Origin of the sequence: Thiocapsa roseopersicina (genome assembly GCF_900106925.1) — a bacterium.
GTDB classification, from domain to species: Bacteria; Pseudomonadota; Gammaproteobacteria; order Chromatiales; family Chromatiaceae; genus Thiocapsa; species Thiocapsa roseopersicina.
Genome location: NZ_FNNZ01000003.1, coordinates 56862 through 114532 on the forward strand (window position 1 = coordinate 56862; position 57671 = coordinate 114532).

47 protein-coding genes, 1 tRNA gene, 1 other RNA gene and 1 pseudogene (2 of these 50 cut by a window edge) are annotated in these 57671 nt (G+C 63.6%); 29 read left to right on the forward strand and 21 right to left on the reverse strand.

Annotated elements, in window-relative coordinates; genetic code table 11:
• Window positions 1–1263, forward strand: partial view of a Fic family protein gene (locus BLV04_RS04415; protein ID WP_093028548.1) — the 3' portion only. The gene continues 123 nt to the left of window position 1, outside the view; 1263 of the gene's 1386 nt are visible here — the last part of the coding sequence; the start codon falls outside the window, past its left edge; its stop codon occupies window positions 1261–1263.
• 17 nt (window positions 1264–1280) lie between these two features.
• On the opposite strand, the gene BLV04_RS04420 is transcribed toward BLV04_RS04415, so the two are convergent.
• From BLV04_RS04420 to BLV04_RS04430, 3 genes are all read right to left on the reverse strand, one after another.
• Entirely contained in the window at window positions 1281–2087 is an 807-nt protein-coding gene (locus tag BLV04_RS04420; RefSeq protein WP_093028550.1) for a CbbQ/NirQ/NorQ/GpvN family protein, read from the reverse strand.
• Window positions 2088–2212: 125 nt separating this feature from the next.
• Window positions 2213–2569, reverse strand: coding sequence for a ribulose bisphosphate carboxylase small subunit (locus BLV04_RS04425; protein WP_093028552.1), 357 nt, complete (start codon window positions 2567–2569; stop codon window positions 2213–2215).
• Between the two features lie 158 nt (window positions 2570–2727).
• Window positions 2728–4146, reverse strand: coding sequence for a form I ribulose bisphosphate carboxylase large subunit (locus BLV04_RS04430; protein WP_093028554.1), 1419 nt, complete (start codon window positions 4144–4146; stop codon window positions 2728–2730).
• A 333-nt stretch (window positions 4147–4479) separates the two neighbouring features.
• On the opposite strand from BLV04_RS04430, the gene BLV04_RS04435 reads away from it, so the two are divergent.
• The 4 genes from BLV04_RS04435 (at window position 4480) to BLV04_RS04450 (ending at window position 10314) form a co-directional block, all read left to right on the forward strand.
• Window positions 4480–5433 carry a LysR family transcriptional regulator gene (locus BLV04_RS04435; RefSeq protein WP_093028555.1) on the forward strand — a complete coding sequence of 318 codons (954 nt, stop codon included), beginning with the start codon at window positions 4480–4482 and terminating at the stop codon, window positions 5431–5433.
• 87 nt (window positions 5434–5520) lie between these two features.
• Window positions 5521–6831 carry a glutaredoxin family protein gene (locus BLV04_RS04440; RefSeq protein ID WP_093028981.1) on the forward strand — a complete coding sequence of 437 codons (1311 nt, stop codon included), beginning with the start codon at window positions 5521–5523 and terminating at the stop codon, window positions 6829–6831.
• Between the two features lie 112 nt (window positions 6832–6943).
• Complete coding sequence (dxs, locus tag BLV04_RS04445; protein WP_093028983.1) at window positions 6944–8920, forward strand: 1-deoxy-D-xylulose-5-phosphate synthase; 1977 nt, start codon at window positions 6944–6946, stop codon at window positions 8918–8920.
• Window positions 8917–10314 carry a DUF945 family protein gene (locus tag BLV04_RS04450; RefSeq protein ID WP_093028557.1) on the forward strand — a complete coding sequence of 466 codons (1398 nt, stop codon included), beginning with the start codon at window positions 8917–8919 and terminating at the stop codon, window positions 10312–10314. Before dxs ends, BLV04_RS04450 begins: the two co-directional genes overlap by 4 nt.
• Before the next feature lie 210 nt (window positions 10315–10524).
• Here BLV04_RS04450 and BLV04_RS04455 read toward each other — a convergent pair whose 3' ends face one another.
• From BLV04_RS04455 to BLV04_RS04510, 12 genes are all read right to left on the reverse strand, one after another.
• Window positions 10525–11763, reverse strand: a complete 1239-nt coding sequence (locus BLV04_RS04455; protein ID WP_093028559.1) for a DUF3322 domain-containing protein — start codon at window positions 11761–11763, stop codon at window positions 10525–10527.
• Complete coding sequence (locus BLV04_RS04460; RefSeq protein ID WP_093028561.1) at window positions 11760–15182, reverse strand: ATP-binding protein; 3423 nt, start codon at window positions 15180–15182, stop codon at window positions 11760–11762. The genes BLV04_RS04455 and BLV04_RS04460 overlap by 4 nt, the downstream gene beginning before the upstream one ends.
• Window positions 15169–15606: a DUF29 domain-containing protein gene (locus BLV04_RS04465; RefSeq protein ID WP_093028985.1), complete on the reverse strand. Its 438-nt coding sequence runs from the start codon at window positions 15604–15606 to the stop codon at window positions 15169–15171. Before BLV04_RS04465 ends, BLV04_RS04460 begins: the two co-directional genes overlap by 14 nt.
• Before the next feature lie 93 nt (window positions 15607–15699).
• Entirely contained in the window at window positions 15700–16350 is a 651-nt protein-coding gene (locus BLV04_RS04470) for a DUF4194 domain-containing protein (RefSeq protein ID WP_093028563.1), read from the reverse strand.
• Window positions 16351–16352: 2 nt separating this feature from the next.
• Window positions 16353–17807 carry a DUF3375 domain-containing protein gene (locus BLV04_RS04475; RefSeq protein ID WP_093028565.1) on the reverse strand — a complete coding sequence of 485 codons (1455 nt, stop codon included), beginning with the start codon at window positions 17805–17807 and terminating at the stop codon, window positions 16353–16355.
• Between the two features lie 241 nt (window positions 17808–18048).
• On the reverse strand, window positions 18049–18255 hold the full coding sequence (locus BLV04_RS04480; RefSeq protein ID WP_093028567.1) for a hypothetical protein: 207 nt from the start codon (window positions 18253–18255) through the stop codon (window positions 18049–18051).
• Between the two features lie 268 nt (window positions 18256–18523).
• Window positions 18524–22198, reverse strand: a complete 3675-nt coding sequence (locus BLV04_RS04485; protein WP_093028569.1) for a hypothetical protein — start codon at window positions 22196–22198, stop codon at window positions 18524–18526.
• Between the two features lie 552 nt (window positions 22199–22750).
• On the reverse strand, window positions 22751–23764 hold the full coding sequence (locus BLV04_RS04490) for a tyrosine-type recombinase/integrase (protein WP_093028571.1): 1014 nt from the start codon (window positions 23762–23764) through the stop codon (window positions 22751–22753).
• Window positions 23751–24725, reverse strand: a complete 975-nt coding sequence (locus BLV04_RS04495; RefSeq protein ID WP_093028573.1) for a tyrosine-type recombinase/integrase — start codon at window positions 24723–24725, stop codon at window positions 23751–23753. Before BLV04_RS04495 ends, BLV04_RS04490 begins: the two co-directional genes overlap by 14 nt.
• Window positions 24722–25975, reverse strand: a complete 1254-nt coding sequence (locus BLV04_RS04500) for a site-specific integrase (protein ID WP_093028575.1) — start codon at window positions 25973–25975, stop codon at window positions 24722–24724. The genes BLV04_RS04495 and BLV04_RS04500 overlap by 4 nt, the downstream gene beginning before the upstream one ends.
• Before the next feature lie 268 nt (window positions 25976–26243).
• A complete protein-coding gene (locus tag BLV04_RS04505) occupies window positions 26244–26573 on the reverse strand; it encodes a type II toxin-antitoxin system death-on-curing family toxin (RefSeq protein WP_093028577.1) in 330 nt (109 codons plus the stop codon).
• Window positions 26570–26800, reverse strand: a complete 231-nt coding sequence (locus BLV04_RS04510; protein ID WP_093028987.1) for a hypothetical protein — start codon at window positions 26798–26800, stop codon at window positions 26570–26572. The genes BLV04_RS04505 and BLV04_RS04510 overlap by 4 nt, the downstream gene beginning before the upstream one ends.
• 23 nt (window positions 26801–26823) lie before the next feature.
• On the opposite strand from BLV04_RS04510, the gene BLV04_RS04515 reads away from it, so the two are divergent.
• Window positions 26824–27408 (forward strand): DUF4172 domain-containing protein, encoded by a 585-nt coding sequence (locus BLV04_RS04515; RefSeq protein ID WP_245731714.1) that lies wholly within the window; start codon window positions 26824–26826, stop codon window positions 27406–27408.
• 471 nt (window positions 27409–27879) lie between these two features.
• On the opposite strand, the gene ssrA is transcribed toward BLV04_RS04515, so the two are convergent.
• Both ssrA and smpB read right to left on the reverse strand, forming a co-directional pair.
• Window positions 27880–28215: a transfer-messenger RNA gene (gene ssrA, locus BLV04_RS04520) on the reverse strand.
• Window positions 28216–28269: 54 nt separating this feature from the next.
• On the reverse strand, window positions 28270–28746 hold the full coding sequence (gene smpB / locus BLV04_RS04525) for an SsrA-binding protein SmpB (RefSeq protein ID WP_093028579.1): 477 nt from the start codon (window positions 28744–28746) through the stop codon (window positions 28270–28272).
• Between the two features lie 269 nt (window positions 28747–29015).
• On the opposite strand from smpB, the gene tpiA reads away from it, so the two are divergent.
• The 20 genes from tpiA to BLV04_RS04625 all read left to right on the forward strand — a co-directional run bounded on the left by tpiA (window position 29016) and on the right by BLV04_RS04625 (window position 49065).
• A complete protein-coding gene (gene tpiA / locus BLV04_RS04530) occupies window positions 29016–29780 on the forward strand; it encodes a triose-phosphate isomerase (protein ID WP_093028581.1) in 765 nt (254 codons plus the stop codon).
• Window positions 29781–29801: 21 nt separating this feature from the next.
• Window positions 29802–30335 carry a preprotein translocase subunit SecG gene (gene secG / locus BLV04_RS04535; RefSeq protein WP_093028583.1) on the forward strand — a complete coding sequence of 178 codons (534 nt, stop codon included), beginning with the start codon at window positions 29802–29804 and terminating at the stop codon, window positions 30333–30335.
• Between the two features lie 9 nt (window positions 30336–30344).
• A tRNA-Leu gene (locus BLV04_RS04540) sits at window positions 30345–30429 on the forward strand.
• A 183-nt stretch (window positions 30430–30612) separates the two neighbouring features.
• A complete protein-coding gene (locus tag BLV04_RS04545; protein ID WP_093028585.1) occupies window positions 30613–30969 on the forward strand; it encodes an NADH-quinone oxidoreductase subunit A in 357 nt (118 codons plus the stop codon).
• Entirely contained in the window at window positions 30960–31436 is a 477-nt protein-coding gene (locus BLV04_RS04550) for a NuoB/complex I 20 kDa subunit family protein (RefSeq protein ID WP_093028587.1), read from the forward strand. The genes BLV04_RS04545 and BLV04_RS04550 overlap by 10 nt, the downstream gene beginning before the upstream one ends.
• Window positions 31437–31452: 16 nt before the next feature.
• Window positions 31453–32166, forward strand: coding sequence for an NADH-quinone oxidoreductase subunit C (locus BLV04_RS04555; protein ID WP_093028589.1), 714 nt, complete (start codon window positions 31453–31455; stop codon window positions 32164–32166).
• Window positions 32159–33415: an NADH-quinone oxidoreductase subunit D gene (locus BLV04_RS04560; protein ID WP_093028592.1), complete on the forward strand. Its 1257-nt coding sequence runs from the start codon at window positions 32159–32161 to the stop codon at window positions 33413–33415. Before BLV04_RS04555 ends, BLV04_RS04560 begins: the two co-directional genes overlap by 8 nt.
• Entirely contained in the window at window positions 33415–33942 is a 528-nt protein-coding gene (locus BLV04_RS04565; RefSeq protein WP_093028594.1) for an NADH-quinone oxidoreductase subunit NuoE family protein, read from the forward strand. Before BLV04_RS04560 ends, BLV04_RS04565 begins: the two co-directional genes overlap by 1 nt.
• Before the next feature lie 4 nt (window positions 33943–33946).
• Window positions 33947–35230, forward strand: a complete 1284-nt coding sequence (gene nuoF, locus BLV04_RS04570; protein ID WP_175534497.1) for an NADH-quinone oxidoreductase subunit NuoF — start codon at window positions 33947–33949, stop codon at window positions 35228–35230.
• A gap of 161 nt (window positions 35231–35391) precedes the next feature.
• Window positions 35392–37794 (forward strand): NADH-quinone oxidoreductase subunit NuoG, encoded by a 2403-nt coding sequence (gene nuoG, locus BLV04_RS04575; RefSeq protein ID WP_093028596.1) that lies wholly within the window; start codon window positions 35392–35394, stop codon window positions 37792–37794.
• A 7-nt stretch (window positions 37795–37801) separates the two neighbouring features.
• Window positions 37802–38836, forward strand: a complete 1035-nt coding sequence (gene nuoH, locus BLV04_RS04580) for an NADH-quinone oxidoreductase subunit NuoH (RefSeq protein ID WP_093028598.1) — start codon at window positions 37802–37804, stop codon at window positions 38834–38836.
• 14 nt (window positions 38837–38850) lie between these two features.
• Complete coding sequence (gene nuoI, locus BLV04_RS04585; RefSeq protein WP_093028600.1) at window positions 38851–39342, forward strand: NADH-quinone oxidoreductase subunit NuoI; 492 nt, start codon at window positions 38851–38853, stop codon at window positions 39340–39342.
• A 211-nt stretch (window positions 39343–39553) separates the two neighbouring features.
• Window positions 39554–40207, forward strand: coding sequence for an NADH-quinone oxidoreductase subunit J (locus BLV04_RS04590; protein WP_093028602.1), 654 nt, complete (start codon window positions 39554–39556; stop codon window positions 40205–40207).
• Window positions 40204–40509 carry an NADH-quinone oxidoreductase subunit NuoK gene (nuoK, locus tag BLV04_RS04595; protein WP_007190921.1) on the forward strand — a complete coding sequence of 102 codons (306 nt, stop codon included), beginning with the start codon at window positions 40204–40206 and terminating at the stop codon, window positions 40507–40509. The genes BLV04_RS04590 and nuoK overlap by 4 nt, the downstream gene beginning before the upstream one ends.
• 75 nt (window positions 40510–40584) lie before the next feature.
• Window positions 40585–42591 (forward strand): NADH-quinone oxidoreductase subunit L, encoded by a 2007-nt coding sequence (gene nuoL, locus BLV04_RS04600; protein WP_093028604.1) that lies wholly within the window; start codon window positions 40585–40587, stop codon window positions 42589–42591.
• 19 nt (window positions 42592–42610) lie between these two features.
• Entirely contained in the window at window positions 42611–44191 is a 1581-nt protein-coding gene (locus BLV04_RS04605) for an NADH-quinone oxidoreductase subunit M (RefSeq protein WP_093028606.1), read from the forward strand.
• Between the two features lie 257 nt (window positions 44192–44448).
• Entirely contained in the window at window positions 44449–45888 is a 1440-nt protein-coding gene (nuoN, locus tag BLV04_RS04610) for an NADH-quinone oxidoreductase subunit NuoN (protein ID WP_093028608.1), read from the forward strand.
• 81 nt (window positions 45889–45969) lie between these two features.
• Window positions 45970–46845 carry a 4-hydroxy-tetrahydrodipicolinate synthase gene (gene dapA / locus BLV04_RS04615; protein WP_093028610.1) on the forward strand — a complete coding sequence of 292 codons (876 nt, stop codon included), beginning with the start codon at window positions 45970–45972 and terminating at the stop codon, window positions 46843–46845.
• Between the two features lie 67 nt (window positions 46846–46912).
• The gene (gene bamC, locus BLV04_RS04620) at window positions 46913–48100 is read left to right on the forward strand and encodes an NlpB/DapX family lipoprotein (protein ID WP_093028991.1); all 1188 of its coding nucleotides are present in this window, start codon (window positions 46913–46915) and stop codon (window positions 48098–48100) included.
• A 203-nt stretch (window positions 48101–48303) separates the two neighbouring features.
• Window positions 48304–49065 (forward strand): MBL fold metallo-hydrolase, encoded by a 762-nt coding sequence (locus BLV04_RS04625; protein WP_093028612.1) that lies wholly within the window; start codon window positions 48304–48306, stop codon window positions 49063–49065.
• A gap of 80 nt (window positions 49066–49145) precedes the next feature.
• Here BLV04_RS04625 and BLV04_RS04630 read toward each other — a convergent pair whose 3' ends face one another.
• The 4 genes and pseudogenes from BLV04_RS04630 to BLV04_RS04650 all read right to left on the reverse strand — a co-directional run bounded on the left by BLV04_RS04630 (window position 49146) and on the right by BLV04_RS04650 (window position 53964).
• Window positions 49146–51872 carry a cation-translocating P-type ATPase gene (locus BLV04_RS04630; protein ID WP_245731716.1) on the reverse strand — a complete coding sequence of 909 codons (2727 nt, stop codon included), beginning with the start codon at window positions 51870–51872 and terminating at the stop codon, window positions 49146–49148.
• Between the two features lie 59 nt (window positions 51873–51931).
• Complete coding sequence (locus BLV04_RS04635) at window positions 51932–52219, reverse strand: hypothetical protein (RefSeq protein WP_093028616.1); 288 nt, start codon at window positions 52217–52219, stop codon at window positions 51932–51934.
• 166 nt (window positions 52220–52385) lie between these two features.
• Window positions 52386–52907 (reverse strand): annotated as a pseudogene (locus BLV04_RS04640) (ankyrin repeat domain-containing protein); the annotation flags it as partial.
• Window positions 52908–53517: 610 nt separating this feature from the next.
• Entirely contained in the window at window positions 53518–53964 is a 447-nt protein-coding gene (locus BLV04_RS04650) for a DUF4399 domain-containing protein (RefSeq protein WP_093028618.1), read from the reverse strand.
• 266 nt (window positions 53965–54230) lie between these two features.
• On the opposite strand from BLV04_RS04650, the gene BLV04_RS04655 reads away from it, so the two are divergent.
• The 3 genes from BLV04_RS04655 to BLV04_RS04665 all read left to right on the forward strand — a co-directional run.
• On the forward strand, window positions 54231–55214 hold the full coding sequence (locus tag BLV04_RS04655) for a helix-turn-helix domain-containing protein (protein WP_093028620.1): 984 nt from the start codon (window positions 54231–54233) through the stop codon (window positions 55212–55214).
• 615 nt (window positions 55215–55829) lie between these two features.
• Window positions 55830–56687, forward strand: a complete 858-nt coding sequence (locus BLV04_RS04660; protein WP_245731718.1) for a DmsE family decaheme c-type cytochrome — start codon at window positions 55830–55832, stop codon at window positions 56685–56687.
• 97 nt (window positions 56688–56784) lie between these two features.
• Window positions 56785–57671: the 5' portion of an MtrB/PioB family outer membrane beta-barrel protein gene (locus tag BLV04_RS04665; RefSeq protein ID WP_093028624.1), read on the forward strand. 1879 nt of this gene lie beyond the right edge of the window; only the first 887 of its 2766 coding nucleotides appear in the window; its start codon is at window positions 56785–56787; its stop codon lies beyond the right edge, outside the window.

The following is a 57671-nucleotide window of genomic DNA, read 5'->3' on the forward strand; positions in this document are numbered from 1 at the left end:
TATCTGCACTGGGATGAGCTGCGGCGCCGCCAGCCGCCCCCTGATCTCCGCACCGAGGACTGGTGGTTTTCGGTCAAGGCCGCGCGACGCCTGCTTTACAAAAACACGCCATTCACGGACAAGGCGGGGAGCCCGTTCGTCTTCGCCCTCGTCGACCCGATCCTCGCAATGCTGCATCGCATCGACCGGGACGCCTCGGGACAGATCCGACTCGAGGCGCCGATCGCGAACCCAGAGCAACGCGACAGCTATCTGATCCGCTCGCTCATCGAGGAGGCCATCAATTCCAGCCAACTGGAAGGCGCCTCGACCACCCGGCAAGTCGCAAAGGAGATGCTACGCCAAGGACGCCGTCCGAGGGACAAGAGCGAGACGATGATTTTCAACAACTTCCAGGCGATGCGCTCTATCTCCGAACGCGTCGGGGAACCGCTGACGCCCGAGGCCATCCTTGAGTTGCACAGCATTCTGACTCGCGACACGCTGGACGACCCGACCGCGGCCGGACGACTGCGGCGAGCCGACGAGCATATCGATATCGTCGATCACCGCGACCGGCGCGTACTCCATGTCCCGCCGCATGCCGACGAGCTTCCCGCGCGGTTGGAGCGTCTCTGCGATGTTGCGAATGCGCACGACACCGACCCCTTCGTACCGCCGATCATCCGTGCGATCCTGCTGCACTTTGCACTGGCCTACGATCACCCTTTCGTCGACGGCAACGGTCGGGTCGCCCGCGCCCTCTTTTACTGGTCCGCGCTCTCGCAGGGATACTGGCTACTGGAATTCGTGTCGATCTCCGGCATCCTGAAGAAAGCCCCGGCCCAGTACGCCCGCGCCTACCTCTTCACCGAAACCGACGAGTCAGACGTCACCTATTTCCTGATCCATCAACTGGAAGCCATTGTGGCCGCCATGGATGGGCTACATGGCTATTTGCGGCGCAAGGCTAATGAGACGAAGGTCGTTGAAGCGATGCTTCAAGGCTCCGCGCGGCTGCGCGAACGCCTCAATCACCGCCAGCTGGAACTCATCCGTCACGCACTCCGCCACCCGAGCTCCGTTTATACCATCGAGGGGCATCGCCGAAACCACGCTGTCGTCTACCAAACCGCCCGTTCGGATCTGCTGCAACTGGTCGAGCTGGATCTACTCTCCAAGCGGAAGGCCGGGCAGGCGTTCCTCTTCGAAGCACCGGCGGATCTCAAGCATCGCTTGGAAGAAGCTGAATTCAGCCTTCAGCGATCCACCGAAGGGCGTTGACTTCGAAAGCTGACCGCTCAGAAATAGGTATTCACCGCCGCATCCAGCGTATCGCGCATATCCGGATCATCGGTCAGCGGCCGCACCAGCGCCATCCGACAGGCCGATTGCGGATCGATACCCTTGCCGATGAGTTGGGCGGCATAGACCAGCAGGCGGGTGGACATGCCTTCGTCGAGCCCGTGTCCCTTGAGGTTGCGGCTGCGTTGGGCGACTTGGACCAGCTTCTCGGCGGTCTCCTTGTCGACGTGACCCTCGTGGGCGACGATTTCGGTCTCGATGTCGGCGGACGGGTAGTCAAAGTCCAGGGCACCGAAACGCTGCTTGGTCGACTGCTTCAGATCCTTCATCAGACTCTGGTAGCCGGGATTGTAGGAGATGACGATCTGGAAATCGGGGTGTGCATGCACCAGCTCGCCCTTCTTCTCGAGCGGAAGCTGCCGGCGATGGTCGGTCAGCGGATGGATGACGACCGTGGTGTCCTGGCGGGCCTCCACGACCTCGTCCAGGTAGCAGATGGCACCGATGCGTGCGGCCACCGTGAGCGGGCCGTCTTGCCATTTGGTGCCGTTGATGTCGAGCAGAAAACGTCCGACCAGGTCGGAGGCGGTCATGTCTTCGTTGCAGGCGACCGTGATGAGCGGTGCGCCGATCTTCCAGGCCATGTATTCGACGAATCGCGATTTACCGCAGCCGGTCGGCCCCTTGAGCATCACCGGCATGCGTGCGTCGTAGGCCGCCTCGTACATGACGACCTCGTTCTGCACGGGGCGATAATAGGGCTCGTCCTTGATCAGGTATTGGTCGCGGTCGATCTCGCTCATCTCTTTGGTCTCTCGTTCACAAGCCGATGACAAAAAAGCCCCCGCCCTGCACGCCAGGACAGGGGCTTTTTCCGTCAATCCCTGATTGTTAGATCATCGGTTTTCGCCCAAGCGAAAACCGATCCTCAGACCGACTTGCCGCGGAAGACGACCATCTCGGCACCCTTGGACTGGGCGTAGTTGTCGTAGCCGACGAGACGCACATGGTTGTCCGGATGCGCCTTGTGGCAGGCCTCCGCCTCGGCCAGGATGGTGTCGACATCGGTCTCGCCGAACAACGGCAGCTTCCACATATACCAGTAGTGGTCGAATGCGTTTTCCGGCTCGCTGTGCTCGATGGCCGGGTTCCAGCCCTTGGCGACGATGTACTCGACCTGCTTGCGAATCCGCGCCTGATCCATCTCCGGCAGATAGGAGAAGGTTTCGAACTTACGGCTGTTCGGATCGTCGAGGCTGGATTGATAGTCCTGCATGGTGCTCATGGGGCGTTACTCCGAAACTGGTTTCGTGGTGAAAATCGGTTGGATAGTCGATCGTAAGCGTTGCTGGTGTTGAGCTTTCAGCCGTCAGCTCTCAGCAACAGGCCGGCGCTTCGCGCCTTTCGCCCATGGCTGATCGCCGACAGCTGATGGCTGACAGCTTACTTGTGCGACACGTCGAGCTTGTCGACGGTATCGAACTCGAACTTGATCTCCTTCCAGGTCTCCATGGCGATCTTGAGCTCGGGGCTGTGCTTGGCGGCGTTGGTGAGGATCTCCTTGCCTTCCTTCTCGATCTGCACACCCTGGTTGCGGGCCTCGACGCAGGCTTCGAGCGCGACGCGGTTGGCCGCGGCGCCGGCTGCGTTGCCCCAGGGATGACCCAGGGTGCCGCCGCCGAACTGCAGGACGGCGTCGTCGCCGAAGATGTTCACCAGCGCCGGCATGTGCCAGATGTGGATACCGCCGGAAGCGACCGCGAAGGCGCCGGGCATCGCGCCCCAGTCCTGGTCGAAGAAGATGCCGCGCGAGCGGTCTTCCTTCACGTAGGACTCACGCAGCAGGTCGATCCAGCCGAGGGTCGACTCGCGGTCGCCTTCGAGCTTGCCGACGACGGTGCCGGTGTGCAGATGGTCGCCGCCGGACAGACGCAGGATCTTGGTCAACACACGGAAATGGATGCCGTGGTTCGGGTTGCGGTCGAGCACCGCGTGCATCGCACGGTGGATGTGCAGGAGCACGCCGTTGTCGCGACACCACTGGGCCAGGCCGGTGTTTGCGCAGAAGCCGCCGGTGATGTAGTCGTGCATGATGATCGGCGCGCCGATCTCCTTGGCGTACTCGGCACGCTTGAACATCTCGTCCGGGGTCGGCGCGGTGACGTTCAGGTAGTGACCCTTGCGCTCGCCGGTCTCGCGCTCGGACTTGTCGATCGCGTCCATGACGAAATCGAAACGTTGACGCCAGCGCATGAAGGGCTGCGAGTTGACGTTCTCGTCGTCCTTGGTGAAGTCCAGACCGCCGCGCAGACACTCGTAGACGGCCCGGCCGTAGTTCTTGGCGGACAGACCCAGCTTCGGCTTGATGGTGCAGCCGAGCATCGGGCGGCCGTACTTGTTCATGATGTCGCGCTCGACCTGGATGCCGTGCGGCGGGCCGTTGCAGGTCATGACATAGGCGATGGGGAAACGCACGTCTTCCAAGCGCAGCGCACGTACGGCCTTGAAGCCGAAGACGTTGCCGACCAGCGAGGTGAAGACGTTGACGACCGAACCTTCTTCGAAGAGGTCGATCGGGTAGGCGATGAAGGCATAGAAGGCGTCGTCGTTGCCCGGGACATCCTCGATCGCGTAAGCGCGGCCCTTGTAATGGTCCATGTCGGTCAGGAGGTCGGTCCAGACCGTGGTCCAGGTGCCGGTGGACGACTCGGCGGCGACGGCAGCAGCAGCTTCTTCACGCGGAACGCCCGCCTGCGGGGTGATCTTGAAGCAGGCGAGGAGATCGGTCTCCGACGGGGTGTAATCCGGCATCCAGTATGTTTCGCGATACTCTTTGACGCCCGCGCTGTAAGTCTTTGCCATGTTCGCTTGTCCTCAGGAATAGTGAAGGAATTCGCCGGTCCAGATCGGTGCTGGTCCGCGGTCCCGCGTGTTGCGCTATGCGCTTGGAACCTGAGGCGGCAGTATATGCAAAAGCCTTATAATTACTAGTTAATATTGCTTATAGTCGACATAAGCATAGACTTATGTCTATGGTTCGGCCGTCAGCCATCAGCCATCAGCTGAAGGCACATCGACAAGTCGAAACGCCGCCATGCGTCGCGAAGCGGCGACCGTTGGCGTCACTTCCGGCCGATGCGTCTGCGCAGCGGGATATTGATTCCCGGAAATTGCCCTGAATGAGGACCGATCCGCGTGCACGTCTCGCTCCGACAACTCAAGGTCTTCGATGCGGTTGCGCGCCACCTCAGTTACACGCGCGCGGCCGAGGAGCTGCACCTGAGCCAGCCCGCGGTCTCGATGCAGGTGCGGCAGCTCGAAGAGGAGGCAGGACTGCCGTTGTTCGAGCGTCTCGGCAATCGCATTCTGTTGACGGAGGCCGGGCGGGAGGTCTACGACTATGGCCGGACCATCAACAGCGCCTTGCAGGAGATGGAAGAGGTGCTCGAGTCCCTCAAAGGGGTCAGTCGCGGTCGGCTGCACCTTGCGGTCGCGAGCACGGTGAACTACTTCGCGCCGCGCCTCTTGGCGATCTTCCAGCAGCGTTACCCGGGGATCGGACTGCAGCTCGACGTGACCAATCGCGAGCAGCTGGTGCGCATGCTCTACGACAACGCGGTCGATCTGGTGCTCATGGGCGTGCCTCCGACGGACATGGAGGTCGAGTCCGAGGCATTCATGGAGAATCCGTTGGTGGTGATCGCGCCGCCCGATCATCCGCTTGCGCACGAACGGGCAATCACTCCAGCGCGTCTGGCGGACGAGGTTTTCGTGATGCGCGAGCCCGGCTCGGGGACGCGGCAGACGATGGAGCGTTTTTTCACCGAGCGCGGTCTGACCATCCGCTACGGGATGCAGATGACCCGCAACGAGGCCGTCAAACAGGCGGTCCGCTCCGGGCTGGGCCTCAGTGTCGTGTCGATGCATACCATCGAGCTGGAGCTCGAGACGCGTCGGCTCGTCACCTTGGATGTCGAGGGATTCCCGGACCGGCGTCAGTGGTATCTGGTCTATCGCCGGGGTAAGCGCCTCTCGCCGGCGGCCAACGCCTTTCGGGAGTTCGTTTTGACGGAAGCTGCGGTCATTGCCCCGCCAATTTTTTTCGAGGCAGGGGCGAAGCCGTCGCATGAGTCGAACCCCGGTCGTTAGGGGGCGCAGGCGAGCGGGGATCGAGGCACCGCGAAGACCCGGCTCAACGTCTGCGATCTGATCAAGAATGGGGAGTTGGAGTTGACGATGTCGTTGTCGAACGCCTTGCGGACCCTGATCCTCGCCTCGCTCTTGGTGTCCTCCGCCTTCGTCGTCGCTGCATCCTCCGATCCCCCGGCCGATCCCGCTGCCGATCAGGCCCCGGATTGGGTGGTGATCGACGCGGAGGGTGAAACGAGGGTTCCGCTTTTCGTCTTCTGGTCCAAGACCTGTCCGCATTGTCGGGCGGCGCTTGGCTTTCTTGAGACCCTGCGCGAACAGGAGCCCTGGATTCAAATCAACGCCTTCGAGCTGGCGGCCGATCGTGCGCATGTCGCGCGTTATGTGGCGATGGCCGCCGCGCTCGGCGAGGAGGCGCGCTCGGTGCCGGCCTTTTTCGTCTGCGGGCGGATGTTGACCGGTTTCGACGACGCGGAGGGGGTCGGGGCACAGTTGGTGGGGTTGGCGAGGTTCTGTCGTCAAGTCGCGGGGTCGGGTCGTGAGGACGGTTCCGCGGAGTCGGCGCCGCCGTCGCCGGAGGGCATCCGGGTGCCGCTCTTAGGGGAGCTGGACCCCGCGGCCGTGTCGCTGCCCGTCTTCACGCTGGTGCTGGCCGGGCTCGATGCCTTCAATCCTTGCGCCTTCTTTGTACTCTTCTTCTTGTTGAGTCTGATGGTCCACGCCCGCAGCCGGGCGCGGATGCTGTTGATCGGCGGCACCTTCGTTTTCTTTTCCGGGTTGGTCTACTTCTTGTTCATGGCCGCGTGGTTGAACCTCTTCCTGGTCGTGGGCGGGGCGGCGGTGGTGACGACGGTCGCGGGGTTGGTCGCGCTTTTGGTCGGCGGGCTGAACGTGAAGGACTATTTCTTCTTTCGTCGCGGACCCAGCCTCTCGATCCCCGACCATGCGAAGCCCGGGCTTTTCGCGCGGATGCGCCGTCTGCTCGCGGCCGACCGTCTCGGGGCCATGCTGATCGGAACGCTCGTCCTGGCGTTGGCCGCCAACAGCTACGAGCTGCTCTGCACCGCGGGTTTTCCGATGGTCTACACCCGGGTGCTGACGCTGCACGAACTCTCGGCGCCCGCCTACTACGGCTACCTGGCCCTCTACAACCTGGTCTACGTCCTGCCGCTTCTGGCCATCGTTCTGATCTTCACCTTCACGCTGGGCGCGAAGAAACTCACCGAACGTCAGGGGCGGATTCTGAAGCTCCTCTCGGGTCTCATGATGCTGGGCCTCGGCGGTGTGATGCTGCTCTCGCCCGAGCTACTCGTCCATCCCGGGGTCGGCGTCCTTCTGCTGCTCTTTGCCGTCGGGGCGACGGCCGTCATCGCAGCCTTCGGCAAGGCCGCCGCCTGAGTGGGAGGCCGGAGGCGTTCGGGCAACGTCCGAAGAGGAACGCGTCGCTTAGCAGCCGCGCGGCGATTCGTCTAAACTAGCCGACCGTCTCAGTTATGCGCGAATGCCGACCATGCCCGACCGCCCTTCGAGTGAATCAGGTATCACCCTGCACCGCTATCCGTTGCTGGCTTCGATCAATTCCCCGGCGGATCTGCGCGCCTTGCCGGAGCATCTGTTGCCTTCGGTCGTCAACGAGCTGCGGGGCTTTCTCGTCGACACCGTCTCGCAAACCGGTGGTCATCTTGCGGCCGGCCTCGGCGTCGTCGAGTTGACGGTCGGTCTGCACTACGTCTTCGACACCCCCGGCGATAGGCTGGTCTGGGACGTCGGCCACCAAGCCTACCCGCACAAGATCCTGACCGGGCGGCGCGATCGCATGCCCAGCTTGCGCCAGAAAGACGGTCTCTCCGGCTTCCCCAAGCGCTGCGAGAGCGACTACGACTGCTTCGGCGTGGGCCATTCCAGCACCTCCATCAGTGCCGCGCTCGGCATGGCGTTGGCCGCGAAACAAAAAGGCGAGCATCGCGATGCCGTCGCCATCATCGGTGACGGGGCCCTGAGTGCCGGGATGGCGTTCGAGGCGCTCAACCACGCGGGGTCGATGGATATCGATCTGGTCGTTATCCTCAACGACAACGAGATGTCCATCTCGCCGCCCGTCGGTGCCATCACCAACCATCTCGCACGGCTGCTGTCAGGCAAGATCTACACCACCATGCGCGAGGGCAGCAAGACCGCCCTGCGCGGGATGCCGCAGCTGCGTCATCTGGTCGGTCGCTGGGAAGAGCACATGAAGGGCATGTTGATGCCGAGCACCCTGTTCGAGGAGCTCGGGTTCAACTATATCGGCCCCATCGACGGTCACGATGTGCATTCCGTGGTCAAGACGCTGCGCAACATCAAGGAGATGCGCGGTCAGCGCTTCCTTCACGTGGTCACTCAGAAAGGCCACGGCTACGAGCCTGCCGAGGGCCAGCCGGTGACCTATCACGGCGTCACGCCGTTCGATCGACGCACCGGCGAGCTGCGCAAGGGCGCGTCCAAGGGCCCGACCTACACGCAGATCTTCGGCAGTTGGCTCTGCGACACGGCCGAGCAGGATCCGCGCCTGGTCGGCATCACGCCGGCGATGTGCGAGGGGTCCGGCCTGACGGTTTTCTCCAAACGCTTCCCGGAGCGCTTCTTCGACGTCGGGATCGCCGAGCAGCACGCGGTCACTTTGGCGGCGGGGATGGCCTGCGAGGGCGTCAAACCCGTCGTCGCCATCTATTCGAGCTTCCTGCAGCGTGCTTACGACCAGCTGATCCACGACGTCTGCCTGCAGGGGCTGGACGTCACCTTCGCGGTCGACCGCGGCGGTCTGGTCGGCGCGGACGGTGCGACCCATGCCGGCAGCTTCGATCTGAGTTTTAGCCGGCCGCTTCCCAAGCTGGTCATCATGGCGCCGGGGGACGAGAACGAGTGTCGTGCCATGCTTCGAACCGCCTACGAGTATCCGGGTCCGGCGATGGTGCGTTATCCGCGCGGCGGCGGGCCGGGCGTGGCGATCGACCCCGAGACGCCGGCCCTGCCGATCGGTCGCGGCGAGATCGTCCGGCAGGGTCGCCGGGTGGCGCTGCTCGCCTTCGGCAGCATGGTCACCCCCGCATTGACGGCAGCGGAGAGCTTGGATGCGACGGTGGCCAACATGCGCTTCGTCAAACCGCTGGACGGCGCGTTGATCCGAGCGCTGGCCGAGGGCCATGATCTCCTGGTGACCGTCGAGGAGAACAGCATTGCCGGAGGGGCCGGGAGCGGCGTGGCCGAGTGGTTGGCCGCCGAGGGCATCGAGATCCCCTGCGTGCATCTCGGGCTGCCGGATCGCTACATCGATCACGCCGAGCATGCCCAACAGCTCGCCGCCTGTGGTCTGGATGCCGCCGGAATCCTTGCCTCCGTGCGCGACGCCTACGGGCTTCGGTTTCCCGGTCGCGACCTTTCGGCGGCCGCGGACGCCGGGTCTGCGGGCGGCGCCCGGGTCAGACAGCAGGGCGTCGACGCCGCATGAGGCGATTACTCGGCGGGGTAGCCCTGACGATCGCGATCGTCCTCGGATTGCTGCTCGCCGTCGGGCCGCTCGCACTCGGATATCTGGCCAAGGCCGGTTACGAGGATCTCCTGACCGATCTCGTGGAGGATCTGCCGGACCGGGAGATCCTCGAGAACAGCTACCAACGAGGCTGGTTCGCCTCCAGCGCCGCGTTCGAGGTGCTGATCCCGCCCGATCCGGCGGAACAAGCGCCGCTGCGGCCTACCCGGATTCGACTGGACAGTCGAATCGAGCAGGGGCCATTGCTCTGGCTCACGACGCGCTTCCCGCCGGTCATAGGCCGTGTCCACGCCCGGCTCGCGGTCGAAGGGCTTCCCGTTGTCCTGCCCGTGTTGCCGATAAGCATCGATCTGCACGGGGATGGCTCCGGCCGGATGCAGCTGCGGGTACCGCCGGGCGAGACCCTGCCGACGGCACAGGCGATGGGGCTGCAACATGGGCCGCTCGACGGCGATCTGGTCGTGTCCGCGGGTCAGGAGGCGGTCGAGGTACGGCTGATGCTCTCCGAGGGCGTGCTGACGACCCCGACCGGACCGCTCGCCCGCCTGTCGGATCTTCGATTCGAGGCCGATCGGCCCGATGATTCCGCCGGCACGGGTCGCTTGCGGGTGTCCTCGGTCGAGCTTATGGGCGCTACAGACGGGGTTGGCTCCGGGGCACCTGTCCAGTCGCAATTGCGGCTCGAGGGACTCTCCGCGACCCTGTCGCGAACGCTTCGCGAGGGTCTCCTGGATCTGCGTCTCGGACTCGCCGCGCAGCAGCTCGCAACGGCTTCCATGACCTACGGTCGATCGGAGCTCGGCCTCTCGGGCGAGCGTCTGGACGTCGAGGCGCTCGCCGATCTCGGCGAGGGCATCCGCCTGCTGGCCACCGACCAGGTCGGGCAGGAGATGCGGGGTCTCTTCACGGCCGGTCTGATCGCGGGTCTGGCACCGCGTTTCATCGCAAGCGCGACACGGATCGGCGTCGAGCCGATTCGGATCGAGACCCCCGACGGCCTTGTATTGGGGCGTCTCGATCTGCGTTTGGATCCGGGCACCGATTCACCGAGCCGCTTGACCTCGGGTGTCGTCGATTGGCTGATCCTGCTGCGGGCCGACGGCGATCTGGAGCTTCCCGAGGCGGTCGCGCTGGACTGGATGACGCGTTGGCTCGAGCCCGGCATCGAGGACGGTGCTCTCCCGACCTCGGAGTCGGCGGCAGAGCAAGCCGCGCGGCAAGAGGCGGAGACCCTGCTCGCCGGATGGATCCGCGATGGTTGGGTTACCCGGCGCGATACCCGGATCTCATCGGCCCTTCGTCTGGGCGACGGACTCTTGACCATCAACGGCAAGACGGTGCCGCTTCGGTAGATGATCTAAACCGCGTCCAGAGCGAGATGCCGACTTTCGAGTGAGCTCGACGTTTGCTGCATCCCCAACCCTTAGCGGGGATGCGGTTTAGAATGATATATTTTTTAAGATCTTAAGCCGCGCCGGCTCCAGCGGTCGTCACGTCGGCCGGGGCCGATCCCATCCAAAAACTTCGCATACCGCACCGGGCGCGGTTTAAGGCCGAGCGGTTCAAGAGGCGGCGATCGAGTCGATCTCCTCCACTACCCGGCCGCTGTTCTCAAGCAGCGCATCCGCGAGCGCAGTCTCCACCCATCTGAACCCGACCCGCTCCTGCTCGAGGCGGACGCCTTTGCGGATGCGGTTATCGCGCAGATCATCGAACAGGGCCCGTTCCGAGGCCGTGAGCCGCGGCAGATCGTGCATGACTTGATCGGATTCCTCGCCCCAGAGGGTCTCGTGCGCCATCAGGGTGGCGCGATCCATCAGGAAGGAGGCGACCCGGCCGAATCGGCCACGAAGCTGGTCGAGGATGGCGAAGCCGTGAGTGTCGATATCGCCCCAATAGTGCAGGGTGCAGTGTCCGAGCCACTTGGCCCGGGCCAGTGCATCCCAGCCATAGCCGGCGCCGAAGACGGCCAGCGAGGCGGTCGCGTCCGGGAAGGAGAGAAAATTGGTCTCGTTTTCGGTGATGAAGACATGTTGAATCGGGATCGCGAGACGGGCGAAGCTCTCCGCATCCAGGGCGACGTCGGCTCGCCCGGGACCGGGCAGCAGGGGAGCGGCGTCGTCGAGCAGGCGAAACCGGACCCGGTTGGGCTTGTCGAGAAAGCCGTAGCGCGCGGCAAACCGACCGACGCCGAAGCGATCGGCAGCGACCGCCTCGGCCGGCAAGACAAGATCCAACAGCTCCGAGAGGACGCCGCGATGCGCCTCGATGAACTTGCTGTGGATACCCGGGATGTCGACCTGCCGGATGTAGATCCCGGGACGCGGGTGAAGGCTGAGCCAGTCCACGACCGCCAGCAGGCGCTCCCAGTCCTCGGCCAGTGCGATGGCCTGTAAGGGACGTTTGGCGAGCCAGTCGAGCAGCGCCGGTTGTCTGGATCGTGTCAGCGCCGTGCAACGGCTGAATCGCGCCGCGTCGCCTCGTTTCCCGATGAGCGCAAGCGCGTCGTCGAGTGTGTCGACCCAGATGGCCTCGGGCAGACGCTGAGGACCGAGCACGCGATGATTGACCGCGCGCCAAGTGATCCGCAGACGCGGGATGGCCACCAGCTCGGCGATCCAGGCCCGCACCGCTTCGAACCGATCCGCCAGATCTGCAGAGCCGGGTCCCTTCAGCCTCAAACGCAGCGGGAATCCGCTCGCGCCGGTCATCCCGTCCGCGACCAGCGGACGCAGCAGCTCGCCGCGCTCCCAGAGTCGGTTCAGTTGCGTCTTGAGATCCGCCGCCGTCGTCCAGCTCATGCCGGCACGCTTGCGCTCGGCTCGGCCTTGCGCGCCCTGGACTCTTCGCGATACTCCTCGATCGTCAGATTGCGCAGCTTGGACTCGCGACCGCCTTCGTTGTGCACGAAGCCTACGGCGGAGACGAAGGGTTCGATGATGTGGATCTTTTGCAGCGGCGTGACGATCAGCAGTTGCAGGTTGAGCTGCTGAAATAGCCGTAGACCGTACTGCGCCGACTCGTCCGAGCCGCGCCCGAAGGCCTCGTCGATCACGACGAAGCGGAAGGATCGCGAGCGCACGGCACCCCATTCCAGCCCGAATTGGTAGGCGAGGCTGGCGGCAAGGATGGTGTAGGCGAGCTTCTCCTTCTGACCGCCGGATTTGCCGCCCGAGTCCGAGTAGTGCTCGAACTCTGTTCCGTCCTCGCGCCAGCGCTCGCTTGCGGCGAACAGGAACCAGTTGCGCACGTCGGTGACCTTGGCGGTCCAACGCCTGTCCGAATCGGTCTGGCCCTCGCGCCCGCGGAAGCGCTCGATGATGGTCTTCACCTGCAGGAACTTGGCCTCGGAATACTGCGCATCCTCGGAGCCGGTCAAGGCACCCTCGGTGCAGGCGCGCAGCTCGGACTGGAAGTCGCGGATCTCGGCGTCCGGGCTGATCTGGGATTCGAGCGCGATATAGCGTCCCGGGTTGTAATCGATCTGCGTGAGCGACTCGTTGATGCGCCCGATGCGCTCCTTGATGGTCTCGCGCTCGCGGGCGAGCTGGGCATTGAAGTTGGCGATCTCGTTGATGGTGTTGACGTTCAACAGCTCCTTGAATCGCGCCTCGAAGCGGGGCAGGTCGTCGCGTCCCAGCTGATCGAGCTGTTCTCGGTACTCGAAGGCCGCCTCGACGTTGGCGTCGAGCTCCTGGGTTTCGAGCTTGAAGGCGTCCTTGTAGGCCACCATCGCGGTGATGATTCGGTCGCGCAGGCCCTTGATCTTGCGTTCTTCGCTGTCGATCCGGCTCTGGAGCCAGGCGCGCATGTCCTGCTCGCGGTGGTCGCAGGACTCGACGGTCAATTGATGCTCGCCGAGCGCCTCGGTGCGCATGGCCTCGAGCCGCTCGGTCAGCTCGGCCGAGGGCGCGGGTCGGGCCGCGTCCCCGCCCGGTGCGAGGATCGCGCGGGTCTGCACTTGGAGCGCCTCGGCATCCTCTTGTTTTTGCTCGATCTTGGCGCGTTTCGATCTGGCCTCTTCCAGCTCGCCCTCGATCACCGCAAGCGCTTGGACGGCCTCGCCTAGGCGCTCATTGAGCTGTTTGAGCAGATCGGATGCCGACTCCAAGCGTTGCCGCTCGTCGATCAGTGCCGCGACCTCGGTCGCGACCGAGGCCCAATCCAGCTCGTTGAAGTCGACAAACTCTTCCAATCGCGTCAGTGCGTTCAGGCGGGCACCGAGCGCCTGTCGCTCGGACAAGAGCTTACCCGTGAGTGCGCCGATCTCGGCGAGACGGGCTTCGAGCCGACAACGCTTGGCCTCCAGCGTCTCGATCTTGGCCGCGTTGGTCCAGCCCAGGACATAGCGACTGCGGTCGTCGATGCGGTGACGGTCGTCCTTCTCGTGACGTCCGGTCGGATCCTTGATCTGGCCGGCGCGTGTGATGGCACGGGTCTCGCGCCGGAACTGCTCTTGCGTGATGCAGCAGGCCACGTCGAAACGATGGGCCAGCTCGCGCTCGAGCCAGTCGTAGAAAGGGGAGTCCGGTTTGACGGCGATCTTGTGGACCAGCGAATCGCGGTGCAGCTCGGGCAGGTCGCCCCGTTCCCCGGCACGCACCCGGGCGCGCACATGAAAATAGACCAGCCGACCACGCAGTTGGCTGCCGTCGACCCACTCGGCGACCGCCTTGTAGGCCGTGTCTGGCACCAACAGGGACAGGCCGAAGCCGCGCATCAGTCGCTCGGCCGCACCTTCCCAGTCGCGTTCGTCATCACGCACCTGCAGCAGCTCGCCCGCGAAGGGCATCGACTCTTCCGCAAGACCCAGAGCCTCGCAGAGCGCGGCACGGATCCGGATCTGCTGGTCGTCGATATTGCTGCGGCGGCGCTTCAGGCTCTCGATCTCGGCCTGAAGGGCGTCGTGCTCGAGCTGGCCTTGGCGCAGGGTCACGCTGTGCTCGGTCACCTCGTTCTGCAGATCGATGTCGCGCGCCTGCAAACCCTCACGCATCTCCGCGAGCCGACGCCGTTGGGCAAGGAAGGCCGTTTCGTCCGCGGCCGGGCTCTCGTCGAGACCGGTCGTCAGCTCGGCATAGCGTCGCGCCTTCACCTGACGAGCGTCGCGCAGCGCCTCCAGCTTCTTGATCTCGGCAGCCAGGCGTTCGAGCCTGTCCCCGCCGTTCTCGGCCACCGCGCGCTTGAGCTCGTAGACCTGGTTGCCTTGCTCCTCGCGACGGCCCTCGAGGCGCTTGACCAGGGCATCGACGTGCTCCCGGTCTTCCTGAAGGTGCGCCAGACGTTTCCCGAGCAGCGCCAGCTTCAAACCCGCGAAATAGACACGCAATCCGTCACGGCAGCCTCTGAGAACCTCGACCTCGCGCGTCAGGCCGGCGTGACGTTCGCAGTCCGCCACCAAGGGCGTGAGCATCTCGACCTGGCGCTTGGCCTTGAGCACCGCCTCGTGCGCGCGGTTGAGGTCGTCGAAGTGTGCGATCAGCGCCTTGATGCGGGGCTCCACCGCGAAGGGCTCCAGCATATGTCCGCGCACGAAATCGGTGAGGTTGCCGACGGACTTCATCGAGACCGTCTGATGAAAGAGTTCGAGCGCCTGCTCGCTGTCGATGCCCAGTCGGCGCCGGAACCAGGCGCCGTATTTGGGGAAGCCGTCCTCGATCTCGGCACCGAGCCCGCGCAGCTTCTTGCGCAGTTGGGCGATGTCGGTTCCGAAGCGGGAGAAGTCGGTCGCGATCGAGAGATCGCGCTCGGCGCAGACGAAGAAGCGGGCCGGCTGGCCCTGCGCCTCCTTCATCCAGAAGACCTGCGCGAGGGTGACGGTTTGGTCGTAGCCGGCGTTGTGGAAGACGCCGAGGATGACGGAGTAGTTGTTGTGATCGCGCAGGCTCACGGGCTTGGCCGCACCGGTCACCTCGTTGCGCTCGGATTTGTAATGCCCGAGCACGTAGGAGCGCAGCGTGCGCTCCTTGCTGTCCGCACCCGCGGCCTTGTTGTAGGCGATGCGCTGAGCCGGGACCAAAAGGGTCGTCACGGCATCCACCAGGGTCGACTTGCCCGAGCCGATATCGCCGGTCAGCAGCCCGTTCTTGCCGTCGAGCAAAAGGGTCCAGACGCGCCCGTCGAAGGTGCCCCAGTTGAAGACCTCCAGGCGCGACAGACGAAAGCCCGACAGGCGGTCGTCGGCGACGAAGTCCAGGTCGAGCGATTCAAGCGGCGGCATCGGGCCAGTGATCATCCTGTATCTGTTCGACGGTGAAAGGGCATACGGCGGGAAAAAGCGTTTCCTCGACGCCGATCTCTCGTGCCGCTTGCAGTGTCGCCTTGGCGTAGGCGTCGTGGATAAACGCATCGAGACGGGCGCGAAGACTCGGATTGTCGCGGAGTAAGGCAGCCACATCGAGTCGTTGGATCTTGATGGTCAAGCGCCAACTGTTGCCGCGTCGCTCCGGCTGATACCGCCACTTCAGCAGGTGCGCCAAGAGGATCGCCAGACGGTTGATCAATTCGCGCCGCTCGCTTGCCCCCATGCTGTCCAACTCCTCGATCAGATGCGCAACATCCAAGTCATCGAACCGCCCTTGCCGGAGTAAGCTCGCTTGGCGCTCGGCCCATTCCGAAAAATCCTGCTCGTAGAGCGGTGTCATGGCTTGCCTCGCACCCTTCGCGTTGAATGATCGCCACATCGTCACGCGATTGCCGAATGGTTTCAACCCCTTGCGTTGCTCGTCCATAACGGCTCAACCGTCTTTGTCCGGATCGACCTGCGCCCGATAGACCGCCAACCGTGCGTCGAAGTCAGCCAACCATTGGGCATCGACGAACGCCTTCAGGATCCGCCGCACCTCGTAGCTGTCCGGGCCGCGAGCGGAGCCGCCGGCTGTCTTGAGACGGCGCAGGAAGCCCAGCTCGACGACCTTGTTGATGTGGGTCTCGATCTGGTCGATGAGTCTCGCCTCGTTGCTGCTTTGGGGCAGGAAGACCCGCACCAACTCGACGATCTCGTCGCGCGAGAGCACGAGCCGCGTCTCGGCCCCGCCCGCATCGAACTCGGCGAGTTTCTTGCGCAGCAAGGCCAGCAGGAGGCTGACCGGAAACGACAGCGGCCGACGCGCGACGAGACGCGGCAACTTGGGCGCAGCCTCGTCCTCGGCGGTTTCGGTACGGCTCTTGAGGAACGCGTACCCTTCCGCCTCGTCGAGCACCAGCTCCAGTCCGAGCACCGCCACATAGTCCCGAACCCGCGCCTGCAGGTCGAGGAGCGTGCCCCAGAGTCGCTCGTCGCCCTCGCGATAGATGACCCCTTTGAGCAGGCCGATCACCAGCGCGGACAGCTCCGCCCCGGCCGCGAGCGCCGGGGCGTCCCGGGCCTGTCCTTGGTCGTCGTCCATCCTCACCTCTCTCTGACAAAGATGACGCGGGGCAGCCGGGCGGCCTTTCGAACCGCCATGCCGTCGCTCGCGTGCGTCTCCCAGACAATCACCTCCGGGGCATTCTCGTCCAGGGTCGTCCTGAAGGCGTCGCTGCCCAACTGAAGATAGGCCACCAGCTCCGCGAGGCCCTGCGTCAAGGGCTGCAGCTCGGTCAGCTCGCGCAGCGTGACCTGGGAGCGATCCTGCAAGGCGTGGCGGATGTGGCGGGCAAGTTGCGCGCGGTCGACCACGACCTGCGCATAGAGCGCATCGGCGTCCAGATCGGCGTCGCCCGCCTGCAGCTCCAGATCCGCGATTACCGGTTTCAGGGGCGGGGTGAAGAGCGGGCGCTCCATCGGCAGCTCGACTGCGGCGGCGGACTCGGCAATGTGCATCACCTCGCCGGTCGGCTGATGCTCGCGCAGGGCCAGCGCCTTCGCCTCGATCCCGTGCAGGATGTCCATGATGCGCCGATTCTCCAGCCACGCCTGGTCGTCGAGAAAGCGCCGCAGCTGCTGCGAGAGCTGTGCAACCGTGCGCTGGGTGTGCTCGCCGGCCTCGAGCCAGTCGTAATGCACCCGACGGGTGCGGGCATCCGGCTTCAGGTCCGCGACCGGGGGCAGGGCGAGCACCCGGTCCAACAGTTCGGTGAGCTCCTCCTGCCGGCGGCTGGACATTAGGAAATCCCAAAAGGCCCGGAAGCTGCGTCCCTGGTCGGAGTCGGCGATGGCGTCGCGCTCGCCCATGATCTCCTCCAGGAGCGCGCCCTTCGCACCCTCCCAGAGCGCGATCCGCTCGCGCACCCGCCGATCGAGCAGACGGAAGTTGTGCTCGACCTCGCGAAAATCGGTGAGCAGCTCGCGCGCCAGCTGCATGAACTGCTGGAAGCGATCCTTCAGCGCCGTGTCGTCCAGCAGCGGCACGTTGCCCCCCAGCACCCGCGCGATCTCGGCATCGATCTCGTCGCGCCGCTTGACGAGCTCCGCGATGCGCTTCTCGGGATCGGCCTCGCTGCCCTCGCTCATCTGTTTGAGCAGCTCGAACAGGGTCAAGAGCCGCGACTCCGTCCCCACGAAGCTGCGCTCCGAGAGGGTGCCGAGCCAGGCGATCGCCTTCTCGGTCGCCGGGGTCAGGTCGAACTGCGGCTCGTCCGAATCACGGGCGTAGAACTTACGCAGCCAACCTTTATCCGGGCCGGCCCAGTCGTTGAGATAGTCCAGCGCCGATTTGGGGAAGCTGCCCTCGCCGAGACGCTCGCGCAGGGCATACAACTCGTCTTCCAGCGCCTCGGCCAGATCCGCCGCCGCCATCACCCGGACATTCGGCTGCACGAAGACGCGGTTCAGAAAGCTCGCCACCAACGGCGCATGATCCGAGCGCAGCAGCCGCCATGCGGGGTGGTGGGTGCGCAGCGTGTCGAGGGTCGTGAAGTCCATAATCCTAGGATGATGCCTCAGGAGCGGGTCGTCTGCGACCTTTGATGGACCGAAGGCATGGACCTCGGATCAGCCGGCGACGGTCGCAGTTCGAGCATCTGATGCGCGGCCATTCGCAGACACCCGGACGCCATTCGCTCGCGCAGGCCGGCGCGCGGGTTCTCTCAACGGACCGGGTAGACATCCGTTTGCCCGCGAAACATGCGGTGAAAAATGGCGATCTTGTCGCCAATGGAGAAATTCAGGTGCTTCCGATCAGGAGCGCACCGCGAAGGCTCGGCAGGAAAGTCACCGATTCGATCATGACGATCGATGTGACGAGTGAGTTGCGCGTCGAGGCGCTTCGATTCAGACAGCTTGAGTTGCACGGCTCACGCAGGCGTCTACTCGACTCGAAGGCGCCGAAGTCGGGTAGCCCGGGATCACGATGGGCGACATCGAGCTTCATTGGCGGCTGTTGTTTCCAAGAGTATCTCCTCACGAATCTCCAAGATTCGCCCACCCGACCCCTGGCTTTCTTTCGGCGTTACGTCACTGGCTGAGAGGTGGCGGCAAGGTCCGGTCACGACCCGAAGCGGTCGAATGCACTGGCGGCGCGGACGTCTGCTGTGCCGACGTCACCAGACGGCCGTCCCCGGTTCGTCATGCCATATGCACAAGAGAAAAGGGAGCCGACCCCCTCGATACAACGACGGCGCCGATTTGGCGCGATTCAGTCAGGCCTTCGCCGTGCTGACGTGCAGCGCGATCGAAAGATCCTCCGCGAGCAAGGCTGCCTGAAGGTTCATCAGCGCCTCTCCACCGGGCGTCAATTGGCTATGTGTCAGGGCCGCGACTCCTTCGGCCAAGGCGACGCGCCCTTGCACAACCTCGTCGCTCAGACGACGCGGCAGCGCTTGAACAGGTTTTCCCTCCGCGAGCGTCTCGAACGCGACAAGGGCTGCGGCGAGTCGTCGCTCATCGTCCTCTCGCACCGTGCGCTCGACACCGGGACGTCCGTCCACACCAAGATCGAAGCGACGCAGCCCGTCGAGCTCGACGATAAGGTCGAGTGCGGGCTGGGCTGCTTGGGTCAGGGCATCGTCTAGGCGGCGCAGATGGAGCGTGTCGAGCCAATCGTCGGCGGAGTATGGCAACGAGTACAGCGTAGATACTCCGCCGACGGTTAGCCGCGACACCGCAAGCCCTTGGATGCGCGGTACTATCCAGATGCGGCGCCCTTCACCTACAGCGGAGCGGACACGCGGCCTTTCCTCCAGGTTCCACGCCAGCCAATCCGCGAATGACCTAAGCGTCGCAATTGCTAGAAGTTCCAAGGTGGGCCAGGGCAAGGGGTCGTCCCAATTCGGGCGAGCGTGCAGCTCAAGTTCGATACCTGCACTCTTCAGTTCGGCTTCGACCCTTCGCAAGTAGTTGGTAGAGCGTGCCTGTAGCCCGTGTTCGACGGAGACCTTGGCGAGGCGTAGGGCGTTTCCACGGGCAGCGTGGCGAGTTCTAGGTGCCCAAAGCTGTGTCGGCTTGGCGGTCCGTGTGCCAGCCTCCGCTCCTAGCAGACGCAGCGCGGTGACTACGCCCTCTAGGCTCCGCAAGAGTTTTTCTGGAGGCCCGCCGACCAGTTCCCAGGGTTCGTTGTGTGCTTCGCGCGCGTTCTTGAGGAGGTCGCCCGTCCACATCACAAAAGCGCCGTACCCTTCCGGCAAATCTATGAAGCGTCGAATGAGATCGGCAGAACAAGAAAACAACAGGTTCTGCAGGGACGTAACATGGTTCTCTGGAGCTTCGCCAGTCAGAAACTCGCGCGATGGCGGGGTGAGCGCGCGAGATGCTTGGTGCACGTCGCTTAATCGCTCCCAAATCTTAGGCGGTGGCTGCTTGCCCCGCAGCACGCTGTCCAAGATACGTTCAAGAGGGGGAAGCAGTTGCTCCAGCAACGTGCTGGCATGCTTCAAGTATTCCGTGTAGCTTTCTGTTGCGATCAGCCGCGCTGCCGCTGACATCCAGCGCCGGTTCCACTCGGGCAACGCCTTGGGCGCTAGATTTTCGCGCGGTATGCGCTTGGTGGCGAGGGGAAATTCCGGCAGGCCGGATGGAAGACCATCCGCGGCGACCGCGTCGACGGAGGCCACCGCTGCCGTAGGATCCAGCCCGAGCAACGCCTCACAGAGCCGCACAACCTCCTGGTGCACGTCCGGCTGAGCCGACGGCGCGACGTGGAAAACGGAGCCGCGCAGCACGCGACCTTCGGACGCCACTTCGACTTCCACCGGCCCAGCCCATGGTGTTTCGGCCGAGACGCGGGCCAACAGACGCTCGCGGACACCACCGTTCGTCCAAGCCGCTGCTGTCTGCGGATCAATCAGCCGTGCGGCGCCCAACAGATCCGCGGCTCCGATGAGATCGACTCCATCGAAGTCAGGCCTCACGGCGCCGAGCGCTCGCTGGACACTCTCGGGAATGTTCGTCCCTACCAGCACGCCCAAGAGCGCTCGAAGACGGGGCGTATCGGCACCGGCAATGAGGGCGCTTATGGCGTCCGGAGAGAGCTTGGAAAGCAGATTCTGACGCGGATCGGACGTTGACCGGTTCTGCAGCGCAAGCACGGCTCTCCGCAGACGTTCCGGGAACGGTAGAGATGAGAGGTCCGTACCCGCAACGGCCAACATGACGGCCGAGGTGACCTGCGTCGGCTCCAGGCCGAGCGACAACGCTTCGGGTACCCAGCGCCGCAGGGTGCTCTCGATGTATGCCTGTCCCAAACCGGACAGGGCGGCCACCGCGGCGACCGGGTCACGGTCGCGCTCTAGACGATCCGCTAGCTCCTCCAGGAGGGCGGGGGTTTCGCCCGGACGATGGACGATTACGTAGGTCGCCAAGGCTTCCAGGCTAGCGCCGGTGGCGGTTCGGACGGCTTCAGCGACCGTGTGTGACGGCGTGGGCAGCGGGTGAGCATGACAGAGATCAAATAGGGCCGTCGACCGGAGCTGGTGCAGGCCACCCAACCGCCCGGCGCTCGGCTCGGCGACGAGGTGCTCGTCAATGAGCCGACGCAGCGCACGGGTGAGGTCGCCCTGGTCGATGCCCAGTACGCCAGGCAGCCGCTCGGCATCGATCATGGCCCCGGCGGCACCGGCGAGAGCCGTGATACGAAGAATGGCCAGCTCCGTATCCCGCCCCTCCCGGAGCCGTCGGTCGACTTGTTCCCCGAGGACAATCTCGAGACGGTCGCCGCGGGTCAGAATGTGTGTGTACTCAAGCAGAAGTCCGTCGCTGCGGATCCATGGCTCCCGCCAGCCCGCCCAAGAGGTCTGACCTTGATCCAATAGCCGGCGCCAGATCCTTTCCGCCACCGCCTCGTCCACGGCGGGGCGGATCTCGGGAGCGCGGGCCCGCGAAGGCAGCAGAAACACATCTTCTTCTCTGACCGAGCCCAACAGCAAGACGCCGCTTCCCGCGCCGACTTCCCGGAGCAGCCCATCCCAAAGGCCAGCGAGCCCCCGACCGACATCATCCATGACGAAACCGACCGGCGCCGCATGCGAGGCCCTCAGTGCACGCGCGAGGCGGGCGAGCAGGTGGGCATCCCCGGCATCGCCTCGTTGAACTTGGAACCATCGAATTGTATGTCGAGCCGCTCGCGCCGTTTCCCACATCAAGGCGGACTTGCCGGCGCCCGACGGACCCACGATCAGTGCCGCCCCGCGCGCATCCAGAGCGTCAAGCACGGCCCGGCGCGCCTCTGGTCGCTCGGCGACAAGCCCGGCAGCGAGGTGACCGGGACGCGTGTCGATGCCTTGGTAGAAGGCCAAATCGTCCGCGGGTGTGAGGAAATCGACGGCGTCACAGTAGCCGTCGCGGAGGGCTGCCTCCATTCCGGTCAGATCCAGCAGGGGCTCCAGTCGGCGGACGCTCGCCTCCACGTCCGACACAGTCAGACTTTCGAAACAGTCGTCCTTTACCAAGCCGTTGGCGTCCGCCAAGGTGGCGATTCGTTGTAGCAGCTCACCGTAATGGACCTGCGCCGCCAGGGGCGCGCAGGGTACGGTGTGCGTGATGACCTTCACCGCCGCCTCAAACGGCGCAGGCGCGATCCAGACGCGGGTGCGCGGCGCGAGCGCCGCCCATCGCGGATCGCTGCGCAATGCCTTCGCCAAGCCGGGGTGATCAGGGAGGGCATGGTCGACTGTCGGCCCCTCTACGACAGGGCGCTCCAAGACCAGGATCAAGTTGTCCGGCGCGGACGATGATGCTTCGGACCGCGCCCAAATTGCCCGCACGAAATCGGCGGCATCGCCCACGGGGAACGGGCCCAAGTGGTCGCGGCGCGACTTTACCTGCGCGAGGGCGGCACGTGTCGAACCGCGGAGTTCGTAGTCATCCCGTCCTTCGGGCATCACCTCGCCGTAGGGCAGTTCACCAGCCCAGCACCGGACCTCAAGCCAAACGCCGACCGCGTCCTGGTAGCGAAAGCCGCGACCCGCATGCGATCCCGCGCGCGACGTGACTGGTGATGAGGCCCTCATTCAATCCCGCCCACATTCCGACGCGTGGCCAGCCGGGGCCTCGGAATCACCTGAAATATCAGTTCGTGACCGATAACGCCGACGATGTAGGGCAACACACGAGCCTCCTTCACGCTTCCTGCTCCGCATCACCAATGGTGACTAGCGCCGAAACTCAGCCGTCGTCCGCGGGATTGCTCTCACTCGCCTGAATCACGAAATCCTGGGCGGAATGACGGGCGGTGGAGAAGTTTTGCGAGTTTCGGGAGCAGTATACCTAACCCATATTCATGCCGAGTGTCGGTCGTCCACTCGACTGCGGACGTCAGTCCGCGCGGAATCGATGGCTGCTCCTGGCCGCTATGTAGAGTTTGCAATTATGTAGAGTTTCGGCGCCGACCCCAGCAGTACCGGGTATCGGCGCGATCGTTTCCTCTACATAAATTATAGGTTCTGAAGGAACTGCATCAGAGCATCGGACGGCTGGAACCTTGCCGGTTCCATTCCAGGCTCCTGAAGTCGAGCCAGAGCCGCTTTCTTCATCGCCAGGTCGGCCTCGACGTACCGGTGAGTGGTTGTCATGTTCTCATGGCCCAGCCAGAGCGCGATCACGCTGAAGGCCACGCCGGACTGCAGCATATGCATGGCCGTCGAGTGCCTCACCGAGTGCGGTGATATGTGGCGCTTGGTCAGGTTGGGGTACACCGCGGCGGCCCGGGCGACGGCGATATCCAGGCGTTTGTTGACATTGGAGCGCGTCATCGTCCGCCCGTTGCGGTTCGGTAGCAAAGGTGCGTCGGCACCCAGCGAGGGATTACGCCGAAGCCAAGCGCGAATCGCCTGAACCGTGGAGGCCCACAAGGGTACGGAACGACGCTTGCGCCCCTTTCCGCGCAAATGCACGCAGGGCGAGGCGTCCAACACGACATCGCCGACATGCACGCCGATCATCTCCGAGACCCGCGCTCCGGTGTTGTAGAGCATGGCCAGCAGCAGATGATCGCGCTGTGAGGTCCAGGTCTTGCCCGGCTCGCCGATCACGGCCATCATCTCCTCGCGGGTGAGGAACCCGAACATGGGCTGCTCGAAGCGCTTCAACGGCACTCCCAGCGCCCGTTCGATGACATGCAAGGAGGCGATGTCACGGCGTGCGGCGAATTTCAGGAAGGCGCGCAGCGCGGTCAGTCGCAGATTGCGGCTTTGCACCGTATTGTCCCGCTGCTGTTCGAGGTGATCGAGGAAGGCCAGGATCAGTTCGGGCGCGAAATCCTGCAGCGACAGCGCGGTCGGCGCCTTGCCCAGACGCTGGTGGGCGAAGTGAAGGAACAACACCATGGCGTCGCGATAGGCGGCGACGGTATAGGGGCTCATGGCCCGCTGGCTGACCAGGTACTCGGTAAAAAATTGCTGGACCAGTGCGGGGAACGACGGTGCATCGGAAACCTTACCCTCGGACATGGTCCACCTCCGCATTCGGCGCCAGCGGCTCGAAATGCTCGGCGGCCAGTCCCATCAGTTCGGGCACGCCGGACAGGTACCAGTAGGTATTGGTCACCTTGGCGTGACCGACGTAGGTGGACAGGGCCAGCATCGCCTGGTCGATGTCCACCCCCTGGGCATGCCAACGCAACAGGCGAGTGACGATAAACCGATGGCGAAGGTCATGGACGCGGACGGCCGTGTGGGAACCGCGGTTGACCCAGCCCAACTGCTCGCGCAGCTGCTGGAAGATCCGATCCACCTGGCGCAGACTCAGGTCGCACCCGAGACGCCGGCCCCGGGTGCCGACGAAGAATGGCGTGTCCTCCTTGGCGCTGATGGAGAGGTTGCGCAGCCCCTGATACCCTCGCAATGCCTCCGTTGTACTGGGATGCAGCGGCACATAGCGGGACTTGTCGAACTTCGTCTGTCGCACCGTCAGCAGGCCCCCATGCAGATCGACGTCCGCCTGCCGCAAGTGCACCGCCTCGGAGACCCGCAGGCCCGTTGCCGCCAGCAAGCCGAACAGGGCCTCGTAGGTGGCCCCGCGCAGATCCGGTTCAAGACGCCGCGCGGCGGCCAGCAGCTCGAGGACCTCCTGTTCGGTGAAGATATGCGGGGCTGGTCGCCAGCCGATGGGGCCGAAGACCGTGCTATCGGGTACCTCGGTGCCTGGATCGAACTGCTGCAGCCAGCGGGTAAAGGGACGCAGCCGTTTGAGCCGCCGCGCCCAAGTGGTGGGATCATCGCTGTTGGTCTTGGCCTGGCGCGCCCAAGCGGCCATCACTTCAACCTTGAGCGGGCCGGCAAGCTCAAGGCTGTCGACGTAGCGGGCGAAGCTCTTGAGTGCAGGACCTGTGCTACGCAGGTGGTATCCGAGCCGGCGGCGTTCGGCCAGATACGCCTCGACGCGCGTTTGCATCGTGACCACGGCATTCATACCTCACCTCCCGGCCACGGCAAGGCCACCGCCGAGAGGTTACGGCTGTCGAGCTTGGCGTAGATCAGCGTGGTGTCCAGGGAGCGGTGGCGCAGGACATCGGCCACCTCCTTAAGCGAGCTGCCGCCCGCCAGCAGACGGCTGGCCATGGTGTGGCGCAGCAGGTGGGCGCGGGTATAGGGCAGGCCGGCGCGGGCGTAAGCTTGGCGGATCGTCTTGCCGACGCAGTCGGGGCCGATTGGCCGACCGCAAGGCGTGCCGTGGCGGACAAAGACCGCCCGGCTGTCTGTCTGCGGACGCTCGAGACGGAGGTAATCGGCGATGGCGCGAGCGGTCGCCGCCGGTAGCGGGAGGCGATCTTCGCGGCGGCCCTTGGTCCGGCGCAAGGTGATGGTTCCGGCACGCCAATCGATGTCATCGAGCGAGAGTCCCGCGACTTCCCCGCGGCGCAAGCCCAGATCCAGCGCACAGCGCACCATGGCATCGGCGCGGTGTGCCGAGCGTCCATCCCCGCCGAGAGCCGCCTCCAGGCGCTCAACCTCGGCACTGCTCAGGGTCTGGGGTAGGGAGGCTAGTTTCCACTTGATCGGATAGGCGAGCACGCCGATCAACCCGTGCACCCGATCGCCACAGGCGGTGCGGAAGCGGAAGTAGCCGCGCAAGGCCGAGATCATGGGGCCAGCGTTACCGGGCGACCCGTAAAGCTTGATCTGGCACGCCACGAATCGGCGCAGGTCCTCGGGCGTGAGCGCCGAAATCACAACCGGCCGATCAGCGAACTGCTCCCGGAGCAGGCGCCGCACAGTACGCAGGTAAAGTCTGCGCGTCGTCGGCGCCAGCCCGCGGACATGGTCCATATGGGCGTCGAAGCGGCGTAGTTCCTCGTCGACCGGGGTCGCTCCCGGTGCCGCTTCGGGAATCACCGCCTCGGCACGCAGGACCAAGAGCAGATGCCCGAGTGCTGCGCGCAGCTCGATGCGATTCCGGCACACCGGCCGGGCGCAGTCACACCGGGGCAGATGGTCGTCGAGAAATCGCCTCACCAAGTCCTCGTCGATGCGCTCGATGTTCAGCTGGCACTGATTCATCCAGCGCCCGAAGTGGGCAAGGCAACCGAGGTACTTCCGGATGGCTTTCGATGCGTGGCGCCGTTCAGCAAGGTAACGCGTGAACGCGTCAATGTAGGTCGCCAAAGGGCTCGCGACGAGCCAGTCTGTCGGTAGACGGAAAAGTTGTCGAGTCGAACTCATCACGGTCTCCTGTTGTGCTGGGATGGCACTTCAGGAAACCGCAAAATTATGTTGAGTTCACCAGCGAGCTTCCTCGCCCGCACCCAGCAACCACGGCATCTACCGCTGACGGACAGACCCGAACTCTACATAAAAGCGAACTCTACATAGCGGTCATTATGTAGCGCTCTACATAATGGCCGAATGCGGGCTGCGGGGGAATCCTCAAGACGAACGAGAATCGCGGAATCGCTCGGGGGATCGGCGACGGTGGACGTGCCCGGCAAGGTCAGCGCGGATCATCGTGAGAGTTTCGTGGGAAATAAAGTGAACGACGACGAGAACTCCGTAAGTGCCTGTGGTTTATGCACACAAAGTCGTCGACGGGGGCAAAGCCAACACGCTTGTTGCCGTCCACGAAAGGATGGTTGGTGGCGAGGCTCTCGACCAGTGCTCCCGCTTCGGCCACGATGTCTTCGTAGTAACCGGTCTGCGGCCGGAACAGGGCGGCTTCGAGCGCGCCTGGATCGCACACGCCGGGCGCTCCGCTATAGCGCCGGATCAAGACAGTGTGTATGCCGAGGACGTCGGCTACGGTTGGAAAGTCGCGATCGGTCACTTGGCCAGTTTACGGTACAGGCTGTCGAACTCATCGAGACTGGAGGCGAACGCGGTCATGACATGCCGCCGCGGCCGCTCCTTCTGCTGGCGGTCGATGTACTCGCGCAGGGCTTCGTCCAACACGGATTGGAATTGGCGCCCCTGGGTTTCTGCGATCTGACGCAGTGCCGCAAGGACCTCGGGCGCAGCTTGGGATGAGAACTTCTCGCGGGCAGTGGTGGACATGGCCGATTCCGTCAAGATGAATCTTGCTGTTGCAGGGTAGGGCATCGTGGAGCCCTTGGCCAAAGATCAAGGCGATTTGCGCCCACTTTCACCGCACAACGTGCGGCGAACAACTCGAGCATGCGGAGAATCCGGCCCATAATCTCCGCATGAACAGCGGTGATTACACCTACATCTGGCAGGCCAACGATTGGCTGAGCTGGCGCTATGACCTGGCGGCATTGGCCGGCCCGATGGCAGACGTGAGTCGCGCCCTGGGTCTCTTGCTGGGACGCCTGGCCGATGTCGGGATGGCGCGGCGCGATCGGGCCAGCCTTGGCGCGCTCACCGCGGACGTGGTGAAGACCAGTGAGATCGAGGGTGAGCAGCTCGATGTCGAATCCGTGCGTTCGTCCATCGCCCGTCGTCTTGGCGTGGACATCGGCGCTCCGGCCCCGGTTGATCGTCACGTCGAAGGCATGGTCGAGATGGTGCTTGATGCCACCGCCGACTGCCATGCGCCGGTGTCGCGTGTGCGGTTGTTCGGCTGGCATGCCGCACTGTTTCCCGCCGGCTGCTCAGGTCTATTCAAGATGAAGGTCGGATGTTCGCCGGGCCCGTCCCTCTGAGACATCAATGGCCTGCTCACGTCTGGCGTACTGCGAAGGGGTCGTTACGGATCGGGCCAAGTCGCTGTCCGTAAAACTACGGCACGATTGCGAAGAATGCTTCGATGAAGGCATCCCTTTCTGAACACAAAAAGAAAGCGGGCCCTGGAGTGTACTCCAAGGCCCGTTGATTGGTGGAGGCGGCGGGACAGTGATTCCCCACCTTTCGGTGAGGCCTGGACTATGCCTTCATCCGGATCGGATACGACCCGATGGGTCCGGATGCGGAGCGTATTATCCGCGTTGCTGCGGATCCTAGTGGACGCTCCACCGTTGCCGGATCAGCGTCTCTATGAGTCTCTACAGGGCAGGTCTGAGGTTGGCCCTCTTCCTACCCCTCGGCGTTGCCGTGTCGGTCTGAGCCGACTGCAGGGTTCGCCGATGTGAGCCCCGTTTTCACTTTGCCCTTACGAGCAAAGGCGACCTGTGCGTTGATCGAACCCGCGTCCGCAAGCCCTCTGCCATTGGCCCTACATGCTTAGCCCGTTCTATTGTTTTTAGCCTTCCGCCGCCCGAAGGGCAGGGCGATCAGTCGGCGATCTCGAATTAGGTTTTAGCGGATCAGGTCCGAGCCCCCGTCACCGCGATCCCATGTAATGTTACCCCTGGAATCCGCCCCCCATAGGCAGGGAACGGTCAGAGGCTCGCTGGCCTAAGCCGCGAGAGCGTAGTTGTCGTCGTTGGCAACTATAGTTTTGCGGTTGGATTTACGAGGTTACCCGCACCTCGGCATGCACCTCAGGTTTTGCGACCCACGTCGAAACCATGTCGCCCCCAGGTATCAGTACGACACTCTAGAGTAACCGCGGTTCCGCGGCAAGCTCAGCCGGTCTTGAAGAGGCGCTCCTTGTCGCGCTGCCAGTCGCGGTCCTTCTCGGTGTCGCGCTTGTCGTGCTGCTTCTTGCCCTTGGCGAGCCCGATCTCGAGCTTGGCCTTGCCGCGCTTCCAGTACATGGCCATCGGGACCAGGGTGTAGCCGGCGCGCTCGGTCTGGCCGATCAGACGGCTGATCTCGCTGCGTTTGAGCAGCAGCTTGCGGCTGCGGGTCGGATCCGGGTTGACGTGGGTCGAGGCGGCGGCGAGGGCTGAGATGTGCGCACCGATCAGGAATGCCTCGCCGTGGAGGATCTTGACGTAACCTTCCTTGAGCTGCAGGCGACCGGCGCGCAGGCTCTTGACCTCCCAGCCTTCCAAGACGAGGCCGGCCTCGATACGCTGCTCGATGAAGTACTCGTGTCCCGCCTTCTTGTTGAGCGCGATGGTCGAGCCGCCATCGTTCTTCTTCTTTCCTTTCGCCATAAGCCGCGTCCCGGAAGTCAAAAATCCACGTCGGATCGGAGGCCGCTCTGGGTAGATCCACGCGAGCCTCGCGTCGGACGCGGCTTCTTAAAGATAATAAAGATGATTGAAATGCGTCTGGACGGCGCTCGTTGGTGGCTCCGAACATGGCCGAAGAGCTCGGAGAAGACAGGAGGCACTGGACGCATTTCAAGTGTAAATCAAACGAGGCTTGATTTCCGCACGGAGGACGGCTAAATTTGCGGGCTCGACTTACCTGGAGGGGTTCGATGCGCCAGCCGCTGATCGCCGGTAACTGGAAAATGAACGGCAGCAAGTCCAGTGCAGAAGCACTGTTGAACGGTGTCGTGGCAGGGTCCGGTGGTCTCTCGAAGACCGAGGTCGCGGTGTGCGTTCCCTTCCCGTATCTCCATCTCGGCGAGCAGCTGCTTGCCGGAAGCTCGGTGCGACTGGGTGCTCAGAACCTCTGCACGGAATCCGGCGGCGCCTTTACCGGGGAGGTCTCGGGCTCGATGCTGGCCGATTTCGGATGTCGGTATGTCATCTGCGGTCATTCCGAGCGGCGTGAATATTACGGCGAGAACGAGGCATCCATCGCGCAGAAACTGACGCGCGCGACCGAGAGCGGCCTGACCCCGATCCTGTGCGTCGGCGAGACGCTTCAGCAGCGCGAGGCCGGCGAGATGGAGCCGGTGATTGCCGCTCAGATCGACGGCGTGGTCGAGCGCATCGGAATCGAAGCCTTCGCGGGGATCGAGATCGCTTATGAGCCGGTTTGGGCGATCGGCACCGGCAAGACGGCGACGCCCGAGCAGGCGCAGGCCGTTCATGCCTACATTCGCGGCCGGATCGCCGCGCTGAACGGTTCGATTGCCGAAAAGTTGCGCATCCTCTACGGTGGCAGCATGAAACCCGGCAACGCCGCGGAGCTGCTGGCGCAGCCGGACATCGACGGCGGTCTGATCGGCGGTGCATCGCTGAGCGCCGATGATTTTCTAGCGATTTGTCTGGCCGGAGAACAGCTCGCGGCCTAAAGCTGCGGCAACGAGAGACTCATGCAAACCATTTTGACCGTCATGCAGGTCTTCCTGTCCCTCGGCTTGATCGGGTTGATCTTGATCCAGCACGGGAAGGGAGCGGATGCAGGTGCAGCGTTCGGGAGTGGTGCGTCGGCGACCGTCTTCGGCGCCCGCGGGTCGGGTTCGTTCCTGACGCGCACGACGGGCATCATGGCGACGATGTTCTTTCTTACCAGCATGGCTTTGGCGTATTATGCGACGAAGGGGTCAGAGCCAGTGACCATCATGGATCGCGTGGACGAGCGCACGATCATCTTCCCGCCGCCCGTGGCTGCGCCGACCTCGGATATCCCTGCGATTCCGGGCGGTGAGGAACGCGATTCGCAGTCGGATGTTCCGGTCGGGCTAGCACCGGCGGTCGGTAAGCCGGCCGAGATCGTCGAAGAGACTGTGATCGAAAGTGCGGCCGATGGCGCCGCCGAGGTCGATACGACCGAGGTGATTCTCGACGGCAGCGCTGCGGAAGAGCAAAATAAGGCCGAGGCCGCCGATCCGGCGACCGCGGAGTAAAGAGTAAACGCCGACGTGGTGAAATTGGTAGACACGCTATCTTGAGGGGGTAGTGGCGTAAGCCGTGCCAGTTCGAGTCTGGCCGTCGGCACCATCTGCAGTAAAAGCAAACGGCATGCCGCTCTCGCGACATGCCGTTTTTTTTGCGCAAACATGCGCGCAAAGGTTTGAAAAACCTAATGATTTGAATTGATCCTCGGGTTGACACTGCCGTGACGGCTGCACTAGACTCTTCGTCCGGCTCGACGTCAGAGAATAAGTAAATTCGGGAGGACTGATGCTCGACAATTATCTGCCGATCCTGATCTTCATCATCGTCGGGATCTTGGTTGGCGTCGGCCCGCTCGTTTTGGGTTACTTTTTGGGACCTCGCCGCCCGGACGCGGAGAAAGACTCCCCCTATGAATGTGGGTTTGCGGCCTTCGAGAGTGCGCGTTTAAAGTTCGACGTGCGCTACTACTTGGTTGCGATCCTCTTCATCGTCTTCGATCTGGAGATCGCCTTCCTCTTCCCCTGGGCGGTGGTGCTCGAGGAGCTCGGTATGTACGGCTTCTGGGCTATGTTCGTCTTCCTGGGGATCCTGGTGGTGGGCTTCATCTACGAGTGGAAGAAGGGGGCGCTGGAATGGGAATAGAGGGCATCCTCGAAGAAGGCGTCGTCACGACCACGGCCGACAAGCTCATCAACTGGGCGCGGACGGGTTCACTGTGGCCCATGACCTTCGGCTTGGCCTGCTGCGCGATCGAGATGATGCACGCGGGCGCAGCACGTTATGACCTGGATCGCTTCGGGATCGTCTTTCGGCCGAGCCCTCGCCAATCCGACGTCATGATCGTCGCGGGTACCCTCGTCAACAAGATGGCCCCGGCGCTGCGCAAGGTCTATGACCAGATGGCCGAGCCGCGCTGGGTGATCTCGATGGGCTCCTGTGCGAACGGCGGCGGTTATTACCACTACTCTTATGCGGTGGTGCGGGGTTGTGATCGGATCGTCCCTGTCGATATTTACGTGCCGGGGTGTCCGCCGACTGCCGAGGCCCTGCTTTACGGCATCCTGCAGTTGCAGAACAAGATCCGTCGTACCAATACCATCGCTCGCTGAGTCGTACCCAATTCCAATGGCTAAAGACATCCTGTCCAACCCCGTCAGGTTGACCGCGCTCGTCGATGCACTCGGCGAGGCGCTGGTCGGTCAGGGGTGCGAGACCATCACGCACCTCGGCGAGGTCACCTTGATCGTGCCGTCGGAGCGTTTGACCGACGTGGCGTGGATCCTCCGTGACCATCCGCAACTGCGGTTCGAGCAGCTGATCGACCTCTGCGGAGTTGACTACGCCGCTTACGGCAAGTCCGAGTGGACGACGGAAGAGGCATCCACGACCGGTTTCGGTCGTGGTGTCGACCGCGATCAGGAGTTGGCCGTCGACGACCCCAAGCGTTTCGCCGTCGTCTACCATCTCTTGTCGCTGGTACACAATCGGCGGGTTCGCCTACGTGTCTACGCAGGGAGCAGTCAGCCGATGGTCGACTCGATCGTCCCGGTTTGGGCGGCGGCCAATTGGTTCGAGCGCGAGGCATTCGATCTCTTCGGGATCCTCTTCCGGGGCCATCCCGATCTGCGTCGAATCCTTACCGACTACGGTTTTGTCGGATACCCCTTTCGGAAGGATTTCCCCCTTTCCGGGCATGTCGAGATGCGCTACGACCCGGAGCAAGGTCGCGTCATCTACGAGCCGGTCTCGATTCCGCCGCGTGTCCTGGTGCCGCGCGTGATCCGCTCCGACAGCCGGTACGTGCAGACGGGCGTGAGCTCGGAGTCCGCCGATGCCTGAGATTCGCAACTACACCCTGAACTTCGGACCTCAACATCCGTCGGCCCACGGCGTCCTGCGCCTGGTGCTCGAGATGGACGGCGAGGTGATCGAGCGGGCCGATCCGCACATCGGTCTGCTGCATCGTGCGACCGAGAAGCTCGCTGAGTCCAAACCGTTCAACCAGAGCATCGGTTACATGGATCGGCTCGACTATGTGTCCATGATGTGCAACGAGCATGGCTATGTCCGGGCCATCGAGAAGCTGCTCGGGGTCGAGGCCCCGGAGCGCGCTCAGTACATCCGCACCATGTTCGACGAGATCACCCGCATCCTGAATCATCTGATGTGGCTGGCCGCGCATGGGTTGGACATCGGGGCCATGACGGTCTTCCTCTATTGCTTCCGCGAGCGCGAAGACCTGCTCGACTGTTATGAGGCCGTCTCGGGTGCGCGTATGCACGCGACCTATTATCGGCCCGGCGGTGTCTATCGAGACCTGCCCGATCGGATGCCGCAGTATTCGGGAAGCTCCAAGTGGCACAGCGCCAAGACGATCGCCAAACGCAACGGCCCGCGTCAAGGTTCGCTGCTCGACTTCATCGAGGATTTCGCCGATCGCTTTCCGGGTCATGTCGATGAATACGAGACACTGCTGACGGATAATCGAATCTGGAAGCAGCGCACGGTCGGCATCGGTGTCGTCTCGCCCGAGCGCGCGCTTCAATTGGGCTTTACGGGTCCGATGCTGCGTGGATCCGGCGTTGAATGGGATCTGCGCAAGAAGCAGCCCTATGCCGCCTACGACAAGATGGATTTCGATATCCCGGTCGGGGTCAACGGCGATTGCTACGACCGCTATCTGGTTCGCATGGAGGAGATGCGCCAGTCCAATCGGATCATCAAGCAGTGCGTGCAATGGCTGCGTGAGAATCCCGGTCCGGTCGCGATCGAGGATCACAAGGTCATGCCGCCGTCGCGCGCCGACATGAAGGACGACATGGAAGCCTTGATCCATCACTTCAAACTCTTTACCGAGGGCTATTGTCCGCCGCCCGGCGAGGTCTATGCCGCGGTCGAGGCACCCAAGGGCGAGTTCGGCTGCTATATCGTGTCGGACGGTGCCAATAAGCCCTATCGTTTGAAGGTCCGTGCGCCGGGTTTCCCGCATCTCGCCGCATTGGACGAGATGTCCCAAGGCCACATGCTCGCCGACGTCGTGGCGATCATCGGGACGCTGGATGTCGTATTCGGGGAGATCGATCGCTGATGAGCTTTCGCAACGCACCGCTTGCGGTCATTCACGATCGCGATAAAACGACCCTGTTCACCCCGGAGATTCGAGAGCAGATCGATATCTGGATCGCCAAGTATCCGGCCGAATGGAAACAGTCGGCGGTGATGCCGGCGCTGACCATCGTGCAGGATGCCAACGGCGGTTGGTTGACGCCCGAGCTGATGAACGACGTCGCCGCCTATTTGGATATGCCGGAGGTGTCCGTCTACGAGGTCGCGACCTTCTACGGCATGTACGATCTGGAGCCGCAGGGTCGACACAAGGTCTGCGTCTGCAACAGCGTCTCTTGCCTGCTGCTGGGTTCCGAAGAGCTGATCGAGCATGTCGAGCACAAGTACGACGTGCGTCTGGGCGAGACCACGGCCGACGGTCGCTTTACCTTCAAAGAGGTCGAGTGTCTCGGTGCGTGCCGGCATGCGCCCGCGGTGTTGGTCGACAAGACCTATCACGAGAACCTCTCGCCCCAAGCGCTCGATAAGCTGATCGACGAGTTGGAGTAGGCCGATGGTCCCGAATCAGAACAGCGTCTGTTTTCGCAATATGCACCTTGCTGCGACGACTCGGCATACCTTGGATGCCTATCGCAGCCTCGGCGGCTATGTGCAGTGGGAGAAGATCCTGCGCGAGCGTCCGGACCCGGCCGACATCATCGAAGAGATCAAGCTCTCGGCGCTGCGTGGTCGCGGCGGTGCAGGCTTTCCGACTGGTCTGAAGTGGAGCTTCATGCCGCGCAACGCTCCGGGCCAAAAATACATCGTCTGCAACTCCGACGAGGGCGAGCCCGGGACCTGCAAGGATCGCGACATCCTGCGCTACAACCCGCATCAGTTGATCGAGGGCATGGCGATCGCCGGCTACTGTATCGGCGCGACGGTCGGCTACAACTATATCCGCGGCGAGTTCTACGAGCCGATCCAACGGTGCGAGGAGGCCATTCGCGAGGCTTACGCGGCGGGTTTGTTGGGCAAGGACATCCAGGGTTCGGGCGTCGATTTCGACCTCTACAACCATCTCGGTGCCGGTGCCTACATCTGCGGCGAGGAGACCGCACTCCTGGAATCGATCGAGGGTAAGAAGGGACAGCCGCGCTTCAAGCCGCCGTTTCCGGCCCAGTTCGGTCTCTACGGGCGTCCGACCACCATCAACAACACCGAGTCGCTGGCCTCGATCCCGGTCATCCTGGAGAAGGGCGGGCAGTGGTTCCTCGCGCAGGGGCGCCCGAACAACGGCGGCCCCAAGCTCTTCTCCGTGACCGGGCATGTCGCTCGACCGGACAACTTCGAGGTTCCGCTCGGCACGCCCTTCCGGGATCTGCTGGAGCTGGCCGGCGGGATGAAGGACGGTCGTGCGCTCAAGGCCGTGATCCCCGGCGGGTCATCCGTTCCGGTGGTGCCCGGCGACGTCATGATGGATGTGGACATGGATTACGATTCGATCGCCAAGGCCGGCTCAATGCTGGGCTCGGGCGCCGTGATCGTGATCGCCGAGGGGACCTGCATGGTCAAGGTCCTGCACAACCTGTCGCACTTCTACATGCACGAGTCCTGCGGTCAGTGCACACCCTGCCGCGAAGGCACCGGCTGGCTGGAGCGTGTGCTGCGCCGCATCCTGGACGGCAAGGGCCGGCCGGGCGATCTGGATCTGCTCGACAGTGTTGCGGGTCGGATCGGCGGGCGCACCATCTGCGCCCTGGGCGATGCCGCGGCGATGCCGGTGCAGAGCTTTCTCAAGCATTACCGACACGAATTCGAGCACCTGATCGAGCACGGCCAAAGCATGGCAGCCTAGACCTGCGGCCTGATCCGAATTGGGGCGTGCGCGGCTCGCCGTCGTCGCCCCGGAATCGCAAACTTGTAGAATGGCCCCGTTCGCGCGAGCGAGCAGGTCCGAGAACGCGCGCCGAAGCGGTGCGCGACACCCGGCCCACGGGCGCCGATCGAGAGAGCTGAATGACGGACAAGATCACGATCGAGATCGACGGCCGCACCTGCGAAGCGGCGCCGGGAGAGATGATCATCGCGGTCGCGGACCGCGTGGGGATCATCATCCCGCGTTTCTGCTATCACAAGAAGCTGTCGATCGCGGCCAACTGCCGCATGTGCCTGGTCGAGGCGGAGCAGGGCGGTCGTCCTTTTCCCAAGCCGGTGCCGGCGTGTGCCACGCCCGTCGGCGCGGGGATGAAGGTCCAGACGCGCTCGCCCAAGGCCATCGATGCCCAGCAGGGGACGATGGAGTTCCTGCTCATCAACCATCCGCTCGACTGTCCGATCTGCGACCAGGGCGGCGAATGCGAGCTGCAGGATGTGGCGATGGGCTACGGCGGCGACGTCTCGCGCTTCGCCGAGCGCAAGCGGGTCGTGAAGGACGAGGATCTCGGTCCGCTCATCGCCACCGACATGACCCGCTGCATCCATTGCACCCGCTGCGTGCGCTTCGGTGCCGAGATCGCGGGTGTGCGTGAGCTCGGCGCCACGGGTCGCGGTGAAGACATGCGTATCGGGACCTTCGTCGCCCACACCGTGAGTCATGAGCTCTCCGGCAACATCATCGATCTCTGTCCGGTCGGCGCACTCACCTCCAAGCCTTACCGCTTCACCGCGCGGGCTTGGGAGCTGACCGACGCCGACAGCATCGCCCCGCACGACGGGGTCGGCTCGAACATCCGTCTGCATGTGCGCGGCGGTCGGGTCATGCGGGTGCATCCGCGCGACAACGAGGCGGTGAACGAGACCTGGATCTCGGACCGCGACCGCTTCAGCTACGAGGGTCTGAACTCCGAAGACCGCCTGACCGCGCCCATGATCAAGACCGACGGGGTCTGGCGCGAGGTCGAGTGGCAAGAGGCATTGACCCTGGTCGCCGAGCGTCTGAAGGCCGCCGATGCGAGCCGTATGGGCTGGCTGATGGCCCCGAACGCGACGCTCGAAGAGCTCTATCTGGCGCAGCGGGTCGCACGCGGCTTGGGTTGCGCCAATATCGATCATCGGCTGCGCCAACAGGACTTCAGCGGCGATGACGCCGATCCGATGCTGCCTTGGCTGGGCTTGCCGATCGCCGATCTGGAGACCCGCGAGGCGATCCTCCTGATCGGTACAGAGATTCGCCAAGAGCAGCCGCTGCTCGCCCATCGCATCCGCAAGGCCGCGCTGGAGGGTGCGACCGTTGCCTGCGTGAATCCCCTGACCCTGGCGCTGACCCATCCCGCCCGGCAGCTGGTCGGGACGCCGGCGCAGATGGTCATGGATCTCGCGGCGATCGCCAAGGCCTTGGGCGATACCGGGTCCGGTACACTCAAGACCGTCATCGGGTCGGCGACGCCGGGCGATGCTCATCAGTCCATCGCCGACGCGCTGCGTGCTGCCGGGGAGAAGTCTACCGGCGTTGTGTTGCTGGGTGCGCTGGCCACCGCACACCCGGACTATGCCTTGCTCAAGGCGCTGGCCTATCGGATCGGTGAGCTGAGCGGCGCCGTCGTGGGTTTTCTGCCGGCAGCGGCAAACAGTGTCGGCGCATATCTGGCCGGTGCCGTGCCGCAGGGGCTGCCCGGCGGCCGGCCTGCCGAGCCGAGGGGCCTCGGGCTGGGCGAGATGCTGAGCACGCCGCCGAGCACGCTGGTCCTCTGGGGCTTGGAGCCGGATCGGGACCTCATCGACCCCGCGCGGGCGATGGCCATGTGCGAGGCGGCCGATCTGGTGATTGCCTGCTCCGCATTCCGCTCACCGTCGCTCGAAGCCGTTGCCGACGTGCTGCTTCCGATCGGGGCCTTCGCCGAGACCTCCGGGACCTTCGTCAACGCGGGCGGCCTCCGGCAGCGGTTTCAGGGTGCGGTCGCGCCGCCCGGCGAGGCCCGTCCCGGCTGGAAGGTGCTGCGCGTGTTGGGCAATCTGCTGGATCTTCCGGGCTTCGAGTATCGGGATGCGGCACAGGTGCGCGACGAGCTTGACGGGCTGTGCGGCGATGCCGTACTCGACAACGCACGGCGCGGGGATTATCCGACGGCGACACCCGGAACGACCGCCGGCCTGATGCGGCTCGGGAGCGTGCCCATCTATGCGCTGGATCCGCTGGTCCGACGGGCTCCGGCCCTGCAGCGCACACCCGTGCAGGGTGCGGCCTTCGGTGTCTATCTGCATCCGGAGCAGGCGCGTGGCGATGGACTGATTGCCGATCAGACGGTCTTGATCATTCAGAACGGCCACGAGGTCGAGGCCAATGTCTTTCTGGACGACGCGATTGCGATGGGCTGTGCGCGGATCCCGGCAGCCGTGACCGGAAGCGGGCGGCTGGGTGCGCAGATCGGCCCGGTCGAGATCAGGCCGTGGTTCGGCGAGACGGGCAGCGAGGCGGGATGAATCAACGATGATCGAACTATGGAACGCGCTTCCCGTGGTGATCCAGATCCTGATCAAGATCATCGCAATCGTCCTGCCGCTCCTTGGCATGGTGGCCTATTACACCTTGGCCGAGCGCAAGGTGATCGGTTACATCCAGGTCCGCATCGGGCCGAACCGAGTCGGCTGGCGCGGCTCGCTTCAGCCGATCGCGGATGCGGTCAAGCTGATGATGAAGGAGATCGTCATCCCGACGAAGGCCGACAAGGTCCTGTTCCTGTTGGCGCCGATGATTGCAATCGCGCCGGCCTTGGCCGCTTGGGCGGTGTTCCCCTTCGACGAAGGTCTGGTGCTGGCCGACATCAATGCCGGCTTGCTCTATCTGCTTGCGCTGACCTCGCTCGGTGTCTACGGCATCATCATCGCGGGTTGGGCGTCGAACTCGAAATATGCCCTGCTCGGCGCCATGCGCTCGGCGGCCCAGATCGTCGCCTACGAGATCGCGATGGGCTTTGCGCTGGTCGGTGTCCTGGTCGCCGCCGGGAGCCTGAATCTGGGCGCGATCGTCGCGGCGCAAGAGGGCAACCTTCTGACCTGGTTCTGGCTGCCGTTGCTGCCCTTGTTCGGCGTCTATCTGATCTCGGGGATCGCCGAGACCAACCGCGCGCCCTTCGACGTCGCCGAAGGCGAGTCGGAAATCGTCGCCGGTTTCCATGTCGAGTATTCCGGGATGGCCTTCGCGGTCTTCTTCCTCGCCGAATACGCGAACATGATCCTCATCTCGGCGCTCTCGGCACTGCTCTTCATGGGAGGCTGGCTCTCGCCTTTCCCGCAGGCATGGATCGAAGGCATCGCGATCCTGGGTGACGGCTTCCATTGGCTGTTGCTCAAGACCTTCTTCTTTATGTTCGTATTCTTGTGGTTACGGGCGACCTTCCCACGCTATCGCTACGACCAGATCATGCGTCTGGGTTGGAAGGTCTTCATCCCGATCACGATCGTCTGGATCCTGGTGGTGGCGCTTGCGGTTCTCGCCGAGCTGCCCCCTTGGTGGTCCGCCTGACCCGGAGACGACCGATGCTGAAAGCCACACGCGAATATCTCCAAAGCCTTTTGATGGTCGAGCTCTTCAAGGGCTTGAGCCTAACCGGCGCTTATCTGTTCAAGCGCAAGTTTACGGTTCAGTACCCGGAGGAGAAGGCCCCGATCTCGCCGCGTTTTCGCGGCCTGCATGCCTTGCGGCGCTATCCCAACGGCGAGGAGCGCTGTATCGCCTGCAAACTCTGCGAGGCGGTCTGCCCGGCACTGGCCATCACGATCGAGGCCGAGCCGCGCGAGGACGGATCCAGACGGACGACGCGATACGACATCGACCTCTTCAAGTGCATCTATTGCGGCTTTTGCGAAGAGTCTTGCCCGGTGGACTCGATCGTCGAGACCGGGGTGTACGAGTATCACTTCGAGAATCGCGGCGAGAACATCATGACCAAGGAGAAGCTCCTTGCGATCGGGGACAAATACGAGGCGGATATCGCCGCGGCACGCGCCGCGGATGCGCCTTACCGCTGAGCGCGATGGTCGCAGGGGTGCGGCCGGCTGTGCAGGATCGCCCGAAGAGACGGGCATGTCATGCGCGGGGCTTCGGGGCTTTCGTCGATCCGCGTGCGGCGCGTCGGGGCTCTATCGATCGGGTGGCAATCAGAGCGCGATCAGGCGCCGATCGGGCACTCGGTCGGCGCTCATTTGGCCATTGCGGCTAACCAAGGCATTCGGATGAATCATGGGCTTTGAAAAATTCCTCTTTTATGTCTTCGCGGCCATAACCCTAGTCGCTGCAGGGATGGTGATCACGCGTCGCAACCCGGTCCACGCCGTCCTCTATCTGGTGCTGGCCTTCATCAGCAGCGCGGCCCTCTGGATCCTACTCGAAGCGGAGTTCCTCGGGATCGTGCTGGTTCTGGTCTATGTCGGCGCGGTCATGGTGCTCTTCCTCTTCGTGGTCATGATGCTCGATGTCGATATCGCGACACTGCGCGCGGGCTTTATTCGCTATTTGCCGATCGGTGCGCTGATTGCGGTCGTGCTTGCCCTCGAGATCTTCCTGATCGTCGGGCCGGCCAACTTCGGATTGCAGCAGTTCCCGTCGCCCGTGCCGGCGGGCCCCGACGTGAGCAATACCGAAGAGCTCGGTCTGCTGCTGTACACCCTTTATGTCTATCCGTTCGAGATCGCTGCCGTCATCCTCCTTGTCGCCATTGTCGCCGCGATTCGCTTGACCCTGCGTCGTCGGCCGGATACCAAGTATATGGATCCCGCGAAGCAGGTCAGAGTCAAGAAGGGTCCGGACCGGATTCGTATCGTCAAGATGCCTTCCGAGAGTACCGCGGTTCCGGCCGTCGCTGCCTCGGCTGCACCACAGGAATCGACCGAATGATCGCGCTCTCAGACTATCTGATCCTGGCCGCAGGGCTCTTCATGCTGGCGGTCGCGGGGATCTTCCTGAACCGCAAGAACGTCATCCTGCTGCTGATGTGCATCGAGCTGATGCTGCTCGCGGTGAATATGAACTTCGTCGCCTTTTCCCATTTTCTCGGGGATATGACGGGACAGGTCTTCGTTTTCTTCATCCTGACGGTGGCGGCGGCGGAGGCTGCGATCGGGCTTGCGATCCTGGTGGTGCTTTTCCGTAATCGGCAGACGATCAACGTGGAGGATCTGGACAGCCTCAAGGGATAGCGCGGACGGCGTCAACGCGTCTGCGTGACTGGCGGGTCGATCCGGATCACATCAAGCGAGAGAGCGAACTAAACAGTGGAAAACGTCTACCTGACCATCGTGCTTGCGCCACTCCTGGGCGCCATCATTGCCGGCTTTTTCGGCGGCCGAATCGGCCGGCAGGGCGCACATGCGGTGACCATCGCCGGCGTCGGGCTCTCCACGGCGCTGTCGCTCATGGTGCTCGCGCGATTCATCTGGGGTGATCTGCCGGTCTACAATGAGGCCGTCTACACCTGGATGGTCTCGGACGGGATCCGCTTCGAGGTGGGTTTCCTGGTCGATCGGCTCACGGCGCTCATGATGGCGACCGTAACCTTCGTCTCCTTGATGGTCCATATCTATACGATCGGCTACATGGCCGACGACGAGCACAACTGGCCGAAAGGCGCGCTGACCGGCAAGAACAGTTATCAGCGGTTCTTCAGCTACATCTCGCTCTTCACCTTCTCCATGCTGATGTTGGTCATGTCCAACAACTTTATGCAGCTCTTCTTCGGTTGGGAAGCGGTGGGTCTCGTCTCTTATCTGCTGATCGGCTTCTGGTCGACGCGCGAGACGGCGATCTTCGCCAATATGAAGGCCTTCCTGGTCAACCGCGTCGGCGACTTCGGCTTTATCCTCGGTATTGCCGCGGTGGGTATGTACTTCAACAGCATGGACTATGTCGAGGTCTTCGCCGCGGCGCCCGCGCATGCCGAGACGCAGGTTGCGCTGTTCGGCGGCGTTTCGCTTATGACCCTGATCTGCATCCTGCTCTTCATCGGTGCCATGGGCAAATCCGCACAGGTCCCTTTGCATGTGTGGCTGCCGGACTCGATGGAAGGCCCCACGCCCATCTCGGCCTTGATTCACGCCGCGACCATGGTCACTGCCGGTGTCTTCATGGTGGCGCGCATGTCGCCGCTGTTCGAGATGTCGGAGACGGCGCTCAGCTTTATTCTCATCATCGGCGCGACCACGGCGTTCTTCATGGGCCTGATCGGTCTGGTGCAGAACGACATCAAGCGTGTGGTCGCCTATTCGACCCTCTCGCAGCTCGGTTATATGGTCACGGCGCTCGGCGCCTCGGCCTATGCCGCCGGGATGTTCCATCTGATGACCCACGCCTTCTTCAAGGCGCTGCTGTTCCTGGCCGCCGGCTCGGTGATCATCGCCCTGCATCACAAGCAGGACATCCGCGAGATGGGCGGCCTGCGTCGTTACATGCCGATCACCTGGATCACCGCGTTGATTGGCTCGCTGGCCCTGATCGGCTTCCCTGCCTTCTCCGGCTTTTTCTCGAAGGACGCCATCATCGAGGCGGTGGGGCATTCGACGCTCTACGGCTCCGGGTATGCCTCGCTCCTGCTGACTATCGGCGTCTTCGTCACGGCGCTCTACAGTTTCCGCATGTATTTCCTGGTCTTCCACGGCAAGCCGCGGATGGACAAGCACACCCGGCACCATCTGCACGAGACCCCGTGGGTGGTCACCTTGCCGCTGGTGCTGCTGGCGATCCCCTCGGTGGTGCTCGGCTGGCTGGTCGTCGAGCCGCTGTTGGTGACCAATTGGTTCGCGACCGGCGACTGGAACCCCATCGTCGTGGCGCCCGAGCACGACACCCTGCAGACGCTGCGCGAGCATTGGCACGGCCAGTGGGCCTTCGTCCTGCACGGCATGACCATGCCGCCCTTCTTCCTTGCGATGGGTGGTTTGCTCCTGGCGGCTGTCGTCTGGTGGTTCACCTTCGCGAAGAATCCGAAGATCGACGATCAGCTGCAGGCGATGGGCGGCCCTGTGACCAAGGTCCTGCAGTCCAAATACGGGTTCGACGACTTCAATCAGAAGGTCTTCGCCGGCGGAAGCCGAATGCTCGGGCGGGTGCTCTGGCTCGGCGGCGATCGCGCCATCATCGACGACGGCGTGGTCAACGGATCGGCGCATCGGGTTGCGGCGCTGGCGCAGCGCGCGCGGCACCTGCAGACCGGTTACCTCTATCACTACGCGATTGCGATGATCGTCGGGCTCGTCGGGCTCTTGACGATCTTCGTCGTGCTCTAAGCGGAAGGAGACGCCCCGCATGTACGAGTTCCCTCTCCTGACGCTGGTCATTTGGTTGCCGATCATCGGCGGTATCGCCGTGCTGGCGAGCGGCGACCGAGGCTCAGACATCTCCAAGTGGATCGCGCTCGCCTTCGCGATCCTGACCTTCGCGATCAGCCTCGGCCTTTGGACGGGTTTCGACGCCGGCAGCGGGCAGATGCAGTTCGTGGAGCGTGCGGCCTGGATCCCGACCTTCAATGTCGAGTACTACCTCGGCGTCGACGGCATCTCCATGCCGCTGATCATCCTGACGACCTTCATCACCATCTTCGTGATCATCGCGGGCTGGGATGTCATCACCTATAAGCCGTCGCATTACATGGCGGCCTTCCTGATCATGGAAGGCGTGATGGTCGGCGTCTTCTCGGCGCTCGACGCCATCCTCTTCTATGTCTTCTGGGAGGCGATGCTGATCCCGATGTTCATCATCATCGGGGTCTGGGGCGGACCGAATCGGGTCTATGCGACCATCAAGTTCTTCCTCTATACCTTCTTCGGCTCGGTCTTCATGCTGGTCGCGCTGATCTACATGTACTTCCAGGCCGACAGCTTCAGCATCCTCGATTTCCACGATCTGGAGCTGGGCATGACCGCCCAGATCCTGATCTTCGTCGCCTTCCTGCTTGCCTTCGCGGTGAAGGTGCCGATGTTCCCGGTCCACACCTGGCTGCCGGACGCGCATGTCGAGGCGCCGACCGGCGGGTCGGTGATCCTGGCCGCCATCATGCTGAAGATCGGCGGCTACGGGTTCCTGCGCTTCTCCATGCCGATCACGCCGGACGCCAGTGCCTCGCTCGATTGGATGATCATTGCGCTGTCCCTGATTGCAGTGGTCTACATCGGATTCGTGGCCCTGGTTCAGCAGGACATGAAGAAGCTGATCGCCTATTCGTCGATCGCGCACATGGGTTTCGTGACACTCGGCTTCTTTATCGTCTTCACCATCATTCGCAACCCGGAGGTCGCCGGCGGGGCGGTGATGGGGATCGAGGGCGGAATGGTGCAGATGATCTCGCACGGATTCATCTCGGGCGCGCTCTTCCTCTGTGTGGGCGTGCTCTATGACCGCGTGCATTCGCGCGAGATCGCCGACTACGGCGGTGTCATCAATACGATGCCCTGGTTCGGTGCCTTCGTCGTCTTTTTCGCGATGGCCAATGCGGGCCTGCCCGGAACCTCCGGTTTCGTCGGCGAGTTTATGGTGATCCTTGCAACCTTCCGGGCCGATTTCTGGTGGGCCTTCCTGGCTGCGACCACGCTGATCCTTGCTGCGGCCTTTACCCTCTGGATGGTCAAGCGGGTCATCTTCGGCGAGGTGAAGAACGAGAAGGTGGCCGGGCTGCAGGATCTCAATGGCCGCGAGACATTGAATCTCGGAGTGCTGGCCGTCGCGGTCTTGGCCCTCGGGATCTGGCCTGCGCCCTTGATGGAGGTGATGCACGCCTCGGTCGAGAACCTGGTCGCCCATGTCGGCGAGTGCAAGCTGCCGGCCTCCGAGGCGGCGGACTGCGTCCTTGCGGTGCCCGCATCCGTGGCCGGTCTGACTGAACAGCCCTAAAGATGTGTTTGGGGCTGCGCTCGGGGATGCGCTCCGGCGCGGGTCTCACTTAAACCGCGTCCAGAGTGAAATGCGTCATTTTCATGTTGTATCGGGCCCAAGGATTTTTCCGGCCTTTGTGGGGACGCGGTTTAACCTTTAATATTTTTTAATACTTTAAACCGCGCCGGCTCCGACAGTTTCCGGAGCTGGCGTGGCCAAGCCAATCCGCCAAACGACGCATGCCGCACCGGGCGCGGTTTAATCGGAATTCTCACATGCCATTCGACGCCGCCAATCTGTTCCCCATCCTGCCGGAGATCGCGATCCTGGTCACCGCCAGCGTCGTGCTGGTGCTGGATCTCTATCTCAAGGAGAAGGACAAGGACATCAACCATACCCTGACCCTGATCGGTCTGCTGGTCGCGATCGGCTTAACCGGCGCCGTGGGCGGCGGCGAGGCGCGCATCGTCTTCGACGGCAATGTCGTGCGCGACGGCCTGACCGACCTACTCAGGGGCGCGATCCTGGTAGTCAGCCTGCTCGCATTCGTCTATGCGCGGCCCTGGCTGAAGGATCGCGGACTCTTTGTCGGCGAGTTCTACGTCCTGGGGCTCTTTGCGATCCTCGGGATGCTGATCATGGTCTCGTCCAACAGCTTCCTGACCATCTATCTGGGTCTCGAGCTGCAGGCGCTCTCGCTCTATGCCCTGGTCGCCTTCGATCGCGACTCGAAGAAGGGCGCCGAAGCGGCGATGAAATATTTCGTGCTGGGCGCACTCGGCTCCGGAATGCTCCTCTACGGCGTGTCCATGATCTACGGCGCCACCGGATCGATCGAGTTCGGCCCGGTCGCACAGGCCGTGGCCGAGCAGGGGATGGACAACAAGGTCCTGGTCTTCGGTGTCGTCTTCCTGGTCATCGGCGTGGGCTTCAAGTTCGGGGCCGTGCCCTTCCACATGTGGGTCCCGGACATCTATGAGGGCGCGCCTACGCCGGCCGTCCTGCTGCTCGGCAGCGCGCCCAAGATCGCGGCCTTCGCGTTGGCGATTCGCATGCTGGTGGATGGACTGGAGGCGATTCAGCCGGATTGGCAGGGGATGCTCCTGATCCTCGCCGTGCTCTCCATGGGTCTGGGCAATCTGGTCGCGATCGCGCAGACCAACATCAAGCGCATGCTGGCCTACTCGACCATCTCGCACGTCGGTTTCATCTTTCTGGGGCTCTTGGCCGGCTCCGCGCAGGGCTACGCCTCGGCGATGTTCTACGCGATCGTCTATGCCGTCATGTCCACCGGTGCCTTCGGCATCCTGCTGATCCTGAGCCGCAAAGGTTTCGATGCGGAGAATCTGGATGATTTGAAGGGACTGAACGACCGGGATTCCTGGTACGCGGCCATGATGGCGCTGGTGATGTTCTCGATGGCCGGTGTCCCGCCGACGGTCGGCTTCATGGCCAAGCTGCTGGTGCTGGAGTCTGTCGTGCGCATCGATCTGGTCTGGCTCGCCTTGGTCGCCGTTGCCTTCTCGATCATCGGCGCCTTCTACTATCTGCGCGTGGTCAAGGTCATCTATTTCGACAAGCCGGATCCGGACATGCCTGTCCTGACGACCAGCGGCGGCGTGCGTTTCGCCATGAGTCTCAACGGCCTCTCCCTGTTGGCGCTCGGTCTCTTCCCCGCGACCCTGCTGAGCTGGTGCCAAAGTGTCTTTGTCTGAGCGTCTCTGGCCCGATCATCTCGGTTGTGCCGGCGCCGTCTCGCGTACTACCATCAGGGTTTTCGCCTAACGGAGTCGGACATGTTTCGCGGCAGCATCGTTGCCCTCATCACCCCCATGCACGAGGACGGGGGCATCGACGACGCGAGCCTCCAGCGTCTCGTCGACCTCCACGTCGACGCGGGGACCACGGCCATCGTCGCTGTCGGGACCACCGGAGAATCGGCGACGCTCGATGAGGAGGAGCACTGCGCCGTCATTCGCAAGACGCTAGAGTTTGCCGCCGGCAGGATCCCCATCATCGCGGGCACGGGCGCAAACTCAACCCGCGAGGCCATCAACCTGACACGCTGCGCCAAGGAGGCCGGTGCACATGCTGCCCTTCTGGTGACGCCCTACTACAACAAGCCCACCCAAGAGGGGCTGTATCTCCATTACCGGTCGATCGCCGAGGCCGTCGATATCCCGCAGATCCTCTACAACGTGCCGAGTCGCACGGCCTGCGATCTGTTGCCCGAGACGGTGGCTCGGCTCGCGCCGATCGACAACATCGTCGGCATCAAGGACGCGACGGGCGACCTGACCCGTGTCGGGCGGTTGCGCACCGGCTGCGGCGACGGATTTGCTCTTTACAGCGGAGACGATGCGACCGGATGCGAGTTCATGCTAATGGGCGGCGACGGGGTCATCTCGGTGACCTCGAATCTGGCCCCGCGATTGATGCAGGACATGTGCGACGCGGCGCTTGCGGGCGATCGCGAGCATGCCGAGGCCATCAATCGGCGGCTTGATGCCCTGCATCACGACCTGTTCGTACAGTCCAATCCGATCCCGGTAAAATGGGGCGCTGCGGAGATGGGGCTGTGCGCGAAAGGGATTCGTCTCCCGCTCACCTGGCTCTCCGGCGAGCATCATGCATGCGTACGTGCCGCGATGGAGCAGGCGGGTGTGCTCTGACGCACTTTGCAGCGCCGATCCGCCCGAGCAGTGGCGTATGCGCAATCGACTAAAGAGGTCGCTTACCTTGAGACCACGTTTTTGGCTGACCGGTGGCGTGTGCGCCGGCTTGGCGCTGACTTTGCTTCTTACCGGTTGCGGCTCGAGTGTCATCAACGACGCCATCCCCGATCAGCGACTTGCCTACAAGAAGCAGCAGGAGGCCGGCGAGAATCTCGAGATTCCGCCGGATCTGACTGCCGGGCGGTTCGACGATGCCCTGGACATTCCGCCCGCCGGCGGGGCGACCTTCTCGGAGTACAGCGGGAGTCGTGAGCAACGCCAGCGCGTCGCGGCTTCGGGCGAGGTCCTCCCCGAGACACCCAATGTGGAGTTGAGGCGGCGCGACTCCGAGCGCTGGCTCGAGGTTCAGGCCTCGCCGCAGCAGGTGTGGCCCAAGGTCATCTCCTTTTGGCGAGAGCAGGGCATCCTGTTGGTGGAGCAGAATCCGTCGGTCGGCGTGATGCGTACCGATTGGCTGGACAACCGCGCCGAGATCCGGCGCGATTTCGTCACGCGAATGATCAGCAAGGTCGTCGAAGGCGTCTACGCGACCTCGACGCGCGATCAGTACAGCGTGCGCATCGAGCCCGGTACGGCATCGGGCACCACCGATATCCATCTCACGCATCGCGGGATGGAGGAGCGTCTGGTGACCAACGCCATCGGTGACGGAAGCCGAACCATTTGGGAGCCCAGCGGGACCGATCCCGGCAAGGAAGCCGAGATGCTGAGGCGCCTCATGGTGTTTCTGGGTGCGTCCGAGCAACGTGCCGCGGCCGTGGGTCCCGTCTCCGCGGGCAGCTCCGGCGGCGCCGGAAGCGGCCTTGCCATGCAACCGGTCGGTGCTCGCCTGGTCAGCGAAGGCGGCTCGCAGACCCTGGTGATCCAGGAGGACTTCCGGCGCGCCTGGAGAACGGCCGGATCGGCCCTGGATCGCGCCGGATTCGCCGTGGAGGATCGCGACCTCAGCAGCGGCATCTACTATGTCCGCTACGCAGGGCAGGACGGCGCGTCCGACGACAAGAGCCCCGGCCTCCTCTCGCGGATGGCGTTCTGGAAGAAGAACGAGGTCGATCCGGTCAAGCAGTATCAGGTGCGAGTGCAGGGAGGCGAGACCGAATCGCGCGTGACCGTGCTGGATGCAAGCGGGAAACCCGATACCTCCGAGTCGAGCCAACGAATCCTGACGCTGATGAAGGAGCAAATGCGTTAAACCGCACCCAGTGCGGTATGCGATGTTTTTCGGATCGGATCAGCCTAGGCGCAACCAACTGCCGCCGGAAACGGCGCGGTTTAAGATTTTAATAAACATCAAAATTTAAACCGCGTCTCGCCGAGGTCAAGGAAATCTCCGACGCTGAACACAAAATGAAAATGCTGCATTTCACTCTGGACGCGGTTTAGACGCGGGCCGACGTGCGTTTCTGCTCTCTCGGCAGCGGCAGCCGCGGCAATGCCACGTTGGTGGAAAGCGCAGGGTGCCGCGTTCTGGTCGACAACGGATTCAGCCTACGCGAGCTGCATCAACGTCTTCGGTCGGTCGATGTCGAGCCGAACAGCATTGATGTCCTGCTTCTGACCCACGAGCACGGCGACCATGTGAAGGGTGTTTGGTCCTTCGCGCGGCGGCATCGCGTGGAGGTCTGGACAACGCCCGGGACTTGGCGGGCGGTGGGCGCTCCGGAGATCCCGAGGTTGCGGCTGCTCTCCGGTCAGGGGCAGTCGATGTTGATCGACGGCCTGCGTATCCGCTCCTATCCCGTTCCGCACGATGCGCGCGAGCCCTGTCAGTTCCTGTTCGAGGCCGACGGGCGTCGCCTCGGGGTGCTGACGGATGCAGGCTGCGTGACACCCCACATGACGGAGGTCCTTCAGGATTGCGACGCGCTGATCCTGGAGCTCAACCATGATCCGGAGCTGCTGCGTCGCGGACCTTATCCGCCGAGCCTGCAACGGCGTGTCGCCGGCGACTTCGGCCATCTCAGCAACCTGCAGGCCGCTCGTCTCCTCGATGCCTTGCCGCACCGCGCCATCGCGCAGCTCTGCGTCGCGCACGTCAGCGAGACCAACAACCATCCCGATCTGGTCCACGCAAGCATCCGCGGGGTCTGCGAGTCGCTCGCCGACCGGACATTGATCCTGGAGCAGGATCAGCCGAGCGCTTGGTGCGCGTCTTGACGATCCAGCCGGCTCAGTGCCGGGCCGGCGTGATCAAAGCGAGCCCCGCGTCCCCGCGGCCCACGGCGGAATCCGCAAGCTCAGCTCGGCGCACCTGTTGAATCGCTCCTCCGTCTCGTCCGCCATGCGATCGCCTGTGCCGCCTTCCTGGCCTCGTCGAGCAGGAGCACGCTGGAGGCCACGAGCGCGGCCTTGAGCCAGTCCTCGGCATTCAGGTGAGTAGTCCCGAAGACGGTCTGAGCCTCGGGCCAATGCACGACCAGGACTTGGAGTGCGAGGACGGCTCCGAGCGCCAGCCAGAGTTTGCCGTTGGCGAGGAAGTGGGTGTTGAAGGCGCTGCCGTGCTCGCTGCGGGCATTGAAGACATTGAAAAACTGAAAGAGCACGAAGGTAGTGAAGGCCAGCGTGAGGGCATAGGCCTCGCCGTGGCTGGCCAAGGCATCCTGAAACAGCCAGAGGGTGCCGACCATCATGGTGATGCCGTAGAGGCCGAGGAGGGCCGAGCGCTTCAGCGTGAGGATCTGAGAGTCCTGTCGGCGGGGCAGAGCCCGCATGATGTCGGGGCGCGCCGGCTCGACGCCGAGTGTCATCGCGGGCGGGCCGTCCATGATGATATTGATCCAGAGAAGCTGGATCGCGGTGAAGGGTGTCGGCATCCCCATCAGGGTCGCCGCCAGCACCGTCAGGATGGCGCCGATGTTGGTCGAGAGCTGAAATCGCACGAACTTCACGATGTTGTCGAAGATGACGCGTCCTTCCTCGACCGCCCGGACGATGGTCGCGAAGTTGTCGTCCATCAGCACCATGGTCGCGGCCTCGCGCGTGACGGCGGTGCCTGTCAGACCCATGGCGACGCCGATATCCGCGGCCTTGACCGCGGGCGCGTCGTTTACCCCGTCGCCGGTCATGGCGACGACATGGCCGCGCGCCTTGAGCGCCTTCACGATGCGGACCTTGTGGGCCGGCGAGACCCGCGCGATGACGCCGATGTCCTGGATCCGCCGCCCGAGTGTCGCCTCGTCCATTGCGTCGAGCTCGGCGCCGGTGACGACCTCGCCCGTCAGCCCGAGCTCGCGCCCGATGGCCTCGGCGGTGAGCTTGTGGTCGCCCGTGATCATCTTCACCTGAATGCCGGCCTGCCCACAGCGGGCAATGGCCTCGGCGGCCTCCGGGCGCGGCGGGTCCATCAGACCGGCGAGCCCCAGAAAGGTCCAGCCCTCGGCCCATCGCCACAGATCGTCCGCGGGGTCGAAATCACGGGCCGGGATGGTCCGTCGTGCCACGGCGAGCACCCGCAGCGCTTGGCTCGCGAGGTGCTCGTTCTCGGCCTCGATGCGCTCGCGGGTCGGGGCGTCGAGTGGTTGCTCGCCGCTCGCGGTCAGCCAGTGCGAGGCGCGGGCGAGCAGGACGTCCGGCGCACCCTTGACGAACAACTCGACCTGATCGCCGGCATGGTGAAAGGTCGCCATGAACTTGTGGGCCGAGTCGAACGGGATCTCGGCGATTCTCGGGCGGCGAGCCTGCTCGGATTCGGGGTCGAGACCGGCCTTGCGTGCGAGAACCCAGAGGGCGCCCTCGGTGGGATCCCCGATTAGCTCGCCGTCGCGCACGCGCGACTCGTTGCAGAGCGCCATGGGGCGGCCTAAGTCGATCGGATCGATCTCATCGTTCGGCGCGCTCGGCCCGCTCGGATCACTCCGAAGGATCGCGCCTTCGGTCCCGTAGCCGTCGCCGTCGACGCTGAATCGCGCGCCCGCAAGCCAGACGGCTCGCGCGGTCATCCGGTTGAGTGTGAGCGTGCCCGTCTTGTCGGAACAAATGACGGTGGTTGAGCCCAGGGTCTCGACCGCCGAGAGCTTCTTGAGGATCGCCCGGTTCTGGGCCATCCGCCACATGCCGATCGCCAGGGTCACAGTCACGACGGCCGGCAGGCCCTCGGGGATCGCAGCCACCGCGAGCGCGACGGCGGTGATCGCGGCCTGCGTCCAGGGCAGTCCGCGCGACAGGTCGAGGAGGAAGATCAGGGTGACGATCACCCCGGCGAGCGCCGCCAGGCGCTTGCCGAGCGTATCGAGCTGGCGCTGAAGCGGGGTTCCGGACTCCGGGGTCTCGGCGATCAGCCCGGCCAGCCGGCCGATCTCGGTGGTCATGCCCGTGCCGACGACCAGCATCTCGGCCCGACCGCGCGTCACCACGGTGTTCATGTAGAGCATGTTCAGGCGTTCGGCCAGCGGCGGATCGGCTGCGTCCAGGGCCTGAGTGCTCTTGCCGACCGGCTGGGATTCGCCGGTCAGGGCGGCCTCGTCGACTTCCAGGTTGGGCGCCGTGAGAAGGCGTCCGTCCGCGGGCACGCGATCGCCTGCCTCAAGCATGACAAGATCGCCGGGCACCAGCTCGGCCGCGTCGACCTCGCTGATCCGGCCGTCCCGGCGCACGCGAGCCCGGACGGCGACCATCGCCTTCAGGGTGGAGAGGGTGCGTTCCGCACGGTACTCTTGATAGAAGCCGAGCGCGGCATTGAGGATCACGACGATCAGGATGACCGCGGCGTCTTTCAGATCCCCGATCGTCCAGGCCAGTGAGGCCGCGAAGAGGAGGACGATCACCAGCAGGTTTCTGAACTGATCCAGGAATCTGAGCCAGAGTGGGCGCGACTTGGTCTCGGCGAGTGCGTTCTCGCCGTGACGGCGACGTCGCACGGCCGCCTCGTCCGTGGAGAGACCCCGAGCGGGATCCACGTCCAGCACCTCGATCGCCTCGGCGACACTCGAGTGGTGCCACTGTCGCGGCTCCATGTCTACAGTCATCGGCCGTCCCCGGTCTCGGTCACCGGTCTCGCTCACCGGTGCTCAGCCTTCCAGCCCGATCAGTCGTCGGTCAGCCAACCCTGAAGGGCCTCGACGAGTGCCTGGGCCTGGGCGCGGCTGGAGATGTTGAACTTCGACTGCTGTCGGTACTCGCCGCCGCGCTTCTGATAGCGGCGAATCGTATATTTGTCCGCACCGTACGCCTCCTTGGCGCGGTCCCAATCCTGATAGCGAAAGAGGATCGTGGTCCAACTTCCCTTGGAGAGGACGACCTTGTCGATCTCCTTGGTCGTGTCGATACCGTCTTCCGTGTAGTTTACCGTCAGATCTTCGATCCGTTCGGCCATGCGGGCGCTCCTGTGCGTGTCTGTCAGGGGGTGGGTCGGCCCTCGCACCGTTGCGTTCGAGGGTCGAAACGATAAACCGGGCGTCGCGCCCGGGCGCCGATTCTCGCGCAATCCGCAGCGGCAAGCGACCGTCACCGGCGGCTTGATTCACATCGGCACCCGCGAGGATGAGTCGCCGTACCGTCTCGAGGTGCCCGTTTCGGATGGCGACATGCAGCGGCGCATCCCCGTTCGGATCGGGTCTGTCGAGCTGTGCACCTGCATTGAGGAGGAAATTCAAGGAATCGCGGTCGAGCACGCCCGTCTCGACCAACCCGACCAGCGTCGCCTGTGCATCGAGCGGCGCGCCTTGGTCGATGAGCATGCTCGCGACCTGCGTGCGCCCGTGCTCGAGCGCAACGTTGAGCGGCGTCTTTCCGGCGGCGTTCGGCGCCCCGATGTCCGCGCCGTTGCGGGCGAGCTCCCGCGTGATCGCGACGCGACCGGCGCGCGCGGCGACGTGCATCGGCGGGTCGCCGTGCGCATCGGGCAGATCGAGGTCGCTTTTCCAGTAGATGTGACGCGAGACCTGGTCGATGTCTCCGATCTCGACCGCCCGGTGCAGATTCACCGTCGGCGCGGCAGGTTCCGTGCAGCCAGTAAGCGACAGCGCTGCTGTCAGAATCAGAGTCGGAACGTAGTCCTTCATGATGCCTGCGCTCCGGACTTGCGGCAGCGGGGCCGTCTGTTGCGGTCGGCGGCCGAGACCCCGCAGCGCGCGTATGGGCTGCCCCAACCGGCCTGTCGTGCTAACGTAAACGCCATGATCTGGAAACTCCTCCTTACCGCTGCCGTCGTTTTCGGGGCCTATCTGGTGATCCGCGCACGCATCATGCGCTCTCGCGAGGCCGCCGGCCTCGTGGCGCCGCGTCCGCCGCTGATCCCCCCGGCGCTGATCCGCCCGCTTGCCTATGTTCTGCTCGGGATCATGTTGATCGGGAGTCTGTCGCTTCTTGTTCGGGATTGGGACCGCGATCGGGAGATCATCCCTGTTCAGGTCGTCAATGCCAACACGGGAGAGGTCACGCACTACGAGGTCCGACGCGGCAGCGTCGACGGCCGGCGATTCGTGACCTCGGACGGCCGAGAGATCCGTATCGCCGACGTCGAACGCTTGGTGATGGGCACCGACCGCTAGGCCAACAGCATCCGGTCGGCTTCTCGCGACGGTCTCGGGCGGGTCGACGCGCCGATCGCAGTTGGTGCGAACCCCGCCGGGCGCCCGGTCCTTGGCGCACGGAGAGCCTGCGGCGGTCGGTCTACTCGACCGTTACGGTGATCCGCTCCGAGATGATCGGCGGATCATGCGGGATGTGGTTCTTGTCGCCCAGGATGATCTGCAGGGTGTGCTCGCCCGGCGGCAGTGTGACCTGCGTCTCCGTCTGGCCGCCCCCGAAGTGCAGGATGTCGGCGCTGATCGGTTGATCGAGCGGCGGCAGGCTGTCCATGTCGACCAGCAGATGATGATGTCCCGTCTTGGGGAGATCGGCTCCCGCCGGCGCAACTCCCATCCCCGTGAGTCCGAATCGCACCACGAAGGTTTGCGGCACGGTCGACCCGTCCTCGGGCGTAATGATGTAGGCACGAGCGTCCTCGGGTGCCGGGGTGCGCTCGACCGCACCGACAGCGCCCGGTGCGCCGAGGGTCAGGCCGGCGGCGATCAACAGGGCCGTGACGGGCAGCCTGGAGATTTTCTTCGTCTTCATCGGTGATCTCCTCACATGGTTTCGGACAGATTCGGGGGCATCCTACGCCCGTGAAAGAGTCAGGAACCCGGGCGGTGATTTCAACCTCACCCGCGACCAGACCGGGGGCGACGCTTCGGTCAAGCTCTATAGCGTGTCGTGCTGCCTTTCGCGAACATAAGCGTCAACTAAAATTGACAATCATCAATGACAACTAAAGTTGACAGTGCTCCTACCTCTGTAGGACTATTCCTCTATAGACAGCATTGATCGCGAGTCGGGGTACGATGAGATTGGAGCCATCCTTCAGGTCCGCTTGCTCGGGTACCTTCGATCATGGGTCGGCATCTGCTAGGGGTCCGCGCTTAGTCAAGTCGCTCGAGAAGGCTTGCGAGATCGACTCCGCCCCGCCTGAGGACGTCGACGGCCATGCGCGCCGTGCCTTCAGCGCCCGAACTATCGGAAGGATCGAGATCGTCGAGGCAGCCGGTCGGCCGCTGTCCTTGATCACCGACGGGCGTGAGCATCCCGGTCAAATCACTGCATTCCTCCAGCTTCGAGGACGCGCGTCGATCGAGCAAGGCGATCGTGCGGCTGACCTCTCCGCCGGCGATTTATGTCTGGTGCGCGGCAGTCGACCCCTGATGCTTGAGCAGGCGTCCTATTTCGAGTCGATCTTGGTCAATGTCCCGGAGAAGGAGATCGCCGGCCGGTTTCCACTTTGGCGAGCCGCGCTGCTCACCCCGATCGACAGCCGAATCGGCGTGCCGGCGGTGTTCCGGGACACGGTGCTCTCGCTCAAGCGCTGGGGCGGCTCTTTGGCGGATTCCGGCAGTGAGGGGCTCGCCGACGCTATCGTGGACCTAATGGGCGCCGTGATCTGCTGCGCCGTTCCCGTCAACTCGGACTGTATTCAGAGGTCCTTTCACCACCAAGACAGGATCAAGACATTCGCACGGCTCAATCTCGGCAATCCCGAGCTCAGCGTCGAGCTCATCGCCGAGGCTGTGGGTTTGTCCCCGCGGCAGATTCACCGTCTGTTCGCCAACGAGGAGATGTCCTTGATGCGCTGGGTCTGGGTTCAGCGTCTCGAGCAGTGCTATCGCGAATTGACACAGGATGGCTCCGCTCAGCGTACGATCAGCGAGATCGCCTATGCCTGGGGCTTTAATGATCAAGCCCATTTCAGCAGAACCTTCCGAAAGCATTTCGGTGTATCCCCCCGCAGCCTGAGACGTCGAAGCGAGCACCCTTCGGAATCCTCTTCCTAAAGCGATCGGCGCCGCCAAGGCGCCACCTCTCCTTCGCGCAGTCCATTTCATCCATATCCGCTTTCTCGGCACCCGTGTCGACCGATCTCATTTCGCCGCCCGACTGAATATTAGCTATTTCTGAACGACAGTTTCAGTCATAAATCCTGTCATCCAGCGACAATACATGGATCGCTTGGCTTGCTAAATTGACCCCAAGAATCGTTCGGCTCGAATCGAGCCCAAGCGATCCGGAAGGCAATTCCAAGGCCGCCTTGGAGCGGCTCGATCCATCCGATATGAGAACAGGCGGGAAGGGGGATGGACGGTCGGCCCATAGCGCCATGCTGCGGGTCCACGCGTCGGTCGCTCCGTTGCTCCATACTCTTTAATCTGCAACCCGCGCGAATGAACATGCGTGGTCTTGCCCTTCGGCAAGACTCGAGAAAGAGCCCCGGGAGCGCCATGAGAATTTATTCGAGAGCTTTATCACGAGACGCCCGTCTCATTGTCCTATCGCTGTGCTTATTTGCTATTGCAACGTTGGTCGGGTGTCTACCGACGGGGCAGCAGCGCTCAGCCGGTATCGAGGACCAGGCGGCGGGAAGCAAGAGCCTTGCGGATAATGCGGCGCCCGTGGATGCGGTCTATGTGGGCGAGAAGGTGTGCCTGGAATGTCATGAGCACGTCGATACGCAATACAGCCATACCCTGCATGCCAAGACCTTTCGGGACAATCCGCGCAACAGCCAGCAGGCGCAGGTCTGCGAGGCATGCCACGGGCCGGGCTCGAAGCATGCCGAGGAGACCTGGGACAAGCGTCTGATCATCGGCTTCACCCGAAATTGGGAGACGCCTGTCGCCGTTCAGAACGCGCAGTGCCTGTCGTGTCATCAGGGTGGACAGAGACTGCACTGGGTCGGCTCGACACATGATAAGAACAAGGTGGCATGCAGCGACTGCCACAATCCAATGGTCAAGAATTCGATCAACGGAGCGCTCGCAAAAGAGACGATCTCGGAAACCTGCTATAGCTGTCATCCGAAGCAGCGCGCAGACTTCTTGAAGCGCTCGCATATGCCCTTGTCCGAGGGCAAGATGACCTGTGTCGATTGCCATAATCCGCATGGCTCGCGCACTCGTCCGATGCTGAATAAAGATAGCCTCAACGAGGTCTGTTACACCTGCCATGCCGAGAAGCGCGGTCCCTTTCTATGGGAGCACGCACCTGTCCGCGAGAACTGCGCCAATTGCCATCTCCCGCATGGCTCCAATCACGACAAGCTCTTGGTGACGGCACGTCCCTTCCTGTGTCAGCAGTGCCATAACCAGATGTTTCATCCGGGCACCTTCTATAACGCGAGTCAGACTGCAGAGAGCGCCCTGCAGCCCGGCGGCGCGGCAAGTCAACGCATGATCGGGCGCGCCTGCCAGAACTGCCATACGCAAATCCACGGCAGTAATCACCCGTCCGGTGCGCGCTGGCAACGCTGACCGCAGCGCTGCGGCCGTCAAATGCCCTTGACGACGCGGCGGAGCGATCCGCCGACCGAATCCAATCGAGCAGAAACCGTACCCGAGGTGCGCCGATATGATGGAACCCTTTCGACTCAAAACCGTGGCGTGCTGCGTCGGAGCGGCGCTGGGGAGCTTCACTTCCGCGGGGACGTACGCCGATTCGGCGACACCCAGAGGGACGCCGACCGTACTCGGAAACGCCTTGAATCCGGGCGCCTTGAATACGGTTCCCGCGCGTGATCCGGATGGGCTCGATGCGCAAGCCTTTCCGCGCTCGCCGACGGGCTTTCTGTATGGCTGGCCAAAGCTGCCGCTGGAAACCAAGGAAACCCAATCCGGCTGGCTCTATTCGGGCCAAGCAGAGCTCGGCGGACTCGGCGTCTTCGGCGACACCGACAATGCCTGGTTCCAGCAGTACAAGGACCTCAAGTCGGGTCCATACCTCAACAACTTCAGTTTCCAGGCGAGCCAGCCGGGTACGGCGCTCTTCTTCGAGACCTATGGCGGCGGAATCGGTTACAGCGACCAATTCATCGGAGCCAAGGCCGGCCGATTCAATGACTGGAAGCTCGATCTCTTCTATACGGAGATACCGCACGAATTCACGAGCAACTACCGTCTCATTTGGAGCGGCGAGGGCAGCAAAGACCTGAACCTGGACGGACTGAAGCCGGGAGAGGCCGTAAACGCGGCAACGACGCAAGCGACGATCCAGGACGCACTGACCCGGGTGGAAGAAACCGATCTCGGCCTCGTGCGTAAACAAGGCGGCTTCAACGTCGAAAAATATCTGACGAACGAGTGGCGCGTCTTCGGCGGTTACAACCTCGAGAAACGCGAAGGCGAGCGTCCGTTCGGGGCGGTCTTCGGCGGGGGAGGCGGCGGTGGAAACGTCGAGATTCCGGAGTCCATCGACTACGAGACCCAGAACTTTCTCGCGGGCCTCAGGTTCGACGACGG

Bases quoted from the DNA above. Each gene is read 5' to 3' on its own strand.
- nuoG (WP_093028596.1), top strand. From the start codon at position 35,392: ATGACGGACAAGATCACGATCGAGATCGACGGCCGCACCTGCGAAGCG.
- BLV04_RS04425 (WP_093028552.1), bottom strand. From the start codon at position 2,569: ATGAGCACCATGCAGGACTATCAATCCAGCCTCGACGATCCGAACAGC.
- nuoN (WP_093028608.1), top strand. From the start codon at position 44,449: ATGCCATTCGACGCCGCCAATCTGTTCCCCATCCTGCCGGAGATCGCG.
- BLV04_RS04450 (WP_093028557.1), top strand. From the start codon at position 8,917: ATGAGGCGATTACTCGGCGGGGTAGCCCTGACGATCGCGATCGTCCTC.
- nuoH (WP_093028598.1), top strand. From the start codon at position 37,802: ATGATCGAACTATGGAACGCGCTTCCCGTGGTGATCCAGATCCTGATC.
- dapA (WP_093028610.1), top strand. From the start codon at position 45,970: ATGTTTCGCGGCAGCATCGTTGCCCTCATCACCCCCATGCACGAGGAC.
- BLV04_RS04510 (WP_093028987.1), bottom strand. From the start codon at position 26,800: ATGTCCACCACTGCCCGCGAGAAGTTCTCATCCCAAGCTGCGCCCGAG.
- BLV04_RS04560 (WP_093028592.1), top strand. From the start codon at position 32,159: ATGCCTGAGATTCGCAACTACACCCTGAACTTCGGACCTCAACATCCG.
- nuoI (WP_093028600.1), top strand. From the start codon at position 38,851: ATGCTGAAAGCCACACGCGAATATCTCCAAAGCCTTTTGATGGTCGAG.
- BLV04_RS04495 (WP_093028573.1), bottom strand. From the start codon at position 24,725: ATGAATGCCGTGGTCACGATGCAAACGCGCGTCGAGGCGTATCTGGCC.
- BLV04_RS04605 (WP_093028606.1), top strand. From the start codon at position 42,611: ATGTACGAGTTCCCTCTCCTGACGCTGGTCATTTGGTTGCCGATCATC.
- BLV04_RS04590 (WP_093028602.1), top strand. From the start codon at position 39,554: ATGGGCTTTGAAAAATTCCTCTTTTATGTCTTCGCGGCCATAACCCTA.
- BLV04_RS04550 (WP_093028587.1), top strand. From the start codon at position 30,960: ATGGGAATAGAGGGCATCCTCGAAGAAGGCGTCGTCACGACCACGGCC.
- BLV04_RS04635 (WP_093028616.1), bottom strand. From the start codon at position 52,219: ATGGCCGAACGGATCGAAGATCTGACGGTAAACTACACGGAAGACGGT.
- tpiA (WP_093028581.1), top strand. From the start codon at position 29,016: ATGCGCCAGCCGCTGATCGCCGGTAACTGGAAAATGAACGGCAGCAAG.
- BLV04_RS04545 (WP_093028585.1), top strand. From the start codon at position 30,613: ATGCTCGACAATTATCTGCCGATCCTGATCTTCATCATCGTCGGGATC.
- nuoK (WP_007190921.1), top strand. From the start codon at position 40,204: ATGATCGCGCTCTCAGACTATCTGATCCTGGCCGCAGGGCTCTTCATG.
- dxs (WP_093028983.1), top strand. From the start codon at position 6,944: ATGCCCGACCGCCCTTCGAGTGAATCAGGTATCACCCTGCACCGCTAT.
- secG (WP_093028583.1), top strand. From the start codon at position 29,802: ATGCAAACCATTTTGACCGTCATGCAGGTCTTCCTGTCCCTCGGCTTG.
- BLV04_RS04485 (WP_093028569.1), bottom strand. From the start codon at position 22,198: ATGCCCGAAGGACGGGATGACTACGAACTCCGCGGTTCGACACGTGCC.
- BLV04_RS04420 (WP_093028550.1), bottom strand. From the start codon at position 2,087: ATGAGCGAGATCGACCGCGACCAATACCTGATCAAGGACGAGCCCTAT.
- BLV04_RS04555 (WP_093028589.1), top strand. From the start codon at position 31,453: ATGGCTAAAGACATCCTGTCCAACCCCGTCAGGTTGACCGCGCTCGTC.
- BLV04_RS04440 (WP_093028981.1), top strand. From the start codon at position 5,521: ATGTCGTTGTCGAACGCCTTGCGGACCCTGATCCTCGCCTCGCTCTTG.
- BLV04_RS04455 (WP_093028559.1), bottom strand. From the start codon at position 11,763: ATGAGCTGGACGACGGCGGCGGATCTCAAGACGCAACTGAACCGACTC.
- BLV04_RS04650 (WP_093028618.1), bottom strand. From the start codon at position 53,964: ATGAAGACGAAGAAAATCTCCAGGCTGCCCGTCACGGCCCTGTTGATC.
- BLV04_RS04465 (WP_093028985.1), bottom strand. From the start codon at position 15,606: ATGACACCGCTCTACGAGCAGGATTTTTCGGAATGGGCCGAGCGCCAA.
- BLV04_RS04470 (WP_093028563.1), bottom strand. From the start codon at position 16,350: ATGGACGACGACCAAGGACAGGCCCGGGACGCCCCGGCGCTCGCGGCC.
- BLV04_RS04500 (WP_093028575.1), bottom strand. From the start codon at position 25,975: ATGAGTTCGACTCGACAACTTTTCCGTCTACCGACAGACTGGCTCGTC.
- BLV04_RS04565 (WP_093028594.1), top strand. From the start codon at position 33,415: ATGAGCTTTCGCAACGCACCGCTTGCGGTCATTCACGATCGCGATAAA.
- BLV04_RS04480 (WP_093028567.1), bottom strand. From the start codon at position 18,255: ATGAAGCTCGATGTCGCCCATCGTGATCCCGGGCTACCCGACTTCGGC.
- smpB (WP_093028579.1), bottom strand. From the start codon at position 28,746: ATGGCGAAAGGAAAGAAGAAGAACGATGGCGGCTCGACCATCGCGCTC.
- BLV04_RS04655 (WP_093028620.1), top strand. From the start codon at position 54,231: ATGAGATTGGAGCCATCCTTCAGGTCCGCTTGCTCGGGTACCTTCGAT.
- BLV04_RS04630 (WP_245731716.1), bottom strand. From the start codon at position 51,872: ATGACTGTAGACATGGAGCCGCGACAGTGGCACCACTCGAGTGTCGCC.
- nuoF (WP_175534497.1), top strand. From the start codon at position 33,947: ATGGTCCCGAATCAGAACAGCGTCTGTTTTCGCAATATGCACCTTGCT.
- BLV04_RS04475 (WP_093028565.1), bottom strand. From the start codon at position 17,807: ATGGACTTCACGACCCTCGACACGCTGCGCACCCACCACCCCGCATGG.
- BLV04_RS04460 (WP_093028561.1), bottom strand. From the start codon at position 15,182: ATGCCGCCGCTTGAATCGCTCGACCTGGACTTCGTCGCCGACGACCGC.
- BLV04_RS04430 (WP_093028554.1), bottom strand. From the start codon at position 4,146: ATGGCAAAGACTTACAGCGCGGGCGTCAAAGAGTATCGCGAAACATAC.
- BLV04_RS04490 (WP_093028571.1), bottom strand. From the start codon at position 23,764: ATGTCCGAGGGTAAGGTTTCCGATGCACCGTCGTTCCCCGCACTGGTC.